Genomic DNA, 57,671 nt, shown 5'->3' on the forward strand with positions numbered 1-57,671 from the left:
TGGGCAGGTCGAGGTCGATGCGTTGACTGCCGTACTCGCGACCAGGTTGCCGGAGTACATGGTGCCGGCGATGTTCGTGTCTCTCGAGGCTCTGCCGCTCAACGCCTCGGGCAAACTCGACCGCAAGACACTGCCCGCTCCGCAGCTCTCCGACCGTTCGGCGGGCTATCGGGCACCGAGCACGCACACCGAGTCGGTGCTGGCCGGTGTGGTGGCAGAACTGCTGGGCATGGAACAGGTGGGTGTCGACGACTCGTTCTTCGCCCTCGGTGGCGACTCGATCATGTCGATCCAGCTGGTCGCCCGGGCCAAGGCGGCCGGGATCGTCGTCACGCCACGAATGGTCTTCGAGCACAAGACGATTGCCGCTCTGGCAGGCGCCGCCGGAACGGTAGACGACGTGGCCGTCCTCGAGGAGCTGCCGGGCGGCGGGGTCGGCGAGGCGCCCCTCACGCCGATCATGCATTGGATGATCGAGCACGGTCGCAACTACGGACGGTTCTCGCAGGCGACGGTGCTGGAACTCCCGCGCGACGTCGAGGTCGAACACCTCACCGGCGCAGTCCAGGCGGTCCTCGACCACCACGATGCTCTCCGTGCCCGACTCGTCACCGATCACGAAGTGCCTGCCGCGCCGGGAAGTCCGCGACTCGAGATCGTCGAGCCCGGGACCGTGGAGGCCGCCGGACTTCTGCGCGTGGTCGACGTCGACGGTGATTTCCTGACCGTTGCAGGAGCCGAACTCGACGCCGCTGCAGACCGCCTCGATCCGGCCAACGCGATTCTCCTCCAGGCGGTGTGGTTCGTACCCTACGATTCGGACGACTCCGGACGGCTGCTGGTACTGGTGCATCACCTCGCCGTGGACGGCGTGTCGTGGCCGGTACTGAGCGGTGATCTCATCACGGCGTGGGGCCAGCTGGCCGGTCGTCAGCGGGTGACACTCGCGCCCGTGGCGACATCGTTCCGACGCTGGGTCCACGGTCTGGTCGACGACGCGCGTTCGGGGGCCCGAGCCGCCGAGATCGACCTCTGGCGCCGAGTTCTCGACGGCCCCGATCCCGATCTCGGTTCTCGTCCGCTCGATCCGGCGCGGGATCTGGTCGACACCGTTGCGGACCTGCACGTCGAGGTGCCCGCCGAGATCACCGAGACAGTCCTCACTGTGCTCCCCGAGAAGTTCCACGGAACGGCCAACGACGGACTGCTCACCGCGCTCGCGCTCGCCACCGTTGTGTGGCGGGCAGAGCGCGGCATCGACGAACCGACAGCCCTGATCACCCTCGAAGGCCACGGCCGCGAGGAGCAGGTGCTGCCGGGTGCCGACCTGTCACGGACGGTCGGCTGGTTCACCAGCCAGTTGCCGGTGCGACTCGACCTGACGGGACTCGACGCCACGTCGGCCTTCGACGGTCACGGCGATCTCGCCGCGGCGGTCAAGGCCGTCAAGGAACAGTTGCTGGCCCTGCCCGACCGTGGTGTCGGATACGGGTTGCTGCGGTACCTCAACCCGGAGACGGCGCCGATTCTGGCGGAGTACCGGGCACCGCAGATCGGGTTCAACTACCTGGGTCGTCGCAATGCTCCCGATCAGCGCGAGCTGCAGAACGCCGCGTCCACCGACGAGCCCGGTCCCGCCGGGAGCGGGGTGAACCTCGCGGGAGCTCGGAACGGCGACATGGTCGTGCCGGCCGTCCTCGACATCAACGCGTCCGCGGTCGGCACCGTCGGTAGGTCCAAGCTCGTCGCCACGTTCTCGTACGCGACCGGACTGCTCGGCGAGGAGGACGTCCAGCGTTTCGCCGATCTGTGGGTGGCTGCGCTGACCGCGCTGGCCGACCACGCCCGCCTGCCCGACGCCGGGGGACACACCCCGTCGGACTTCGAGCTCGTCGAGGTCGACCAACGACAACTCGAGGCGTGGGAGACGCAGTATCCGACGCTGCAGGACGTCTGGTCGCTCTCGCCACTGCAGGAGGGTCTGCTCTACCAGGCGCGGCTCGCCGGGGACGCGGCGTCACCTGATGCGGGCGTCACGGACTACTACCAGGTTCAACTGATGCTCACGCTGACCGGCGTGGTCGATGCCGAGCGCATGCGTGCGGCGGGCCAGGCGCTCCTCGACAGGTACGCCAACCTACGCGTGGCGTTCAGCAACTCGGGTGGAGTGGGAGCGCAGATCGTCCAGGGTGATGTCCAACTGCCTTGGCGCACCGTCGATCTGTCCGGATCGCCGACGGGCGCCCGGGAGTCGGAACTCGACGCGCTGCTCGTCGCCGACCGCGCCGAAGGTTTCGACCTGGCCGCGGCGCCGCTGATGCGCTTCACGTTGGTGCGGCTCGCCGAGAACGAGTTCCGCCTCATCGTCCTCAACCACCATGTACTGCTCGACGGCTGGTCGATGCCCCTGATGCTGCGAGAGTTGTTCACTCTCTACGCGACCCGCGGGGACACCACCCATCTGCCCCGCCCGCGCCAGTACCGGGACTTCCTCGTGTGGCTTTCGCGCCAAGACCACGCCGAAGCGCTGGCAGCCTGGCGAGACGCCTTCGACGGCAGCACCGAGCCGACGATCGTTCTCGGTGAGACGGGTGGCGAACTCGGTGAGTCGCAGGAACTCGCGGCGCATCTCGACCAGTCGGTGACAGAGTCGCTGGTCGCGCTGGGTCGTGAGTACGGGTTCACCATGAACACCGTCGTCCAGGCTGCATGGGCCCTCACCGTCGCTGCCCTCAGCGGCCGAACCGACGTCACCTTCGGCGCGACGGTGTCCGGTCGTCCGCCCCAGATCGACGGCGTCGAGGAGATGCTGGGACTGTTCATCAACACACTGCCGGTGCGCGTCCGCCTCGACCCGTCCGAAACGATCGCCGGGCTGTTGACCCGAATCCAGGACGAGCAGGCCAAGATGCTCGATCACCACTATGTGGGCCTGCCCGAGATCCGGGCGGCGGCCGGGGAGGGCACGGTCTTCGACACCCTCGCTGTCTTCGAGTCCTACCCGACCTCGGGTGCCGAGGGTGGTGCCGACATCGACGGCATGACGGTCAAGGCCATGTCGGGTGACGACGCCGTCCACTACCCGCTGGCGTTGGTCGCCGAACAGGGGTCGACGCTGTCACTACGCCTGAAGTTCCTCGACGGCGTGGTCGGCGTCGACCGCGCCCACGAGGTGCTCGGGATCGTGACCCGTCTGATCGAGGAATTCGTGCGGGCACCCCAGGCCTCGGTGGCGTCGGTGGATCTACTCGATGCCGAGACCCGTCGTGAACTCGTGCCCGTGCGCGGACCCGAGGACCGTGGAACCGCAACTCTGGACCAGCTGCTGGCGAACGCCGTTGCCGTTGATCCGGAGGGCATGGCGCTCGTCTCCGGGGGCATGGACGTCTCGTATCGCGAGCTCGACGCGCGATCCGGTGGTCTCGCGAGGCGGCTGCTCGCCCGCGGGGCGGGCACCGGACAGGTGATCGCCATCGCGATACCTCGGTCCATCGAGTCGATCACCGCCATCTGGGCAGTCATCAAGACCGGTGCGACGTTCCTGCCCATCGATCCGAGCTACCCTCCGGAGCGGATCGAGCACATGCTCACCGATTCGGGTGCCGTGCTGGGACTCACCGTCGGAGCTCACCGAGACTCGCTCGAGCACGGAGTGCCCTGGCTGGTCGTCGACGACTCGGGCGGCATCAGCGAGGAGTCGTCGGTCGCGCCGATCTCCGACGAGGACCGACCGCATCCGATCCGTCCCGCTTCGGCTGCGTACATGATCTACACGTCGGGGTCGACGGGGCTGCCCAAGGGCGTGGTGGTCACCCACCGTGACATGCTGAACACCGCGACCGCGGCGGGCGAGCGCTTCGCGATTGCGCCGGGAGACCGTGTCGCACACGTGATCTCACCGAGTTTCGACGCGTCCGTCTTGGAGTTCCTGATGGCCTTCGGGTCGGCGGCCACGATGGTCGTCGTGCCCGCGTCGATCTTCGGCGGCGTCGACCTCGCGGACCTGTTGCGCCAACAGCAGGTCACCCATCTCTTCATGACCCCCGGTGCGCTCGCGTCCGTCCCGCCGGCCGGACTCGACGACCTCCGCGTCGTCGGGGTCGGCGGTGAAGCGTGCACGCCCGATCTGGTCGCACGATGGGCTCCGGGACGGACCTTCATCAACGCGTATGGCCCCACCGAGGCTTCGATCTGGGTCACCGCCACCGGCGATCTGCGTCCCGGCGACCATGTCGACATCGGCGGTGCGCTGCCCGGGGTCGAGGCGTTGGTACTCGACGCACAGCTACGGCCTGTGCCGGCCGGGCTGGCGGGCGAGCTCTACCTCGCGGGTCCGTCATTGGCGCAGGGATACCACCGTCAGCCCGGTCTCACGTCCGAACGCTTCGTCGCGAATCCCTTCGGTGAACCGGGCGATCGGATGTATCGCACGGGTGACGTCACCGCGTGGAAGCGCGGTGCTGACGGGTGGGTCCTGGACTACCTGGGCCGGTCGGACTTCCAGGTCAAGGTGCGTGGTCACCGGATCGAGCTCGGCGAGATCGAGTCCGCATTGCTCGCGCACCCCGATGTCCGGTTCGCCTACGTGATCGGCACGGAGGGTCCGGGCGGAGCCACCGCGCTGGCTGCCTACGTGATGCCGGCGGAGGGAGCCGAACTCCGCACCGACGAACTGTCTCGGTTCGTGGGCGAGACCCTGCCCTCGTACATGGTTCCGGCAGCGGTTGTCCCGATCCAGGAGATCCCCCTGACGGGGGCGGGGAAGATCGACCGCGCCGCGCTGCCGGTGCCGGAGTTCGGTGGTCGTGCGGAGTACGTGGCCGCATCCACCGACACCGAACGCGTCGTGGTCGAGGCGTTCGAGGAACTGCTGGACATCGACCACGTGGGCGTCGACGACGACTTCTTCGAGCTCGGTGGACAATCGCTGATCGCTGCACGCTTGGCGTCCTTGTTGGCCGAGCGGACCGGTCGTCGTCTACCGCTGACCACGCTCTTCGACGGCGCGACGCCCCGGGCGATCGCGGCCGGTCTGGACGGTGTGGCAGGGGACGACCAGGACGACGGCTTCGGCATCGTGCTGCCCCTGCGGACCGGTGGCGACCTCGCACCACTGTTCTGCGTCCACCCATTCACCGGTCTGGCGTGGTCGTATCGCGAGCTCGCGACGTATTTGCCCGAGCAGCGGCCGTTGATCGGCATCCAGTCGCCGGCACTGTCGGGCGGCGAGATGCCGGAAACCATCGCCGCGGCGGCTTCCCTGTATGTCGAGCACATCCGGCGTGTGCAGCCGGAGGGTCCGTATCACCTGCTCGGCTGGTCTCTGGGCGGAGTGATCGCTCAGGAGATGGCGGTCCAACTACAGGAGTCCGGTGCAGAGGTTGCTTCGCTGACGCTGTTGGACAGCCACCTGCAGCTCATCGAGGTGGATGAGCGCGAAGCGGCGGTACACATGGGCGAGATCCTCGCCGGAATAGGCATTGAGTTCGACATCCCCGTCGACGAGACCGCCGACGGGGATGGAGTGCTCGAGCTCCTCCGCACTCTCCCGGGTCTCCCGGAAGGTCTTGCCGGAGACGGACTCGATCGGGTCGTCGAAGGTGCAGCTCGGGCCGGCTCGATGATCCGGGCGCACGAACCGCGGTTTTTCGACGGTCGTCTTCTCTTCTTCGCGGCTCGTCTGGGACGCTATCTCCGTGGAGCAGCGGAGGAGGACTGGCAAGCATTCGCACGACAGGTCGACGTCGTGGACACCTGGTCGTCTCACGACAACATGACGTCACCGCGTGCGTGGGCACAAATCGGACCTCGGGTCGCAGATCGACTCGCCGACGAGAGCTGACTCCCATACAGCTGCTGGGCGTGGCCCGATCAGCGCTCATCGTGTCCGCAGATCCGATAATCGCGTCACGCGGTTATCGGACTGCAACATCAGTAACATTGGTAACAGTCAAGTGGATTGGTACCGTTGGCATTGAGCGGTTGTAAGCGCCGCTCAACATATACGATTGCTACGTAGGTTGCCCTACGGCGCCTGTGAACATGTCCCGGTCAAGCGTGAAACACGGGAACGTGTTCGATGTGATGAGCGACACACCTTGTTTACACACAAGTTCCCCATCGACACTTCCCGGGAGGCCACTGATAGGGGAGTATCTACCCAACGTCATCTGAATGGATGACGATGCTTGAGGGGGAGAGAGACGGGCATGGACATGAACGAACTACTTGCCGACATCGACTATCGCGGTTACATGACCCCGACACTGGTTGCCGTTCGGCTTGCGGGTCACCCGGTCACGTACGGTGTGCTGGCGGAACGTCTGGCGGAGATCGGTGACCAGACAGATTCCTCTGCGTCCCTCTACATGGCCCTGATGTCGCTTCTTCCGTACGACTTACGGACTGCGTCGCCCGCAGAGGATCTCCGCATTGTCGGGTACGCGATCGGCTGGCTGGGCCGCCACGTGGCTGCCGAGGTCGAAGCCGTCGACCACCAGCGCCCGGCTCTTCGCGCGGTGAGCTGACGCGGGCAGGCGGTCGAGCCGTCGCGCCGGGGAGGCTGATGGGTCTGTAGCTCGACCGAACGGCTTGGGCTCAATTGGTTGGCGCGTCGGGGATCTGCCACGGTAGTGTTGTAAGACGCTTTCGGAAAGTCGCACCATTGATCTGAGCCGATGGAGAGAACAGTCGAAAATGACCAATCCTTTCGATGACGAGAACGGCGAGTTCTACGTGCTGGTCAACGACGAGAATCAACACTCGTTGTGGCCCACATTCGCCGACATCCCAGCCGGGTGGAAGCAGGTCTACGGGCCTGGCAGCCGGCAGGGAGCGGTGGACTACGTCAACGAGAACTGGACCGATCTGCGCCCCGCCAGCCTGATTAAGGCGATGGAAGAGGATCAAGCCGCCGGCTGATCGTGGTAGCGCCAAAGATCATGTCCACTATGTCCGTGGCCGCACCTGCGGCCACGGACATAGTGCTGCGGAGCCGAAAAATGCGACTTACCCGAGCGGCGACTGCTGAGGGCGATCGACAGTCGGAACTTCGCTATCCGAGTTTCATTCCAGGTCACCAGCAATCATGGGCCATGTCTGGCGCAGATCGTCCTGCCAGTAGCCCCAGGAATGGGTCCCGGTAGGTCGCAGGATCGTGGTGTGCGGAACGCCTAGTTCGTCAAGGCGTGTGGCCATCTCGCGGGTGCAGTTGTCAATCGCCGCCTCGACGACTCCACCGACCACGGCCTGATCGCCGAGTGCGAGCGGATTGCCGTCAATCAGTTCGTCATCAAGGCGTTCATGGGAACCGGGGCGGCCGTTACCGGTTGTCATGTACACCTTTGTTCCCTTGAGCTTGTGCGCTTGAACATATGGATCATTCGCGCGCCAGCCCGGGCCGTTCAGGGGGCCCCACATGTTCTCCACCCTGCCTCCGCCACGTCCCTCGACGACCAAACGAACGTAGCGCTGGCCGAGTGGATCACCAGTTCGCGCGCATCCGCTATAGGCGCCGATCGCCCTGTACAGTCCCGGCTCGGCGATCGCCAGATTGAACACACTGGTCCCCGACATCGAGATTCCGGCGACCGCGTTGGCGCCTGTGGTGTCGAACTCCTTGTCGATGAGCGGCGGCAATTCCCGGGTGAGGAATGTCTGCCATTTGTTGACTCCGAGCGACGGGTCCTTGCGAACCCAATCGGTGTAGTACGAGTGAGCACCCTCGAGCGGTGTCACCACATGGACCTTGCGATCGGCGAAGTATGAATTGTAGGCGGCGCGAGCGCGCGTCGTCGGAGAGTCCTCGCCGGCGGCGCCGTTCAGCAGGTACAGGGTGGGGCTTGCGCTGGAAGTATCTCGGGGTACGCGGACCGAGACCTTGATGTCCCGTCTCATCGACGCCGAGTGAACGGTCAACGTCACCTGCTGTGGGTCGCCGGCATCATGATGGCGGGACACAATCGACGAGCCGGGCGTGGGCGCGGCGTCGGCAACCGAAGGACTGATCGCGGTCGGCACCGCGATCAGCAGAACGAGCAGGGTCAGGGGCCATCTCACAAAGCTCGTCAACGCTCCGCATTCCTCTCGGGGTACCGGTCATCGAGGAGTGTACGGTTCGTTACCGAAGTGTGCTTGCGCTGCGGGCATTCAGTGACCCACTTGGCGTGACTTTACGGTCAGAGAGTGGATCGGTCGTACCCGCCGCTGATGCTCGGGCGCTCCTACAGGCCGGCGAGAAAGAGGACGAGCAGCAGGATCGGGCCGCCGACGACCATACTGCCGGCGCCGGTCATGATGCCGGTGATCGCGCGACCGGTGCCCTTGCGCTCGGCGGGGGCGCGGCGAACCTGTTTGACGCCGATGACACCGGAGACCACGGCGACCAGGCCGAGGATGGCGCCCAGGCCGAGAACGAGGGTCAGCGGAATCGAGATCAAACCGGTGGTCAACGCCAGCGATGCGGCCGGAGCGACAGGGCGACCACCGACGGGCCGGGTGAGATAGGGCGCCGGTGAAGGAGTGACCACCCGGACCGGTGTGGACATCGCGACCAGGGGTGACCGGTCCGCGTCCTGCAGGTCCCAGAAGTCGCCCACCGGCGGGAGTGCAGCGTGCTCGCGTGCGGGCAGTCTGGTCTCCACCCGGGTTGCCGACCGCGGCACCGGTCTCGCCGCGGTGTCGCTTCTGGTCGGCGTGGGCGAGTCGGATACCGGGGCACTCGCGTCGATCCGGGTGTCGGCCGGCGTGATCGCGGCGGCGGGTAGCTCGGTGTCGTCGAGATCGTTCACGAGCGGCCACCGCGCGTGGCGCTGGGTCACCGGCGGAGCGAACGGATGGGTGGGTTGATCGGTACGCACGTACACCTCCTCGCCGCTCGGCCCCGGGTCGGAACCGCACCCGTCCGAGTGTAGGCGAGGAGGCGACCTACGCCGTAGGTCTAGTTGCCCTCTTGCTGGCCGGGGTTCATGCTGATGAGCTGCTGGATGGCGTCACCGCTGAGCTTCCAGTCGCCGTCGACCTTGACGAAGCCGAGCTGGATGTCGACCGGTGCCGGCGAATGCGGGCTCTTCACGGCAACGGTTGCGGTGGCCTTGTCGCCGTCCTCGGTGACCTCTCTGACCGAGAAGGCATCCGGGGTGTAACCCGCGGCGGATGCGCCCTTGGCGAATGCCATCGCGGCCGGTTTGGTCGCCGGGTTCGTGACGTCGATGACCTTGTCGAGATCCTCGGATGAGGTGGCCGGGTCGATGGCCTGGCGGAGGGTTTCCGTCGCGTCGTCGTTGCTGAGCCCGGTGACCTCGTCGACCGCGTCACTCGCAGCGGTCTCGACCTGGCTGGCGGCGGACTCGACGGCGGTCGACACCGCGCTCGTCGCCTCGTCGACGGTGTCGGTGGACTCCGAACAGCCGGTGGCGACGAACAGTGCGGCCCCGGCGAGGGCGACGGCAGCGACGGACTTCCGGATCTTCATGCGACTCTCCTCGGTTGGGTTGCGTTCTCCGCAGTGAGCCAACACTAACTCACCACCCTCCGGAATTAATCGGACCGCGGTCCGGTTATGGTCGATGTAACCACGACAAGGAGGCGCGACATGCAGTTCGGACTCTTCAGCGTCAGCGACATCACCGTCGACCCCACCACGGGCACGACTCCGACCGAGCACGAGCGGATTAAGGCGATCGTCGAGATCGCGAAGAAGGCCGAGGACATCGGACTCGATGTGTTCGCGTTGGGCGAGCACCACAACGAGCCCTTCTTCTCGTCGTCGCCGACCACGACCCTGGCCTACATCGCGGCGCAGACGCAGCGGCTGCAACTGAGCACCGCGACCACGCTGATCACCACGAACGACCCGGTGAAGATCGCCGAGGACTTCGCCATGCTGCAGCACCTCGCCGACGGGCGCGTCGACCTGATGCTCGGGCGAGGCAACACCGGTCCGGTGTACCCCTGGTTCGGTCAGGACATCAGGCAGGGCATTCCGCTGGCGATCGAGAACTACCATCTGCTGCACCGGCTGTGGACCGAGCATGTCGTCGACTGGGAGGGACAGTTCCGCACCCCGCTGACGTCGTTCACCTCGACCCCGCGGCCGCTCGACGACGTCGAGCCGTTCGTGTGGCACGGCTCGATCCGCAGCCCCGAGATCGCCGAGCAGGCCGCCTATTACGGCGACGGCTTCTTCGCGAACAACATCTTCTGGCCCAATGAGCACTTCCAGCGCCTGATCGACTTCTATCGCGAACGGTATGAGCATTACGGACACGGCAAGGCCCATCAGGCCATCGTCGGGCTCGGCGGGCAGTTCTTCATCCGGCCGAAGTCGCAGGACGCGGTGCGCGAGTTCCGTCCGTACTTCGACAACGCGCCGGTGTACGGACACGGGCCGTCGCTGGAGGACTTCACCTCGCAGACGCCGCTGACGGTGGGTAGCCCGGCCGAGTTCGTCGACAAGACGCTCACCTTCCGGGAGACTTTCGGCGACTACCAGCGCCAGCTGTTCCTCGTCGATCACGCCGGGCTGCCGCTCAAGACCGTTCTCGAGCAACTCGACCTGCTGGGTGAGGTGCTGCCGGACCTGCGTGCCGGATTCGCCGAAGGGCGGCCCGCGGACGTGCCCGAGGCGCCGACGCACTCCTCGCTGGTCGCTGCCCGCCAGGAAGCCGATCAGGATGTGGAGGTGTCCTCGTGACCGCCCTGCGGATCGTCGCGGTGAACGCCGGTCTCTCCGAACCGTCGTCGACGCGACTGCTCGTCGACCGGATGGTCGCCGCCGTCACCGAAGGACTCGGGGCGGGCCGCGCGGACGTCGAGATCGTCGACCTGCGTGACCTCGCCGCCGACCTGGGGCAGGCGATGACGGTCGGCTTCGCCTCGGGCCGGGCACGCGCGGCACTCGACGCGGTCGAGGGGGCCGATGCCCTGATCGTGGCGACCCCGGTCTTCAACGCGTCGTACAGCGGCCTGTTCAAGATGTTCTTCGATCTCGTCGACATCGACGCCATGTCGGGCAAACCGGTGCTGATCGGCGCGACCGGCGGCAGTCCGCGCCACTCGATGGTGCTCGACCACGCGCTGCGACCGTTGTTCGCCTACCTACGTGCCGTCGTCCTGCCGACCGGCGTCTACGCCGCGTCGGCGGACTGGGCGGGCGCCGGTGGGGACACCGCGTCGTTGAACGACCGGATCGGCCGTGCCGCAGCCGAACTCGTCTCGCTCCTCGGACCGAGGGGTGGCACAGGGCCGGGGAATGCCGCCGACGGGGAACCGCCGCGCGCGGCCGTGGCCGACGGCAGGCAGCAGGCGGTCGAGGCCGCGGGGATCGCGAACTTCGCGAGGTTGCTCGGAACGGCGTGATGCGCCCTCACTACGGGGCGGCGCGCCCCGGGGTGTTGGCCCGGGCGCGCAGCCGTGAGTGCGGCAGCGGCGGCGCGGGCAGGTGCTGCGTCGAACCGACGTAACCCTGCACCTGCCCGAAGCGTTCGCTGCGCGCCTCCCACTGGTCCCGGTAGCCGACGATGTCGTCGTGTGTGCGCCCGATGAAGTTCCACCACATGACGATGTCCTCCGCCAGCGGTGCGCCGCCGAGGAAGATCACCCGGGCGTCGGTCTCGGCGACGTTGGTGAGTGTGATCCGACGCGCGCCCAATCCGATGTAACCCAGCTCGGTGCGGGCCAGCGGTGCGGCATCGGCGCCGGCGACCTCTACGGTTCCGGTGTCGACAAGAATGCCGTGCTCGTGTTCGGGATCGACGTCGATGTCGACGGCGGCGCCGGGTGCGAAGTCGAGCTGGGCGCCGGTCAGCGGCGTGAACGTGTGCACCGGCGAGCGGGTGCCGAACAGTTCGCCGAGAAAGACCTTGGCGGTGACCCCGTCCAGGTCGAGAGCATCGGGCCGGTGGTGTGCGAAATCGCGTGCGGTGTCGGCATTCTCGGCCGGCAACGCGACCCACAGCTGTACCCCGTGCAGGGTGGTGGTGTCAGGTGTCGAGACCTCGGTGTGCGCGATGCCGTGCCCGGCGGTCATGAGGTTGATCTCGCCGGGGCGGACCATCGCGTGGTTGCCCATCGTGTCCCGGTGCTCGACCTCGCCGGTGAACAGCCAGCTGACCGTCTGGAGTCCGGTGTGCGGGTGTGGAGGCACGTCCATCCCGCCGCTGCTCGCGACGTCATAGGGGCCGTAGTGGTCGATGAAACACCAGGCTCCGATCAGCGAACGTGACCGCTGCGGGAGGGTCCGGTGCACCGTCATCGCGCGCGGGCCGCCGAGCGGTACGTCGCGCGCGGTCAGGACGTCCATGTGGAGGAGGCCCGAGCCCGCGGCGACGCCGGCGTAGGCATGGCACTCGACCTCGACCGGGTCCGTCTCGAGATTGCTCATGGAACCATTGTCCGCGACCGCGGCCCTGACGTCCGCGAGCCCGAGAGATCCCCGGTCAGACCAGCGTGGGGTCCTCGAAACGCATCGTGATCCGATCGACCGAGCTCGACATCAGGGCGTGCCGCCCCAGCTGCAGGGATCGGAGTTCGTCGGCGATGGGGTGATCGCCGAGGGTCAGGCGCGCGCCGCCGATGCGGGTGCGGGTCCCGGTGGTCGAGGTGAGCCGCCACGGTGTCATCCGCGTGATCCCGTCGAGCTGCGAATAGGCGTGCAGCACGGTGTCGGCGGTCGAGTCCGGGACCTTGAGTCCCGGCTTCACACTCAGGTCGGCGACGAGTGCGCCGTCGGACACGAGGCGACCGCGTCTGGTGGCGGAGGAGTGGTCGACCTCGAACTCGGCGAGTGTCTTCGGGAACCCCCAGATGCCGCGCCCGGCGGCCAGGGTGAAGTCGCCGTCGACGGGGAGTCGGTGCACCAGCGCACGCGCGTCCCCTCTCAGCAGGGAGCGCATTGCCCGGATCGGTGAGGCGGGTGGGGTGGTCGGGTCCTCGACGAGGAAGCACACGCCGAACTCGTTGTACGGTCCGAGGTCGCCGTCGACGTAGTCGACGAACACGAGCATGCACATGGTGCGACCCGGTCGGATGCGCAACGGGCGAAGCGTCCCGGGCTGTGCCGATTCGGCGTCGATGGCCCGTGTCACGGCCCGGGTGTCGGCGGTGAAACCGGCGACGAAGCACCGTGCGTGCCGGATCTCGACCGGCATGGTCACCGGGGTGCCGAGTACATCGTGCGTCGAAGGTGCGCTCACCTGTTCTGCTCCTGCGTGTCGGGTCGGGTCTGGTCCGGGGGGGGGGGGGCTGGTCGGTTTGTCGCCGGCTGGCGCCGGCACGATCACCCTTTTTAGAACATGTTCTAGTCTTGCATGCCTTCGCTCCCGGCGGGACCCATCCGGGTGGTGTCCCCAAGAATGTGGACACGCCAGCGGTCAGATCGGGACCAGTTGATGCAGTTTCGCGCTCCGACGGGTGATATGTCCGACTCGGCACGTAGCTTTGGTCGAGGTTTCAGTAACGTGAAGCTGAGTAAAGGCTGAGAGTCTCGCATGTGCCTCGTGGGGGTGTTGGTGAACGACGAGCAGACGACCTTGATCGACGAGGATTCGTCGGAGGGTCATGCAGCGATCCGGGTTGGAATGGTCGACGACCATCGGTCCCCGATCTGGGGAATCGAACGAGTGTTGGACCCGGTTTCGGACATCTCGTTGGTCTGCTCGGCGACGACGGTTGCCGGCGTGCTCAGTGTCATGCAGCTCGACGTGGTCCTGCTGGACCTCCGTCTCGACGACGGAACCACGCCTCGCGAGAACGTCAACGCATTGTCGGCGGCCGGAGTGGCCACCGTCGTGTACACCTCTGGAGAGCATCCGGCGCTGTTGAGATCGGCGGCGCGCGCCGGAGCGCTCGGCGTGGTGCTCAAGTCGGCGGACGAGTCGGTCATCATCGACGCCATCCGGGCGGCCGCCGACGGCCGGGCGGTCCTCACCACAGAATGGGCTGCCGCCATAGACGGCGACCCCGAACTGGCGACTGTCGACCTGTCGCCTCAGTTGCAGAAAGTGTTGGCGCTGTACGCGTCCGGCGAGACGTCGGCCCGAGTCGGGGCTGCTCTCGGGGTCTCCGCGGAGACGGTCAACGAGTACCTCAAGCGAATTCGCCAGAAATATGCGGACGCCGGGCGGCCGACGCGCACCAAGGTGGATCTCTTCAAGCGTGCCGTCGAAGACGGATGGCTCCCGGTGCCGCAGCGGTACCGGCACGAGGGACGGTCAACACCTGACGGGGCCTGGGGGCGAACGAAACATGGCTGACGGCATGGCAGCGGGAGTCGAGTCCCCATTTCTGGGTCTACCGACAGTTACTACGCCGTCTTAACGTTGGAACAGATTGATTTGGGGCGTCGGGGACACACGAGATAGCGCCGGTCTGAACAGGGGATGGGAACAATGACGGTCACTTCAGATATCTTCCGAGCCAGGACGGCGGCCGCACCGCGGCACGGAGTCGTGCCACGGCAACGTTCCAAGCCGGTTGATTACCTGGTTCCCGTCGAGCGCTCAGCGGCAGTGACACGTCCGAGTCTGTCGGACCGGGAGGTCGAGGTTCTGCTCGCCTGGCTAGCCGCCGAGTCCAAAGAAGATGCCGCCGCACGACTCTTCATCTCGGCGTCCACGGTGAGCACGCACCTTGCGCGCATCCGGGCGAAGTACACCGCGGTCGGGCGAAGTGCGCCGACGAAAACCCACCTTTTCGCGCGAGCACTCCAGGACGGTTACACCGGTCTCGACCAGTGGTGAGGCCCGGCCCTCGAATAGTGAGCGCTCAGCGCAGGTCGCGTTCGATACGCGGCCAGGTCTGGTACAGGTCGTCCTGCCAATAACCCCATGAGTGGGTACCGGTCGGGCGGAAGTTCACCTGAACCGGGACGTCGAGCGCACGCATACGCTCGACCATCTGCCGGGTGCAGATGTCGATGGCGACCTCGATCCCGCCGCCCACGATCGCCTGGTTCGCCAGCGTGAAACCGTCGCCCGCGATACTCGGGTCGGTCAGCTGCTCGTGGACACCCGGTGCTCCCGTCCCGGTCGTCATGTAGACCTTGCTGCCGCGCAGCTTCGCCGCGTTCAGGTAGGGATCGTTGGCTCGCCAGCCGGGACCGTCGAGCGGGCCCCACATGTTGGTCATGTCCGCTTGACCGCGGTCCTCGACGACCAATCGGATGTACTGCTGGCCGGCCGGGTCGCTGGTCCGAGCGCACCCGCTGAAGGCGGCGACGGATCGGTACAACCCGGGGGCGGCGATGGCGAGATTGAGCACCGAGGTCCCCGCCATCGAGATCCCCGCGATCGCGTTGACGCCGGTGGTGTCGAACTCGTCGTCGATCAGGGGCGGCAGTTCCTTTGTGAGGAAGGTCTGCCATTTGTTGCGGCCGAGAGCGGGATCGTCGCGCTGCCAGTCGGTGTAGTACGAGTAGGCGCCACCGATCGGGGTGACGACATAAGCGTGCCGGTCGGCGAAGTACCGCTTGTAGGTGGTCCGTGCGTCCCAGGTCGCGGAGTCCTCCCCGCCACCGGCGCCGTTGAGCAGGTACAGGGTGGGCGCCGGCCGGGTCCGATCCCGCGGCGTGAGCACCGTGATCGGGACCGTGCGGTTCATCGAGGCGGAGTGGACGAGCAGCGTCACCTGCTGCGGGTCATCGGTGTAGGAGTCGACGATGCGGGAACCGTCGGGGGACGACGGCGCGGCGATCGCCGGGGCCCCGGGAGCGGTCGCGAGGCCCGCGATGACCGCAGCCACCGACAGCAACCCGGCGAGGACTCTCCACCCGCCGGGATGTCGCTGCCGCTGTTCCCGACGACCGATTCCGTTCACATCGCACCCACTCGTTCTCGAGATCCCGTCGGATCGGACGCGCCGACATGCCGACCCCACAGTCTATGGATCGCCCGCACCCAGAAGAACGATACGAGCGGAGATCGCCAGGGCTGTCACCCGAAGGATCGAATTCTCGCCGGCCTAGAGGGCGACCTGGGCGAGGATCGGCGTCGTCGGCTGCGGCGAACCGCCGGCCGGTTCGATGGTGACCGCGAGCACGCTCGACCCGCGCACGTCGTCCACCACCACCGGGGCGGTGTCGTCTCCGGGGATCAGTCCGGCCGGCACCGGCTGCGGTGCGCCGCCCACCAGCCACAACTGATAGGTGCTGTCGGCCGGGATGGGCGTGCGCAGGTCCCGCAGGAGCGCGACCGCCTGGTCGGCCGATTCGGACGTCACCACCGCGATGGTGCCCCGGTCGTCGGCCAATGGCTCGACGCTCACGGACGCGTCCGCGGCGGTGAGTACCCCGAGCACCTCACGCTGGGAGTCGCTGAGCGCCGTCGACGAGGTGGACGACTCGGGGGCGGTGGTGCGACCGATGAGCACGCCTGCCCCGAGCGCCACGGCCACGGTCACCGCCGCGGCCGCCAGGATCGCCGTTGCGCGTGCCGGGCGCCGCGCGGTCCCACCCGATCGATGCTGTCCGTGGCGCGAGTCGCGGGGCCGCAATTCGACCGGCGGCGGTGGCGGCGCGAGGTCGCTCTCGCCGGATCGGCCCGTTCCCGCGGGTGCGACCGGCGGGACGGGATCGACCGCGGCGGCCGGGTTCTGCGGACCCGGCTCGATGCCTGAGGGTACGTAGGCCTCCGGGGTCAGCGCCGCACCCTCGAAGACGTGCTGCAGCACCCGGTCCCGGAGTTCGGGCGGTGCGTCGAGCGCATAGGTCGTCGCGAAACCCGCCATGGCCGCCTGGATGTCGGCGATCTGGGCGTCGTGTTCCGCCCGCTCGTGCGGTGGAAGTGCGGCGAGTTCTGACTCGACGCGTCTGGTCTCGTCGGGGGTCAGCGCGCCGACGGCGAACAATTCGACGTGGTCGTCGAGCCAGGTGGCCCCGCGGTCCCCGGTCGTATCGGATGTGGTCATTGTGGGATCAGGCGTCCTCGTGCGTCCTCAGGCAGGTTCTCAACCGACGCAGGCCATCTCGAATCCGAGATTTGATGGTGGGCAAAGGGGTATCGGTGTGCCGGGCGACCTCGGGATAGGTCAGGCCCCCGAAATACGACATCTCGATGCAGCTCCGTTGCAGTTCCGTGAGCGTGCCGAGACATGTTCGTAGCGTACGCGCCTCGTCGGTCTGCACAACGACCTCGAGCGGTATGTTCCGCGGTGTCTCCACCGAGACCGCGCCATACTGCGACATGCGCTGTTGCTGCAGCTCCTCGGATCGGACGCGGTCGACGGCCCGCCGGTGGGCGATGGTCATCATCCATGTGATGACCGAACCGCGCCCGGGCTGGTACTCGCCGGCCTTCTGCCAGTACTGCAGGTACGCCTCCTGGACGATCTCCTCCGCGTACTGACGGTCCCGCACGACGCGGAACGCGAGTCCGTAGATCCGTGAACTCGTGCGGTCGTACAGCGCGGAGAACGCGGTCCGGTCGCCTGTCGCGGCTGCGGCCAGCAACTCCCGCAGCATCTGTGCTTCGCCCCCGCGTCCGTGGTGCGCGTCGGTGGCCGCGCTGCCATCGTCCGGTGTCACGGTTCCACGGTAACGAAGACGTAGGGATTTCTCGGGTGATCGTCGATCCCGGGGCTACCGATCGCGAATTCATGGATCACTGACCTGCAGATCACCGGTTGGCGGCGCGGCGGTACAGGATGAGCGAGGCGGGTATGCACACCGCCAGTATGACCAGTGCCGATCCCACCGAGTATCCGACCGCGTGGTCGGCGACCCATCCGGTGGCCTCGGGGAAGGTCGGCGGTGCCTCGTTGCCGAAGAGCTGCCGGGACGCGGTCGCCACTGCCGTCACCGGATTCCACTCGGCGATCGCACGCAGCGGACCCGGCAGGCTCTGGGCGGAGATGAACGCGCTCGACAGGAACGTGACCGGGAACATCCACAAGAACCCGATGCTCTGCGCGGCTTCGACATTCGGCGCTGCGAGACCGGTCACCGCACCCACCCACGCCATGGCGAGCGCGAACAGTCCGATGATGCCGAAGGCGAGGGCGGCGTCTCCGGCACTGCCCTGGACCCGCCAGCCGATGGCGAGCCCGCACGCGACCATCACCGCGAGGCCGACGACGCCCAGGAGCATGTCCGAGGTGACACGGCCGCTGATGACGCCCAACCGGGACATCGGTAGCGACCGCAGCCGGTCGACGATGCCGTCGGAGGTGTCGTTGGCCAGACCGACTGTGGTGAAGGCCGCGTTGAAGACGACGGTCTGCGTGAAGATGCCGGCCATCAGGAATTCCCGGTAGGAACCCCCGCCGAAGGTCGCGCCGAAGACGTACGCGAACAGGAAGACGAACATCAGCGGCTGGATGGTGGCACTGATGAGCAGGGTGGGAATTCGCTTGACGGTGAGCAGGTTCCGCTCGACCAGCACTGCGGTGTCAGTGAGCATGGAGTCGATCCGTTCGGGTCGTCGGGGCGTGGGAGAGATCGGGATCGGCGTCGGCCACCGTCGGGATGACGGTGGTCTCGGCATCGGCCGTGGCCGATGTCTCGCCGCCGTGGTCACTGCCGCCATCGTTGTCCGGCGTGTCCCGCTCCGTGAGGGCCAGGAACACATCGTCGAGGGTCGGCGTCGCGACGGTGGCGTCGACGACGACGATTCCGACGGCGTCGAGCGCCCGGACGGCGGCGACCGCGCTGCGGCTCCCGTCGCTGACCGGCAGGGACCACCGTGAGTTGTCGGTGTGTGCCGGGTCGGGGCGATCCGACTCGTCGAGTCGTTCGGGCATGCCGAGTCCGACCTCGGCGAGGGTCGTGGCGACCAGCTCGTCGTGAGCGGTCCCGTCCGAACGCACCTCGATGGTGAGGATCGACGCACCGGTGGAGGCCTTGAGGTCGGCGGCACTGCCCTGGGCCCGGATCGTCCCGTGGTCGATGACGGTGATCTCGTCGGCCAGGGCGTCGGCCTCTTCCAGGTACTGCGTCGTGAGCAGGACCGTCGCGCCGTTCGCGACCTGTTCGGTGATGACCTCCCACATCTGGCGTCGCCCACGGGGATCCAGCCCGGTCGTCGGTTCGTCGAGGATGACCAGGGACGGTCGGTTGATCAGGGCGCCGGCGAGATCGAGCCGCCGGCGCATGCCGCCGGAGTAGGTACGCATCGGGCGGTCGGCGGCGTCCTGCAGGGCGAGGTCGGCGATCAGTTCGCGCGCCCGTGCCGAGGCCACGCCCCGGGAGAGTCCGTACAGCTGACCGACCATCCGCAGGTTCTCGAAGCCGGTCAGGTTCCCGTCGACGGCGGCGTACTGCCCGGACACGCCGATGATCTTGCGGGCTGCGCCGGGATCGGCGAGCGCGTCGACACCGTCGACCACGACGCTGCCCTCGTCGGGCTTCATCAGCGTCGCCACCGCGCGGACGGTGGTGGTCTTGCCGGCTCCGTTGGGGCCGAGCAGCGCGTGCACGGTGCCGGCGGGCACGGTCAGGTCCAGGCCGTTGAGGGCATGGACGCGGCGACCCCGGCCGAACAGCCCGGTGCGGAACGTCTTTCGCAGGCCGCGCAGCTCGAGGGCGTTGCGGGCGGGGGAGACGCCATCGGTGGACGTCTCGCCGGGAGTCGTGACCGGACCGGACGGCGACGCCGTGGTCCCCGGAGTGGTTTCGGCCGACGTGGTGTCAGCCATACTGTGCCGCCCCATGTGTGACCTCCCTTTCACTGTTCTGCGAACGTTCCATCGCGCGGACCAGGCTGGCGGGCCGCATGTCTCGCCAGTTCTCCTCGACGTACTCGAGGCACTCGTCGTGACCCGACGGACCGAACACGACGGTCCAACCGTCGGGGACGGGGGCGAAGTCCGGCCACAAGGAATGCTGGTTCTCGTGATTGACGAGGACGCGGAAGGTCCCCGCGGTGTCGTCGAACGGGTTCGTCATGATTCCTCCTCCTGTGCTGCGATTCCCGGTGTGCCCGGGTCTGATTCGATCGGGCCTGATTCGATTGCGGTCAGCCACTCGGAGACGTTCTCCGGCAGCAACATGCGTGCGTGGGTGCTGGTCGCCTGGACCTCGACGACGCGACCGGTGACCTTGCTGCGCCAGTCGGCGACCGCCGGCGGGCCGTCGTGCGCGTCCACGGTCGCGGTGACGAAGGTGAGGTCGCCGTCGAAGACCCGGGGTCGCCAGTTCCGGGCGAGTGGGGACGCGTGGCGGAACACCTCGTGCACGGTCGTGAGCGTCTCCTCGGACAAGCCGCCGAGCGCGCCGCCCGCCGCGGAGATGACGCGGAACGCGTCCGCGACCGAGGGCTCGGTGCCCTCCTCGCCACCGTCGGGGACGTCGAGTCCGAACTCGCGCATGAGTTCTGCGATCGACGCCTCGGTGTCGAGGTCGGGCCGTTCGGCGACGACGTAACTGTCGAGCACGACGAGTTGCTCGACGGTCTCGCCGGCCTCCTGGAGTTGCACGGCCATCTCGTGGGCGATCAACCCGCCCAGCGACCACCCGAGCAGGTGGTACGGCCCCTCCGGTGACACCGTGCGCAGCTTTGCCACGTACACCTGGGCGAGGTCGGCGATCGTCTGCGGGCACGGATCACCGGCGAACGCCGGGTGCTGTAGGCCGTAGACCGCGCGGTCGGCAGGCAGGTGGGGCAGCAGGGAGGTGAAGCTCCAGGACAGTCCGATCGCCGGGTGGACCACGAAGAGCGGTGCGGGAGCATCGCTTCCGGCGTCGCTGCTGGTGCGGCGCAACGGCAGGAGGGTGTCGAGACCGGAGGCCGACGGTCCGGTGTCCCCGTCGGAGTGCGCCCCTCCGTCGAGCAGCTCGGCGAGTTCGGCGGGACTCGGGGCCCCGAACAGCGACTGCGCCGCCAGGTGCTGTCCGGTGAGCTCGCTCAGCTTGCCGGTCACGGCGGTGGCCATCAGGGAGTTGCCACCCAGGTCGAAGAATCCGTCGTCGGCACCGATGGCATCGAGGTCGACCTCGAGCACCTCCGCGAAGACGCGGGCGATGGTCGTCTCGGTCCCGGGGGCCGGCGCTCGGCCCGAGGCGGAGACGGCCGGGGTCGGCAGCGCCGCGCGGTCGAGTTTGCCGGTGGGGGTCAGCGGAATGTTCTCGAGCACGGAGACGGACACCGGCACCATGTGCCGCGGCAGCCGTCGTCCCACCCGGCGCCGCAGGTCGGCGGGATCGGGTTCGTGCCCGCGCGTCGCTGTCACGTAGCTGCGCAGGATCGCCTGGGCCCCGGTGCCGTCCACGAGTGTCACGGCGAAGTCGACGTCGGGTTCGGCGGCGAGCGCGTCGTCGATCTCACCCAGTTCGATGCGGAATCCGCGGACCTGCACCTGGGAATCGCTGCGGCCGACGTAGAGGAGCTGCCCGTCGCCGGTCCAGCGGACCAGGTCGCCGGTGCGGTACATCCGTTGGCCGGCGAACCTGGGCCCGGTGACCATCGGAGCCGGGACGAACCGGACCGCGGTGAGGCCGGGCCGACGGTGATAGCCGCGCGTGAGCTGCACGCCGGTCAGGTACAGGTCGCCGGTGACGCCGGGCGGCACCGGATGCAGCCGATCGTCGAGGACGAGCGCGCCGACGCCGTTGTTCGGCGTGCCGATCGTCAGCGGCGTGTTCGGGGTCAGCGACCGGCTGCCGGTCGTGATGATCGTCGTCTCGGTGGGTCCGTAGACGTTGATCATCGTGCGACCGGGCGACCAGCGCCGTACGAGGTCGGTTCCGTAGGCCTCGCCACCGACCGCGAGTGCGCGCAGTGACGGCACGGCGGCGGGGTCCATGCTGGCGACCGCGGCGGGGGTGATGAACGCATGCGTCGCCTGGCGCGCCCTGATCACGTCGCTGAGCGCAGTGCCGCCGTAGACGTGGGGTTCGACGATGGTCAGTGCCGACGAACCGGCCAGCGCGAGCAGCATCTCCAGCACGGAGGCGTCGAAACTCGGTGAGGCGAAGTGCAACACGCGGGACGTGGGTCCGGGGGTCATCCGTTCCGCGAGTTCGTCGTGCACCGCGCGCAACCCGCTGTGCGGGACCAGGACGCCCTTGGGCTTACCGGTCGATCCCGACGTATAGATGATGTAGGCCAACTGATCCGGGCGGATCGTCGACGCCCGCTCGGCGTCGGTGATCGGCGCCGGCGAGGAGTGCTTCATGCGGGTCCGGGTCGACGCGGCGTCCAGGACGAGGGTCGGTACCTCGCTCCCGGCCGAGCTCTCCGCGATGCGTTCCCACGACGACGAGGTCGTCACGACCAGCTGCGCGCCGCTGTCGTCGAGCATGTGCGCGATGCGGTCGGCGGGATACTCGGGGTCGATGGGAACGTATGCGGCGCCTGCCTTCACGATCGCCCAGATCGCCACCAGGGAGTCGATGGAACGGCTGATCGCCATCGCGACCACCGGTTCGCGGGACGACCGGACGTCGGGACCCTCGGTCCCCGGCTCGTCGTCCGAGCGCGAGTAGGCCCCCACCCCGCGGCCCAGGAGGACCCGGGCCAGCCGGTTCGAGCGGGCGTCGAGTTCGGCGTAGGTGAGCGTCTCGGGGCCCTCGCCGTCCGCGGTGGGCTGCCCGATCGCGGCGAGCCCGTCGGGGTGCCGCCGCACCGCATCGGCGATCAGCACGTCCAGCGTCGTCGGTGCGTTGCCGCGCGGTCCGAGAGCGGGGGTGCGCTCGGCCACCTCGAGGGGGTCGGTGATGCGGATGTCGCCGATCGCGCGTCCGGGGTCGCCGAGCATGCCGCGCAACACGCGCATGAGCCGCGTTCCCAGCATCTGGGCGTCGTCGTGGCCGTATCGCGCCGCGTCGTAGGTGATCTGGACGGCGGCGTCGGTGTCGGAGTCGGTCGCGCCCAGGCCGGTGACGGTGAATTGCAGGTCGAACTTGGCGGCGAGGGACTCGAATTCGGCCACCTCGGCCATCAGGTCGTCGTCCATCGGAACGGCGGTCCCGGCGAGGGAATCAGCACCGCCCACCGGGGTCGGCGCGCCACCGGCGAAGTCGTGCACCGACAACGCCACCTGGAAGAGCGGGTGTCGACCGTGCGCGCGTTCGGGATTGAGCGCGGTCACGATGTCGTCGAAGGGCACCCCGCGGTGATCGAGGGCGTCGATGTCGGTGTCGCGGGTCCGGCGGACCAGTGCGGCGACGGTCTCCGCGCTGCGCAGGTGGCTGCGCAGCGGCACCATGTTGACGAACATGCCGACCACGCCGCTGTAGTCACGGTCGACGCCGGTCATCCCGGTGCGGTTGTCGACCGGACTGCCGATGACCAGGTCATCGCCGACGCCCAGACGGTGCAGCAGGATCGCCAGTGCGGTGTGCAGGACGGAGAACGGCGTCGTCGACTGTTCACGGGCGAAGGCGGTGAGGCCCGCCCGGGTGTGTGCCGGGAGCGGCAGACTCACCGACCGGGCACCCGAACCACGTCTGCCGCCGCCGACCGGTTCCACCGTGCTCTCGGCGGGAGCACCTGCCAGGTGATCGGTCCAGAATCCCAGCTCGTCGGTCGCCGCGGGCGCCGTCGCACTCTCGACGGCGTGGTCGCGATAGTCGAGAGCGGCCGCATCCCAGGTCTCGGCGCGGCCGGCGCGTCGTTCTCGGTAGGCCTGCGCCAGGTCGCCGACGAGGGTCGGCAACGACGCGCCGTCGGCGGCGATGTGATGCACGACGAGCAAGAGGATGTGCGTCGCGGTCTCGCCACGCGCACCGGGGTCGGCGACGACCGTGGCACGCAAGGGCGCCTCGGTGGTCGGGTCGATGGGCGTCGACGCGAGGCGCGCGATCTCGCTCATCAGCGCGTCGGGGTCCGCGGGGACGACGGGGGTCAGCGAGCCGACGACGGCCGCGGGATCGTCGAGCACCCGGCCCGTCGGTGTCCCGTCGACCGCCTCGAAGACCGTCCGCAGGCTGGTGTGCCGGGCGACGACATCGGTGAGTGCACCGCGGAGGGCCGCGAGATCGATGTCCCCGGTCAGTCGCAGGACGAAGGGCATCAGGTACTCGGTCGACCCGGGGTCGGCCGCCGCCAGCGACCACAGGCGGCGCTGGACCGGCGCGAGCGGGAATGTCTCCCGTCGGACCGGGCGACCCGACGACTCGTCGGACTCCGCGGTCGGTACCCAGTCGGCCGGCAGGCTGATCAGGTCCGCGAGGGCTTCGGCGGTCGGGTGGTCGAAGACGTCCCGGACGCGGAGGCGACCGTCGGCCGACACCCGGTTGATCCGACTGACCAGGGTGGTCGCCTGCAGCGAGGTGCCACCCAGCAGGAAGAAGTCGTCGGTGGCTCCGATCTCCTCGCGGGCGAGGCCGAGCACGTCGGCGACGATGCCGACCAGTGCGGTCTCGGCATCACCGCGCGGTGCGCGACCGACGGACGACATGCTGCTCGCCGACGGCTCCGGCAGTGCCCGATGGTCGAGCTTGCCGTTGCCGGTCAGCGGGATCTCGTCCAGCACGACGATCGCGGACGGGACCATGTGGCGCGGCAGGCGGCCGCGGACCGACTCCAACACCTTTGCGCTGTCCAATGTTTCCGGGGCGTCTGCAGTGCCGGCCGCCCCGCCCGACCGCGTCACGTAACCGACCAGGGTGGCCGATGCGCTCTCGCCGCGGACGACGGTGGTGGCGAAGTCGATTCCGTCCACGGCCGCCAGTGCCGCACTCACCTCGTCGAGTTCGATGCGGAAACCGCGGACCTTCACCTGGTTGTCACTGCGACCGTGGTAGGTCAGCGCGCCGTCGGCGTCGCGGTGCACGATGTCACCGGTGCGGTACATGACGGCGCCGTTTCCGTCGGGGGAGGCCACGAACCGGCCGGCGGTCAGACTGCGGCGCCCCAGGTAGCCCCGTGCCACTCCCGGCCCGCTGAGGTAGAGCTCGCCGGGGACGTGGTCGGGCAGCGGGCGCAACCGGTGGTCGAGGACGAGTGCGGTGCACTCGTGGACCGGCGTGCCGATGGTGATCGGCTCACCCGGGCGCAGCGGCGCCGACATCGTCGCGACGATGGTCGTCTCGGTCGGCCCGTAAGAGTTGATGTAGCGACGGCCGGTTCCCCAGCGCGCCACCAGTTCCGGGGTGCTGGCCTCGCCGCCCACACCGAGGGTCCGCAGGTGCGGGAGCGGATGGGGTGCCGCGGCGGCGAGCGCCGACGGCGTGATGAACGCGTGGGTCACCTTGCGCTCGTCGAGGAACTCGACGAGTTCGTCGCCACCGTAGATCGTCGTCGGTGCCACCACCATCGTCGCGCCGGACTCGACCGCGAGGAGGAACTCCAGCATCGATGCGTCGAACGAGGGGGAGGCGAACAGCAGGGTGCGATCGCCGGGGCCGACCTCGTACCGCTCCCGCTGGGTCTGGGCGAACGCGGCCAGGCCGCGATGGGAAACGCTGACGCCCTTCGGTTTTCCGGTGGAGCCGGAGGTGTAGACGATGTAGGCGATCGAATCCGGGTGCCGGGCCGGGGGCCGGAAGCCCGCGCGCTCTCCGGTGCGCAGATCCTCCGGGGTCAGCCACCAGATGTCGTGCGGCACATCGCGACGGTGGTCGGCGCTGCTGATGCCGAGGATGGCGCCCGAATCGGCGATCATGTGGGCGATCCGCTCGGCCGGGTAACGCATGTCGACCGGCAATGCGGCCGCGCCCGCCTTCGTCACGGCCCATGTGGCGACCACCGATTCCAGGCTGCGATCGACGGCGATCGCGACCACGTCCTCGGTGCCGACCCCGAGATCGCGCAGGGTGAGTGCCCAGCGCGCGGAGATCCGATCGATCTCGGCGTAGGTCAGCGTGCGGTCTCCGTCCTCGACCGCCACGCGATCGGAATGGTCGATGACGGTGTCGGCGAGAATGTCGGCGAGATGCCGCGGCTCGATCGAGCGGTGGTCGCGCACAGCTGGATCGGCGGAGTCCGCGAGATCGGCGGTCCCGGCGGTGTCCACGAGATCGGCCGTCCCGGCCAGGTCGTCGAGAGGTGTCGACGGATCCGCGGCGACCGCGCGTGCGAGATCGACGAACATCCGGGCCAGTTCGCTGACGCGCTCGCGCGTGTGGACATCGGTCGCATAAGTGAACCGCGCGCGCCCATTGCGGATTCGCAGTTCGAGGTCGAACCGGGCGGCCGCGGTCTCGATCTCCTCGGCGACGACCTGCAGGCCGGGCAGATCAACCCTGGTGTGGTCCGGTTCGAGGGTGTCAGAGACCCCGGCGTCGAACGCCAGCGCGATCTGGAATATCGGATGCCGGTCCGTGCGAGGCGGATTGAGCATCGAGACGATCTGCTCGAACGGCATGTCGGCGCCCGCCAGCGCGTCCAGGTCGCGGCTGCGGACGGAGTCGAGCAGGGCCGCGAACCCCTGGCTCCCGTCGACCGGGGTCCGGAGGACGACCGAGTTCACGAACATGCCGACGATGTCGGCGAGCCGGGGATCGGCGCGTCCGGCGACGGGGGTGCCGATCACGATGTCCGACGCCGAACCGGCGACATGAACCTCCGGGTCGGCGTTCAGCCGATGCAGCAGCGCGGCGAACACCGCATGCACGCACATGAATTCGGTCGCCCGGCCGCCGCCCAGTGCGGACAGGCGGCTGCGCAGTTCGGCGTCGAAGTCGACCTCGACCACGCCCGCGGTGCGGGCGGACCCGCTCGGCGCGTCGGGCACGAGGACCGGACCGACATCGATCCCGTCCAGGTCCTGTCGCCACCGGTCGGCCAGATCGGTCCGGGTCTCGAGGTGATCGGCCTGCCAGCGCAGGTAGTCGCGATAGTCCAGGGCCGGCGGAGCGGCGGTGACCGCGGCTTCGGTACCGTTCTCGGCCGCCGTCCGCAGTTCGGCGTAGGCGGTGGTGATGTCGCGGTGCAGCGGCACCATCGACCAACCGTCGGCCGCGATGTGGTGGATGACGAGGGTCAGCTTGTGATGCGCGGTGTCACTGTCGATCCGGTGCAGCGCGACGCGCAGCGGTACGTCGACGGTCAGGTCGAACGGACGACGCGCCAGCGCCTGCGCCTGGGCCGGCCACTCCGCCGAAGTCGTCTCGACGACGGTGAGTTCGGTCTGCACCTCGTCGGTGGGACGTACGTCCAGGTCGGGGCGCCCGTCGTGCTCGGGATAGACGGTGCGCAGCATCTCGTGGCGGTCGACGGCGTATCGGAGCGCGCCGGACAGGGCGTCCACGTCGAGATCGCCACGCAGATCCAGCGCGAAGGCGATGGCGTAATCGGCTGTCGACGAACCGTTGTCGGAGTCGGCTCGACCCGGATCGGCCTCGGCACCGCCCGCGAGCTGGTTGAGGAACCAGAGCTGCTGCTGCGCGGGTCCCGGTCGCGCCGGGCTGTCCGGATCGTGCCGGAGGTCGGCGAGCGTCCGCGCCTCGACGAGGGCGGTGTCACCCTCGTCGGCGCCGCCGAGCCGGGCGATGCCGGCGACGGTCGAGTGGTCGAAGACCTCGCGGACGGGGATTCGTCGCCCGGTGAGACTCTCGAGTGCGCCGACGATCTGGGTCGCCAGCAACGAGTTGCCGCCGAGATCGAAGAAGTCATGATCGCGGCCGATGGTGCCCGGCTCCAGCTCAAGACGCTCGGCGATCAGATCGGCGACTGCCTGCTCCAGGGGGTTGCGCGGCGCGACGAACGCCACGTCGCCGTCCACCGATCCCGGCTCCGGCGCGGGCAGTGCCCGGAGGTCGACCTTGCCGATCGGGGTCGTGGGGATCTCGTCGAGCTCGATGATCGTCGACGGGATCATGTGCCGGGGCAGGCGCTGCGCCAATCGGTCTCGCACCGCGGCGGCCTGCCCGTGGGCGCCCGCGGTCACGGTCACGTAGGACACGAGATGGGCGCGGTCGCCCTCGCCGTGCGTGGTGGTGACCGCCGCCCGCACCGACTCGTCGGCGACCAGGGCGGCGTCGATCTCACCGAGTTCGATGCGATGCCCGCGGATCTTGGTCTGATGGTCGGCCCGCCCGCGGAACTCGAGTTCGTGATCGGAGGTCCATCGGACGAGGTCGCCGGTTCGGTACATGCGCTCGCCGGGATCGCCGTAGGGGTTGGCGATGAAGCGTTTGGATGTCAGCGGTCGGACGCCGTGGTACCCGCGGGCGAGATGCTCACCGGCGATGTACAACTCGCCGATCGCGCCGGGGGCGACCGGGCGCAGGCGCTCGTCCAGGACCAGCGCGGAGATGCCGCGGATGGGCCGGCCGATGGTCAGCGTCGTGTAGTCGGGGCTGATCGGCGCCGACACCGCGGCCACCACGGTGGTCTCGGTGGGACCGTAGGCGTTGAACAGCTTCGGGCCGGTCGACCAGGTGCGGACCACCTCGGAGTTCGGGTGCTCGCCGCCGATGACGAGAACCTCGAGATCGGGGACGTCGTCCGGCGTCATGGTGGTCAGTACCGACGGGGTGAGGAAGGCATGCGTGATCCGCGCATCGCGCATCAGCTCGGCGAGCTCGGTGCCGCCGACGATGCCCGGCGGCACGATGTGCATGGTCGACCCGGCGGAGATCGCCATCAGGATCTCGAGTACCGACGCATCGAAACTCGGCGACGCCATGTGCATCGTCCGACTGGTGGGCGTGATCCCGTACTGCGTGACCTGTTGCGCGCCGAAGTCGGCGAGTCCGCGGTGGCTGACGACGACGCCCTTGGGCGTGCCGGTGGTCCCCGATGTGTAGATCAGGTAGGCGGGCTGGTCGACGTCGAGGACGCCTCGGCGCTCCGAGTCCGCGATGGGCTCCGTTGATTCGGCTTCGATCCATTCGCGGATCGCGGGGTCGTCGAGGACGACTGTGCTCAGAGCGGGCCCGGCGCCGGGATCGGACGACCGATCGGTGACGAGCAGTCGTGCGCCCGAGTCGGTCAGCATGTGTTCGATGCGGCCGGACGGATACGCGGGATCGACCGGGAGCCAGGCGGCTCCGGTGCGGGCGATCGCCCACATCGCGACAATCCACTCGACACTGCGCGGAAGTGCCACGGCCACATGGTTTTCAGGCCCGCCGCCACCGTCGATGAGCGCCCGCGCCAGCTGGTTCGACGCCGCGTCGAGTTCGCGGTAGGTCAGCGACCGGGTGCCGTCGGTGACCGCGACGCGGTGTGGCGAGGACTCCGCGGCCGCCGACAGCAGCCGGGTGAGGTGTTCGACCGGACGGCGGCCTTCGCCGACTGCCGGGACGAGATCGAGACGCTCGTGCAGGTCGAGCACCGGCAGGTCGCCGATCGGGGCGCTCGGGTCCGCGGTCGCCGCCTCCAGCATGCGGACCAGGCGCGAACCCAGTCCGGCCACCGTGTCCCGGTCGAAGAGAGCGGTGGCGTAACCGATCTCGAGGGTGAGGCCGGCGGGCTCGCCGGTCGCCCCGCGCACCTCGGTGAACGTGAACTGCAGATCGAAGGTGGTGCGACCGGTGTCCACGCGGGATGCGGTCGCCGAGAGCCCGGCGAAGTCGAGCCGGATGGCGGAACGGTCCTCCAGGGCCATCGACACCTGGAAGTACGGGTGGACATTGCCCGAACGGGCCGGGTTCAGTTCGGTCACCAGTCGGTCGAACGGCATGTCGGCGTTGTCGAACGCGTTCAGATCGGTGTCCCGGACATGTGCCACCAGGTCGGCGAACGGCAGGTCCTTGTCGACGACGGTGCGCAACGCCAGCGTGTTGACGAACATGCCCACGAGGTCGTCGAGGTCGGCGTCGCCGCGTCCGGACACCGGTGTGCCGATGATGACGTCCGAGGACTGCGCGAGGGAACGGAGCAGGAGCGCCACCGAGGCGTGGAGCACCATGAAGACCGTGGCGTCGGCCTCGGTCGCGATGGTCCGGATCGCGCCGTAGGTGTCGGGGTCGATGGTCGAGGTCACCGACGATCCGGACCGACCGGTCACCTCCGAATCCCGGCCTCGGGGACGGTCCAGGGGCAGCTCGGTCTCGCCCGGCGCCCCGTCGAGGGTGTCCCGCCAGAACTCGAGTTCGGCCGCGGCATGCGGACTCTCGTCGAGCCATGCGTGACGTGCGGCGCTGGTCTGCGAGTAGGAGACCGGCAGCTGCGACCATTCGGGCTCGATGCCGTCGCGGCGGGCGCGGTAGGCCGTGGCCAGGTCGCCGGCGAGGGGGGCCAGCGACCAGCCGTCGGCCGCGATGTGATGGACGACCATCGTGAGTCGATGATCGTCGTCGGCGGTACGGACGAGGCGCGCACGGACGGGGATCTCGGCGGCCAGATCGAAGGGGAGCGAGGCGAAGTCGCGGTCCGGGCACTGGGCGACGTCACCGGTCGCGAGGACCGGCAGGTCGACGTCGACCGCGTCCGGGTCGATCGCGGAGATGCATGCCACACCGTCGATCTCGGCGACGACGCTGCGCAGCGGCTCGTGTCGGCGGACGACGTCGACCAGGGCCGTCCGGAGTGCGTCGGTGTCGAGTGCGCCGACGAAGCGGACGGTGAACGGCATGTTGTAGGTCGCCGAGGACGCGGAGTCCAACCGTGTCGCGAGCCACAGCCGATGCTGGGCCGGGGACAGCGGCACGGCTCCGGAGACGGTCCGCCCGGCGGTGTCGTCGGAGGGGACCGAGGCGGAGCCGACGGCCGGCTCATCGGTGTCGACGCCCAGGTCGGAGAGGGCCGCTACTAGGCCGGCGAGGTCGTCGGCGTCGAACACCGTACGGATCCCGATCCGATGGCCGGTGGCGCGGGACAGCCGCGAGGCCATCCGTGTCGCCGACAGTGACGTCCCGCCGATCTCGAAGAAGTTGTCGCTCAGCGACACCGACGCCGGAGCCGTGGCGGGAGCCTCGTTCGCCACCTCGTCGGACATGCCGTCGCGCAGGTCGAGCACATCGGCGACGGTCGCCACGACGAAGCGCTCGAGCGCGGTACGCGCGGGGACGAACTCGCGGTGGGTCCGCAGGTCGGGCCGCGGCAGCGCACGGCGGTCGAGCTTGCCGTTGGCGGTGGTGGGCAGTGCGTCGAGGACCATGATCGCGGTGGGGATCATGTGATCCGGTAGCGCGGTTCGGAGTTCGGCCCGCAGGTCCTTGTCGGTGAGTCCGGTGCCGGTGACGTAACCGACGATCGTGGGCTCACCGGCGACCAGATCGTCCCGGATGACCACGCCGGCGGCGGTCACGCCGTCCAGCCGGCTGAGGGTCGACTCGATCTCGCCGAGTTCGACCCGCTGGCCGCGGATCTTGACCTGTGAGTCGGTGCGACCGAGGTATTCCAGCTCGCCGGCGGCGTTCTGACGGACGAGATCGCCGGTGCGGTAGAGCCGTTCGCCCGGCGCCGCGGGCGAGGCGACGAATCGCGATGCCGTCAGGTCCGCGCGCGACCGGTAGCCGCGGGCCAGCTGGACGCCGCCGAGATAGAGTTCGCCGATCGCGCCGGGCGGTTGCGGCCGCAGGCGGTGGTCGAGCACGTGGACACCGGTGTTCCACACCGGGGAGCCGATCGGGATCACCGGGACGTCGGCGCGGCAGTGGTCGTGGTGGGTGACGTCGATCGCGGCCTCGGTGGGGCCGTAGAGGTTGTGGATCGGAGCGGACGTCAGCATCGCGGCGGCACCGACCGTCGCGGGAGTCAGAGCCTCACCGCTGGTGAAGATGCGGCGCAGGCTCGTCAGCTCCGATGCATCGTCGGCGTCGAGTGCCGCGGTGAAGGCGGCGAGCATCGAGGGCACGAAATGCAGTGTCGTGACGCGGTGTTCGGCGATCACGTCACGCAGATACCAGGGGTCGCGATGACCGTCGGCAGTCGGTACGACCATTGCCGCGCCGGTGGTGAACGGCCAGAAGAACTCCCAGACTGACACGTCGAAGGTGGACGGGGTCTTCTGCAGCACCCGGTCGTCCGGTGCGAGCTCGTAGCGGGCCTGCATCCACGCGAGGCGGTTGACGATGGCGCGGTGGGTGATGACCACGCCCTTCGGCTTGCCGGTGGAACCGGAGGTGAACAGCACGTACGCGGCCGTGTCGGGGCCCGGGGGCGTTGTCGCCGCGGCGACCCCTTTGTCGGCACGCAGTTCGGCCAGCACCGTGTCGGTGATGACGAGGTCGGGGGCGGCCACCTCGAGGATGTGCCCGAGCCGGTCGGCCGGCTCGGCCGGGTCGATCGGCAGGAATGCGCCGCCGGCACGGATCACCGCGTGCAGCGCCAGGATCTGGTCCGTGCTGCGGGGCAGCTGAACGCCGACGACGCTCTCCGGACCGATCCCGCGCCGGGTGAGTGCCGCCGCGAGCTGCGTTGCCGCGTCGGTGAATTCGCGATGGGTGAGCGAACGCCCGTCCCGCGCGTCGGTGAGCGCGGTCTCGTCGGGGTGGGCCCGGGCCGCGTCGTCGAGCAGGTCGACGAGGGTGGTGGCGCCGTGGTCGACCCGTTCCCCGGTCATGCGCTCGGGCAGCGCTTCGCGTTCGGCGTCGGTCAGGAGGTGCAGGTCCGACATCCTCGTGTCGCCGGGCGCACCGACGAAGGCGGTCACGAAGTCGACGAGACGACGGTGGTGGGTGGTGATGTCGTCGTCCGGGTAGATGTTCGGATTCGCCTCGAGGTCCAGGGTCATCCCGCCGTCGAGGCTGTCGTACACGTTGACCGACAGGTCCTCGATCGGTCCGGTGGACAGGACGTGCAATTCGCCCTTGAGCGGGCCGAAGTCGATGTGCTGGAAGAACAGCATGACGTTGACGAGCGGGCCGAAGAAGCCACGCCGCGCCCCCGCTGCCCCGAGGATCTGGGAGGTGATGTCCTCGTGCCGGAACTTCTGGTGCCGGACGGCGGCCTTGATCTCCGCGTTGACCGATTTCAGCAGATCGGTCACGGTGGCGGAATCGTCGTGGAGCGCGATACGCAACGGGACGACGTTGGAGGTCAGACCCGCCGAGGTGCGCAGCACGTCGCGGTCGCGGGCCGCGACCGGCAGGCTCAGCATGGCCTCGTCGCGGTCGGTGTAGCGCGCGACGTAGGCGGCCACCGCAGCGGTGATGACCGACGCCGGCCGGACCCGGTGGCTGTGTCCGAGCTCGCGGATCCGGGCGACGAGGGTGTCGTCGAGGACCGCCGATCGGACGACCGACAACGGCGCGGCCGGAGCGGAAAGGCTGGTGAGAGTGGTCATCTCGGGCATATCGGCCAGATGGGACGCCCAGTGCTCGCGGTCCTCGGCGAACTTGGCGGAGGCACGGTACTCGCGGTCGAACTCGGCGATGTCGACCATCGACGCGGTGTCCGCGATCGGCGGCGGCGTTCCGTTCACGATCGCCGTGTAATGCGAGGCGACACGAAGCATCATGTACATCGCGGCATAGCCGTCGAAGCCGATGTGGTGACCGTGGCAATACCAGATCGAGTGTCCGGGACCCACTTTGAGCAGGTGTGTCTCGAGGATGTTGTCGGCGAAGACGTCTGAGCTGGCACTTCGCCGGCGGTCGATCCAGGCCAGTGCGGCCGCGCGCGGGTCCTCGGCGTCTGAGAAGTCCTGTCGACCCAGCACCACGTGCTGCGACCGGTCGAGAACCATCATCGGTTCGCCGTCGTCGGTCGGGATCAGCCGCAGCAGCGGGGCCTCGGTCTCACTCTCGGTGAGGGTGACAGCACGCTGCATGATGTCCGGATCGACGTCGACGAGTGGGTCGTCACCGCTCTCGCCCTGCGGACCCGATGTGTCGCCGCGGAATTCGACGAACGCGTCGATGGTCATCGGCACGTCCGGCTCGAGCTGCTGGGCGTAGAAGATGCCGCGCTGAGCGGCGGTCATCGGGATCGTCAGGTCGGTGTCGATGTCGGTAGCAACGGTGTTCCGGACCGCGTCGTCTGTGGTCACGCGTGCCTCCCCTGTGAGTGCGTGCCCGCACGGCAGCGTCGAACCCGGCTCGGACTGGGGGATTCGAACTCCGGTCATCGCTCACGGGGCTGGTGGCCCCGAGTCGAGGACTTGCCGTCAGGCCGCAGTTGTCGGACTGAACTGCGGAGCCCGGGGAGCATGGTGACCGTTCGGCTCACGATCGGCAGCCGAGAATTACCCCCGGCGCTGACACGCCCCCCGTGTTTCGCTCCCTTCCGGCTCGCACTGATTGCTCGCCGGACGGGCTTGTGTCTGGTCGATCTCGTCTCATGGGTGCTTCGCGTGGCGGTGCACCCCAGATGGGTCAGTGCGCGGAAAACTTTGCCGGCCCGGCGTCATCCGAAACCCCCGCTCGGTCGCCGGGACCATCGATTTGGCCGGGACCTGGGCATTCCCCTACACTTGTGGGGTTGCCTGCGGCGCCGCTGTGTCGCGAATCGGCTCACGAACCCACTGGGGCGGACGGCCCGGGTGTCACAACCTGGTCAAAACCCCAGGCAGGCGTGTGTTCGATGGCAACAGACCGTGTGCGTCGGGTCGGAAATCCGCCGTACATAAGAAGCCAGGTCAAGGAGACTAACGAGTGATTCAGCAGGAATCCCGCCTGCGAGTCGCCGACAACACCGGTGCCAAGGAGATCTTGTGCATCCGCGTGCTCGGCGGTTCCTCGCGGCGCTACGCCGGCATTGGCGACGTCATCGTCGCCACTGTCAAGGACGCCATCCCGGGCGGCAACGTCAAGAAGGGTGAGGTCGTCAAGGCCGTCATCGTGCGCACCACCAAGGAGCGCCGTCGTGCGGACGGAAGCTACATCCGCTTCGACGAGAACGCCGCCGTCATCCTCAAGGGTGAGAGCGACCCCCGCGGAACCCGCATCTTCGGCCCGGTCGGCCGTGAGCTGCGTGAGAAGAAGTTCATGAAGATCGTATCGCTGGCACCGGAGGTGATCTGACATGAAGGTCCACAAGGGTGACACCGTGATCGTCATCTCGGGCAAGGACAAGGGCGCCAAGGGCAAGGTCATCCAGGCCTTCCCGAAGACCCAGCGTGTCCTCGTCGAGGGCGTCAACCGAATCAAGAAGCACACCGCCGCGTCGGCCAACGAGCGCGGTGCCTCCTCCGGAGGCATCGTGACCCAGGAAGCCTCGATCCACGTCTCGAACGTGATGGTCGTGGACTCCGACGGCAACCCGACTCGCGTCGGCTACCGCGTCGACGAGGAAACGGGCAAGAAGGTCCGGATCTCGCGCAAGAGCGGGAAGGACATCTGACATGACCTCTACTGAACCCAAGATCCAGCCGCGCCTGAAGACTCGCTACCGCGAGGAGATCAAGGACACGCTGAACAAAGAGTTCGAATACCCCAACGTGATGCTGATCCCGGGCGTCGTGAAGGTCGTCGTGAACATGGGCGTCGGCGACGCCGCCCGTGACGCGAAGCTGATCAACGGCGCCGTCGAGGATCTGGCCAAGATCACCGGCCAGAAGCCGGAGATCCGTCGCGCTCGCAAGTCCATCGCACAGTTCAAGCTGCGCGAGGGCATGCCGATCGGTGCGCGCGTCACCCTCCGTGGCGACCGCATGTGGGAGTTCCTGGACCGTCTCGTGTCCATCGCCCTCCCGCGTATCCGCGACTTCCGCGGCCTGTCGGACCGTCAGTTCGACGGCAACGGCAACTACACGTTCGGCCTGAACGAGCAGTCGATGTTCCACGAGATCAACATCGACAACATCGACCGGCCCCGCGGTATGGACATCACCGTCGTGACGTCGGCCACCACGGACGACGAAGGCCGGGCGCTGCTGCGTGCCCTGGGCTTCCCGTTCAAGGACAACAACGTTAAGGACAACTGACATGGCAAAGAAGGCTCTGGTCAACAAGGCCAACAAGAAGCCCAAGTTCGCCGTGCGGGCCTACACCCGGTGCAACAAGTGCGGCCGCCCGCACTCGGTGTTCCGCAAGTTCGGCCTGTGCCGTATCTGCCTGCGCGACATGGCGCACGCCGGCGAGCTGCCGGGCGTGCAGAAGTCCAGCTGGTGATTTTCACCCGACGGATTTCGTAGCAGGAATGCGCTCATGGAGCGCATTCGTGCTACCGATTCCCCAGCGGCCCCATCTCGCTTCGGCGAGGTGGGGCCGTTGTCGTGTCACTGCTGAGTCGTGTCACTGCTGAGCGAGCCACTCCTCGATGAGGTCGGGGACGCTCTCGATCGACGCGGTGAGCGACCGCTGGTAGATGCGGTTGACGATGGGGTCGGCCATCTTGCCGAACACCCCGCCGAACCCGGTCGAGGACGTGATCCGACAGGTCACCTGGACGCCGTCGGAGGTCTCCTCCAGCGAGATGTGCGTGGTGAACGGGAACGGCGCCTCGACGGACTGGAACTCCGTCTCCTTGCATGTGTCGACGCGGGTGAACTCCCCGCGCCATTCCATGGTCCGCCCGAGGACTGCCGTCTTACCCTTCCATTGCGAGCCGACGGCGAGCGGCCCATCGGACAGCGGGATGATCTCGACGGATCCCGGAAGGTGTGCTCGGGAGCGGACATGTACTCCCAGACGGTTTCGAGTGGTTGCTTGACGGTGACGGATGCGCTGGATTCGGGCATGACGAAATCCCTTGTGTGCGGACGATTGTAGGACGGCAGGGCCGGGCCCACGCCGCACGCCATCTCGGGGCGGGTGGGGATCACGGTCCGGACGAGATGCATCCGCCGGTCAGAGTACTCCCCGTCGACCGCGAAGGCTACGTCCGAATTGTCCCCGATTCGTATGTCTAACAAGGACTTTCGTGACCGCCGTCCTCATGGATTTCTCCGTCGGAGATCGTTGCTCGTGGACTGATGCCGACATCGCACTCCTCGTATCGCGTCGTCGTCAGCGGGTGGCGGTCCATTCGTCGACGAGGCGCGGCAGCTTCTTCGCGTTCGCGGCGAGCGACCGCTGATACGCGCGGATCGCCAGCGCGTCGGTAAGCTTCCCGACCGCCCCGCCGACGCCGGCGTTGCGGATGCGGTAGGTGAGTTCGACGCCGCGACCAACCTCCGCGAACGTGGCCGAGATGGCGAACTCGAGCGGTGACTCTGTGGAGGAGAACTCGGTGGCGGTGTGCGCATCCACCCGCGTGAACTCGCCGGTCCAGTCGACGGCGCGGCCGAGCCCCTTCATCTGGCCGCGCCAGACGGTCCCGACCGAGACCGGCCCGTCGGTGACGGTCTCGACGCCGATCACGCCGGGCGTCAGCGCCGCGACGTGCTCCGGGATGAGGCAGTACTCCCACACCGTGGTGAGGGGTTGTCGGACGAGGACGGTCGCACTTGCTTCGGGCATGACGTCGACGTTACCCGCCCGCCGGACTGCATGGCGAAAAGCGAACTATGGCAGCGTTTCTCGCTACGAGATCCCGTTGGGGCTCAGCGCCCACGGATGCCACCCAATTGCGACGTCGACTTGCCGGTGTGCCAGAAGTCGAGCTGGTGACTTCGCACTGGCCTGACAGTCGCGCTGTAAGGCCCCACCCCCCACCAGGGAGGTGGGGCCTTACGCAGTTCACCCGCACCACAGGTCGGGCGTGAACACTATGAAGTTCTCAAAGGGCATGCGCGCTCCGACGGATCGGTGCGAAAAGGTGCTACGCGGGGCGTCGTCTCTCGACGGATTCGCCTTCAGAAGTATCAGGCGCTCGGGCTCTCCGGCCGTTCGCCGATACGAGTCGGTCATCGACCACCGAGGTGGATCAGGCTGCGGCCCGGTCATCGAGAGTCATGGTGCGGCGGTTGTATGCCGGCAATGGCGTTCGGATCGGATCGATCGATGCGGGTGGGACCAGCCACGGGTGGCGGTCGCGCCCCATGATGATCTCCCACTGGCCGGCATGGATGTGGGCGTGGCAGGACGGGCAGAGCAAGCACCCGTTGTCGATGTCGGTGGAACCGCCGTTGCTCCAGAACTGGATGTGGTGGACGTGGGTGCGGCCCGCAGGCGCACCGCATTTGATGCAGCACCGGTCGCGGATGATGATCGCTCTACGCAGATGCGTCGGGAACAGTCGTCTGGAAGTGCCCATCTCCAGGGGGACGGTGTCGCCGTCGATGACCACGTCGGTGACAGAGGAGTCGCACGCAAGCAAGGACGCGGTGGTGGGGCTGATCGAACCCAGCCACAACAGGCTGGCCTTGTCGGGAGCAGCCGCCGGCAGGAGCACGCTGACGTGGGTCTTTGGTGGGGTTGCAAGGGTGGTGTCGGCCACCGCCGCGGCATCGAGGATGAGTTCCAGAGCATCCGCGTTGCGGGCCCCGGTGGTCCGTGAGTCGTCGGTGCCGTCGGGCTCAGGCCTCGGAGTGTTTGGAGATTCGATTGCCGCGGTCAGCTTTTCGCCGATGACTGTGTCGAGATCGCCGCGTACGCGGACCCGGCCTTCCCCGGTCGGGGAGACGGTGAACTCGTTGATGGTGCGGTCCTCGCCAGCATGCAGGCCGCCGGACTCGACCGCATACTCGTTGCCCAGTTCGCGCGCCTTCTGGGCGATTTCGGCAGGGGTGGCGCCGGACATCGCCTGCGCGATAAGGGTCTGCTCGACCTCTGCTCGTTCCTCGGCGCAGACACCCTCGGGTGCTCGACGCGCGACATGAACTATGCCGTTCACGACGGCATCGGCGTGTTCCCCGGGGATCGCGCCGTCGGCAGTGTAACCGGGCAACCGAGAGAGCCATGCGTGTGCGTTGCCGATCCGCAACCAGCGGTGCGCGATTGCGGGTGCTGCGCCCATTGTGATCAGCAGGGCGGACGTCTTGCCGGTCGACTGTCGGGCCACACCGAGACGGTCGAGGGTGGCAGCTCCGACGGCGGCGTGATGGTCCAGGATGGAGCGCAGTTCGATCAGCAGAGACATCGCGGTGCTCGCTTGACGGCCGGTCGGCTCCGCGCCGCCAGGGGGCAGATCCCACAGCGCCTCGCGAATCGCAGTCAACACGGCGAGATAACCCTCACCGCCGGAGTGTTCGACACTTTCGGTCTCTGGGCGCAGCATGGTGGCGAGTGTTGTTGGCATGACGGACCTTCCACATCACAGGACGGAACTGGAGGCAGGGCTTCTCGTCATCGTTGGTTCGACACCGGCGTAACCGTCTGCCGATATGCGTCTTTCATCTGTGGCCTGTAGAAATCACTGTATCCGGGGGCACCGACAAGAACCGAACGGTTGAGGCCCCCGCAACTCAGGCTGATCACCTGGCCGCTCGCCTGCTCAGCGTCGGCGTCGGCGTCGGGCCGCCTTGCGCCGCTGGGCCCGGTTCATTCCGGGGTGCGGGTAGATGACGCGCGGACTGTCGCCACCGGTCGCTCGCGGGTCGTGCACGCCCATCACGAATTGGTGTTCCGGTGCAAGGGTGTAACCCTCTTCCCACGGATAGCTGCCCAGATCGTCAGGCCACACCGCCTGCAAGACCGGAGCGTCGGGGTAGAGGACGTTGGTGACGATGAGATCGGATTTGTCCACCAGTTCGATGACGGTGACCGGAACCTCAAGCGAATCCAGTTGTATGGGAACCGAATTCGACACGATCGAGTGCCAGTCATAGGTGTGAAACACGCTGCCCAGCTCGTTGAGAACCGATGCACTCGTTCGTGCATCCAGTCCGTACACCGCCAACTCGGGGAGGTCGTGTAAGCGCAGGCCGGTGGTGTACGCGAAAGAGCAGTCAGGTGCTTCGCATTCGGGAGAGTGACACGTGCACTCGTCACTGACGGCCGTCACCGCCCAACCGTAGCGCCGGATGCGGTCGAGCGTCTCGCGTACCAGCGGGTCGGGGTGCCAGCGAGGCAGACCCCGCAGATCGGAGAAGTGGTTGGTCATGCTCGCTCCTGTTGTTCGAAGGTGGAGCGTAGTAGAGCAGTCGGCACCGACAGATTCGGGCGACGTCCGAGTTCCGCCTCGTCAGCGACCGAGGATGCCACCCAACACGCCGCCGGCCCCTGACCCGGCCGACCCGCCGCCACCGGTCCCGCCGACGAACCCGCCGGGCGGGAGTTCGGACGGCTGCACGACGACGAACCCGCGCCCGGAGAACTCGAGGGTGAACCGCTCGCCGGTGCTGCGTCCCATCAGGGTGCCGAGGTTGAACGAGTCATTGGACTTCACCGAGGTGCGCAGGCTCGACGACCACGCGACCGCGGCCTGCGGGTCGGCATAGGTCGCGGCGTCGACGTTGAGGACGACCGGGGTGCCGTCGGTGGTGATGGCGATCCGGCCGCGCCCGGTGAAGACGCAGTTGAACAGTCCGGCGTTGCTCATAGCGCCGGCACCCTGCACACGGGCGATGTCGTAGGACAGCGAGGAGTCGAAGGCAAGGACGTTGGCGCCGTTGATGGTGAGGCCGTCGGAACCGTCGAGGTCGATGAGGTGCACGTCCGACGCCGCATCGGCCAGGAACAGGTCGCCCTGTCCGGTGACCTTCATCAGCGGGACGCCCTCGCCGGTCATCGCCTGACGCATCATCCGTCCGAGACCTCCGGAGCCGAGCGCCTCGAACTTCAGGTTGCCCTGGTAGGCCACCATCGAGCCGGTGCGGGCCATGACCTCACCGGCGAGCCCGACCCGGCACATCTTGCTGCCCTGCTTCTGGATGCCCTGCCCGGTGACCTCGGCGTGGGACGGCGCGAACAGATCGCTGTGCATGGGAACTCCCTGTGGTTGGGCGGTGACCGGGGGCCGGGGCGGAGGCGGCGGTGCGGACGGTGTATTCCATTGCGGGGCCGGTGGTTCGGGTGTCGACGGCGGCGCGGTTGGCGTCGACGCGGCCGGCGGCCAGGGCTGCGGATCGGTGACTCGCGGAGGCCGACCAGGAGGCGGCGTCGCGGGCTCGTCGTCGACCTCGATGCCGAAGGCGGTGGCGAGGCCCGCGAGACCGGCGTCGTATCCCTGGCCGACGGCACGGACCTTCCAGACGTCGTTGCGCCGGTAGATCTCGAGGCACACGACGGCCGCCTCGCTGGTGAGACCGGAGGGGCTGAAGACGAGTTCCGTACCGCCGCCGGTCAGCGTCGCGGTGAGGGCGCCGGCGGTCGCGAAACTCGCGGGTCCGGTCCCGTCGAGGCTCGCCGCGACGACGACCGTCGCGATCTCCCGAGGGAGGGCGGCGGTGTCGACCGAGATGATGTCGGCCGAGCCGGCAGAACGGTATCCGACGCCGGGGCCGCTGGGCTGGTTGTAGAAGATGAGGTCCGCGTCGGAGCGGACGCGACCGGCATCGGTGAGCAGGATCGCCGAGGTGTTGACCGGAGATGCCGAGCGCACCGAGACGGTCACGGCCGTCGACGGCAGCGGACGGTTCTCTCCGGCGGTCAGCGTGAGCACGGAGTCCATTGTGCCAATCGTCGCGGCCGACCGTCGGCGAAGTCGGGCCCGGCCGTCACCGTGGGCGCGGTGTCGTGGAGCGCGCCAGCTCGACGACCTCGTCCTCGGTCGGCGGACTCGACGGGTGGTAGGTGAGGCAGAGCGGCGTCTCGGCCTTGGCGAACCGCCCGCCCTCGCTCGCGATGTAGAACGTCCCCGCCGGGAGCTTGCCGATGTCGGGAATCCTGCTGCCCTTGTTGGCGGCGAGTTCCTTGGCGCGTTCGATCTGCGTCGGATGATTGAGCAGGCCGAAGATCTGGGTCGAGGAGTTGGCCGAGATCTTGTTGTCGATGCCGGTGGGCGACTGGGTCGCGAAGATGAGCCCGAGGCCGTACTTGCGAGCCTGCGACGCCAATGCGCTCGTGCTCTTCGACGCCGCGGTCATCCGGACGGACGGGGCGAAGTTCTGCGCCTCGTCCATGACGAGCAGTCCGCCGAGTGGCCGGTCGGCGGCCGGATTCTTCTTGATCCAGGCGAACAGGGCCATCTGGAGCTGATTGACGAAACCGGCCCGCCGGTCGTCGGTGCCGAGGCCGGCGAGGTTCACGACCGACACCCGGGCCCGGAAACCCGGTGAGGGAGTGAGCAGGTACCCGGGGTCGGCCGGGGCGGCGTCACCCCCGAAGACGGGATCGATCGCCATCGAGGCCTTGAGGTTCTCCGCGAGTTCGGCGGCGAGCTTCGGGGCGTCGGCGAGGGTGCTCGCGTCGTCGGGCAGTTCGGTCAGCAGTCCGACGTAAGCCTGCAGGGCGCCGCCGCCGCGTCGTCCGAAGGCCTCCATGGACTGTTGCAGGACTGCTTGCTGCCGATAGGCTTTCGCGCTGGTCCCGATGGCCCGGGCATGCGGGATCAGGGCGCCGACGGCGGAGTCGACCGCGGCACGGAACTCGTCGGGGTTGCCGACCACCGTGCTGAAGTCGGGTAGCGGCTGGAAACTCAATGGCCGCCCCGATGCCCGACCCGGGGTGAAGACCGCGACCTCGGTGTCGTGCAGGTAGCGCTTGGCGCGCTCGCGGTCGTCGGACGTCCACGGACGCGGGTCGGCGTCCGGCCACGGTGTCCCCAGGCGTGCGAGGTCGTTGTTCACGTCGAGGATGATCGACGAAACTCCCTGCAAAGCAGCCTCTTCGACGATGCGCCGAATCAACACCGTCTTCCCCGAACCGGATCCGGCGAACAGCGCCACGTGCTTGCGCAGGGCGAGCAGCGAGACGGTCACCGCCTCGCCGGTGGCGACACTTCGCCCGAGGGTGATCGACTGTTCGTCGGCGGGTGTGGTTCGCGACGACGATTCGGCGGTGTCGGACCCCGCCGTTCCCGACCGAGGGTCGGTGGACCGGAACTCTTCCGTCGTCGTCTCCCGGGGTGGCGGCGTGGTCGAGCGTTCGTCCGCGGTGCCGGGCTCGTGGCGTCTGACAGGCGTCACCAAGGGTGTTGCGGGTGAGTCCGGTGACTGCGAGCCTGGCGCAGGCGCTTCGAGCGCGGAGCCCAGGATGTCGGTGAGAAAGGCGATCTCGGCAGCCGGGTTGCGGTCGGAGATCCACTCCCGGAGATGCGAGGGCCGTTCGGCCCGCAGTTGTGCCAGCGCGCTCAGCCGTTTGATGTCCTGTTCGGTCCAGGCGACGACCCGCCCGCCCCGATCGTGCAGTTCCTCGACCATCTGCCGGGTCTTGGGCCCCGTGGGCCAGGGATCCCGCCGCAGGATCACCAGGGTGCGTTCGATGTCGCCGAGGGTGAAACCGGAGGTCGTCGTCGCGCTCGACAGGCGCGTCTGGACGGCACGCGCGTTAGATGCCGCGATGGCACGGAAGCTCCAGGACTGCTCGATGTCCCGGTTCGGGTCGACGAGTTGTCGGATCCGCCCGTGCAGCGGACTCTTCGGTCCCGGCCGGGCATCGAGCTGCCAGCGGTCGGCGTCGCGGGACAGTGCCTGGATCCACGTCGCCAATCCCGCATGGAGGAGCGAGGGGACGATCCGGTCCTCGGTGTCGGGTACCAATGCGGGTAGCGGGTCCGCACGCCGGATCAACTCCGCGTACCGCTGGTCGAGCTTCGCGAACGCGGGATCGTCCGAGGTGGTCGTCGACGACGAGTCGGTTGACGACGACCCCGCAGACGACGACCCTGCAGACGACGATTCAGCAGACGACGAGCGCCCCCGAGCGGACGCCCCCGTGTCAGGAACGTCTGTCGTGGTGCGGGACTGGTTGATCAGGGGGAGTGTGCCCTGGCCGGCGGAGGTCTTGGACGTGGCGCCGGAGAGGTCGGTGATCTCGGCGAACGTGTCGCTGCGGAGCATCGCGGCGATCTGGCGGTCCACGGTCACCATCAGCTCGCGCGGGGTGTAATCGGTGGCCGCCGTCAGTGCGGTGTCGGTGACCGGCCAGGTGGGATGGGGCGGCGTGAATCCGACGCCGGCGAAACCCGGCGCGAAACGCCGGGCGAGCAGGAGCCGGCCGAAGTCCGCACTCGCGGGCCGTTGCAGGGTGGGTGGCAACCGGAACCGATCAACCGCTGATCGCATGACGTGTCCGGCGAGGTACTCCCACGCGGCGGTGATCGAGGAGACCACACATGTGGTCCGACTCATGGTGTCGCGCACCGACATCAGGCCGTGCGCCAGTTTCTCCACCTGTGATTCCTCGCCCGGCTCGGCGGTCTTGCCGGCCTCGATCAGGGTGTCGATCTGGTCGATCGCGAGAACCGCCGCATCGTCGAACGCGATGATCCGCGAGATGTTCTCGACGATCTCCTGATAACCGAGGCGGGCATTGCGGATGCCCCAGGCGGCGAGTTCCTCCGCGTCGTCGATGTCCAGGTGCAGAAACGCCTCGCCGAGGTCTTTGGCCGCGAAGTCGTCGGACTCCAGCAGTACGAGCGCACGCAGGATGTGCTGCGACCGGCGTCGGTGCCGCGAATGGCGGGTGTAGACGCCGTGGACGAAGTCATCGAGAGCGGCGGGTGTCAGCGACGCGCCGCCGGTCACGGCGTCACGTGTCCCGTCCGAGACCCCGGCGTCGATCGCGAGGCGGTGGAGGAGCTGATTCAGCTGCGAGCGGTGGCGGGGCGTCGGTCGGCCGAGGTCCTCGATGATCGCCACGAGCACCGAACGCCAGAAGTCGGTGGCGTCGAGCAGCTTGACGAGAAAGAAGTACCCGCCCTCCTCTTGGACACGATGCCGGACCCGGCCCAGGAGATGGGTCTTGCCGGATCCGGCCGGACCGCGCACCGTGACCCCGATCGGACTCCCCGACGGCGAACGACGGGCGTCGTCGAACGAACGGATGATGTCGACGATGGTGTCCTCGTGCAGGCCCCCGACGTGGAAGGGGTCGGCGGTGCCCCACACGTCGTCGGGGGTGTCGGCCCAGTTGAGGCGGATCGATTCCAGTGCGTGACGGGCGTCGGCGTCCATCGGATCAGCTCTCCTCGATCGCGAACAGATGGCACGGTTGCGTGCCCACCGTCACCGCGGCCGCCCGGTCGGCCGGAGTCAGCAACGCCTGGTCTTCCTGCGGGATGAGGCTGACCCCCGGCGCGCGCTGGAACTCCACCATCGTGGCGTCGAAGACCTCGTCGCTCATCCCGGGCAGGTCGGCGCGCAGATCGGTGACGAGGACGAAGTCGCCCGCCGTGACGGCCCGGGCGCGGTAGGCGGCCGCGATCTGGTCCCGGGGATCGACGGTGGACGACGCCGGGTCGGACGCAGCCGTTGCGATCGGGGTCCCGGGCTCCTCGTGGGTAGGGCGTCGGGGACGGCCGAACACCTCGTGGAGACGGAGGTCCTCGTCGTCGAGGTACCGGGCGAGGCCGGCGAGGACCGCGTACATGGCCTTCGTCGGTGCAGTCGACCTCTTCGGTGGCTCGGATGTCAGTTCGGCCGCGCACCAGGCCCACCCGCGGTCGGTCAGGGTGTGGAAGTACGCGCGGCGTGCGCCGAGTCGCGAGTCGACGAGGCCGAGGGCGTTGAGATGGTTGCGGGCCGGCTTGTCCAGCGCGGCACCGAACTCCTTCAACTCTGGGTTGGAGAGCTCTCGGGACTCGGCCAGCAGGACGAACAGCGCCGCACTCTGGATCGGCGTCAGCTGGGCGTGGTCCACGGATGCTCCTCGCGGGTCGAAGGGGGTCGGGCGGGCGTCGGTCGGGACGATGCCGGTGGTCGGGAGCGCTCGGCGATCACGGCGGCCAGCTCTGCGACGACAAGGGACGTGTCGTCGAGAACGTGGTCGTTCGTGTAACGCAGAACGAGGTACCCGGCACGCTGAAGCATGTTGTCGCGACGTCGATCTCGCGCGTACTTTACCGGGCCGCGATGATCCGCGCCGTCGACCTCCACGACCACGCGTTCACTCGGCCACAGCAGGTCGACGATCACCGCGGGGTGGAGCGGATCGAGGTCGCGCGGACTCCGGTTCCACTGTCGGTCGCGAGCCCACGGTGCACGCGCGAGGGCGCGTTCGAGGGTTTGCTCGGCATCGCTGTGCGGTGCCGGTCTCCCCGACGGACGGGAGGCGACGAGGACGGGCCTCGCCGAGGCCGACGACGGATCGTGCAGCGCCTCCACCGGACCGGGCGGCGGGAATCGCCGCCCCGCGGGTACTCCGATCCGGATGGCCGGCACCCTCGTGACCGCGGGCAGGGCGTCGGCGGTGAGCCACACGGTGAGGTCGGCGTGGTCGGCCAGCCATTCGTACGCGGCGGCGGCCGCGTGCTGGGCCCGCTCGCCCAATGCGGTGTCGGCGCGCACGGCCAGGACCACGGAACCACGTCCGTATCCCCGTCGTAAGAGAAACGTCAGCGCGGCCGCCCGGGCGTCGTCGGCGGGGCCGGGGCCGGGACGTCGCGCGCCGGCGGCCGCACGGGCCAGATGGATGACGGCGGGCGAGGGGAAGCCGGCGTCCCGGCACAGCAGGCGCGCCGTGGCCTCGGCGTCGTCGGCGTCGACCGGCAGGCCCGGCTCGTGGCCCGGGAGCCAGACCGGGAAGAGGGCGACGACGATGTCCTCGAGCGCGTCGAGGACCTCCCGGACGACCTCCCGGGCGGTGCGATCGCCGGGTCCGCGATGGTCCAGGAACACCGGTAGGTCAGCCGAGACCGAGTCGACGAGGTCGGCCAGGGCGAGGCCGTCGACGTCATCGACACGTAGCACATGCCCGGGACGCACGGCCGCGTCGAGAGCTGACGGGCGGATGTTCATCGACGCCGACGATATCGCCCGAACCCGACAGCCGCCCGGTGGTCACGGGTGATCTGCGGACCGCCACCCCCGCTCGACGGCAGTCCACCGACCGCGGATTGGACCTTGTGGTGCCCGCGGGCACTGCGTTTGACTGGACGTCGACGGCCGCAGGGCGTCGTTGGACCCTGGCGACCGGTGAGGAGGATTCTGTGGGTGCACCGCGAGCCATCGGCCGGCCGGTGGCTCGCTCGAACCTCGGGGTGAAGCAACTCGTCACGCTGCTCGGTGAGTGGGAGAGCGGCGACGCGGCCTACGCGGCCCTCGCCGCCCGCATCCGACTCCTCATCGACGACGGCCGGATCGCGACATACACGCGGTTGCCCGCCGAGCGAATCCTCGCCGATGCGCTCGGGCGGAGTCGGACCACGGTGGTGTCGGCGTACGGAGCGCTGCGCGAGGCCGGCTATCTGGTCAGCGTCCGGGGATCCGGCTCCGTCGCGATGCTCCCGCGGAGGGGTCCGGGCGCGGTTGCCGAGATCGACTTCGCGCACGCCGTTCCCGAACCGGTGCCCGGTCTCGAGGCGATCATCGAGCGGGTCACGGGCAATGTGCCCGACCTGCTGCGCCGGCCCGGACTCGACCTGGTGGGCGATCCGCTGCTACGCCGACGAATCGCCGATCGATACACCGACCGCGGACTGCCCACGACCCCGGCGCAGATCGTGGTGACCCTCGGTGGGCAACACGCCATCGCACTCGTCGCGCGGACCCTGCTCCGACGAGCCGACCGGGTGGTCGTCGAGACCCCGACCTATCCGCACGCCTACGAGGCGATCGCCGAGGCCGGCGGACGGCTCGTGTCGACGCCGGTCACCGCGGCCGGCTGGGACATGGACCACTTCGTCGAGGTCCTCAGCCGGTTGCGACCCGAGATGGCCTATTGCATACCGGATTTCCAGAACCCGACGGGTGCCTCGATGCCGTCCGCCCACCGAGAGCGGCTCGCCGACGCGGCGCGCCGGGCCGGGACCGCGCTGCTCGTCGACGAGACGACTGCCGAGCTCGACATCGATCGTCGGACGGACCATTTCCCGTTCGCCGCGCATGCGCCGGTGAGGTCCTCGGTGCCGGTGGTGACGATCGGATCGCTGGGCAAGACGGTGTGGAGTGGATTGCGGGTGGGATGGATTCGTGCCGACGAGGACATCGTCGACCGGATCGTCCGACGGCGACCCGCCGGTGACCTCGGTTCTCCGATCATCGACCAGCAGATCGCCGCCGAGGTCTTGGCCGGTTACGACGACCTGCTCGCCGTTCGTTCCGCGCAGCTTCGTATCGGCCGGGACACGCTCACCGGACTTCTGCGAAAACATCTGCCGGAGTGGGAGATCCCCGATGTGAACGGTGGGTTGGCGATGTGGGTCGGGCTCGGGGCGCCGCTGAGTTCCGCGCTCGCCGCCGCCGCCCTGAACCGAGGTGTGCGAATCAGCGCCGGACCGAAGTTCGGCGTCGACGGGGCGCACGAACGCTACATCCGCGTTCCGTTCACCGAGGATGCCGACGACCTCGCCGCCGGCGTCGACGTGTTGCGGGACGTATGGGCATCACTTGATCGCCCGGGGGCGCCGGACGCGTTGACGCGCCCGGCGTGAGAGATATAGACCGTCGCGGACTGCGTGTCGTTGCCGCACCGCACTTCTCGGCGGTGTGCCGGATGATGCTGTCCGTCGGCGATGCCGTCGCCAGACCCCCGCACCGGCCCGCCGGAGAAAATCAGTGGCGCCGCCCGGCGGAGTCGCGTCACCATGGGCGGGCAGTTGAGTCCACCGATGCGCGGTTGGCATCTACCACCAGGTCGTGATCGGCGATTGAATGCCGGCACACCATGTTCCGGCGTCAGGAGGTCGTCATGACCGCACTGCTCCTCGCGATCGTCAGCGGCATCATCCTGCTCGTCGTCATCGCCCGCACGTTGATCGTCACCATCCGCGACGAGCGGGGACGGGTGCCGTATCGCCCCGCGTACGACACCCGACGTCCGACGATGTGACGAGGCGGGTGGGTGGCCGCGGCTACTCCGCCCGTTTGAGCACCGCGAGCACGGTCAGGAGCAGGATCTTGACGTCGAGCCAGAGTGACCAGTTCTCGATGTAGTAGTTGTCCCACTCGGCGCGGTCGGCGATGGAGGTCTGACCGCGCAGGCCGTGCACCTGCGCCCAGCCGGTGACCCCGGCCTTCACCCGGTGGCGTTCGCCGTATCGCCGGATCTGCACCTCGAACAGCGAGACGTACTCGGGACGCTCCGGGCGTGGACCCACGAGACTCATGTCCCCGCGGATCACGTTGAGCAACTGGGGTAGTTCGTCCATCGACGTCGAGCGCATGATCTTGCCGATCCTGGTGCGGCGGTCGACGCCCTCGACGCCGCCGGGTGCGCTGCCCGCGGTCGGCCGGAATTTCTCCGCGGCGGGGTCCTCGGGCCGCATCGAGCGGAACTTCAGGCAGTTGAACACCCGCGCGTCGCGACCCACCCGCGGTTGGGCGAAGAAGATCGGGCCCGGCGAGCTCAGCCGGACCAGCAGCATGAGCGTGAGGAACAGCGGTGAGATCGCGGCGAGGATCAGGGCTCCGACCACCCGGTCCCCGATGTGCTTGGTACGGAACTGCCAACCGCGCGGGTTGGTGTGCGGGACGGACATCAGGGGCAGCCCGCCGATGTGGTCGACCCGGCTGCGGCGTCCGACGACGTCGAACATGCGCGGCACGATCCACACCTTGACCCCGTGCCGGTGGGCGATACGGACGGCGGCGGTGAGCCTTTCGACATTGGTGACCGCGAAGGCCACGACCAGGACCTCGGCCTTCGTCGCCCGGATCGCGTCGTCGAGTTCGTCCACCCCGCCGAGCTGCGCGATCTCGTTGGTGGGTCCCTCGTCCCGATCGGCGCGGGGTGGCGCGCCGGCGGCCAGGATGCCGACCGGCCGGAGACCGTGCTCCGGCGCGGCCACCATGCGGCCGACCACCTGTGCGGTGATCGGCCCGTCGCCGATGATCAGCGTGGGGGACAGCAGATGACCGTTCTTGCGCAGACTCCGCTGGATGATGTCGCGGATGAGACGACCGAACGGAACCCAGAACAGCGCCGACACCCACACCTTGGTGACCGCGGCGCCGGGTCTGTCGTCGGAGTAGGAGAGGAGCAGAGAACACAGCAGGATCATCGCGGTGATCGTGCATCCGGTCATGACCCGGCCGACCTCGTCGAGGAACCGGCGATTGAGCCCCCGACGGTAGACCCCGCGCAAGGAGAAGACGATCACGAGGGTCGGCACGAAGGTGGCGAGTGTCCACAACGGCGGGTTCGCGCCGCTGCCACTCCTCACCCACCAGATCCCGGCGGCCACCGCGATCGTCGCGGACAACACGTCGATCGACACGGTCACGATCGTGCTCAGGGGATCGTCGCGGATCAGCTCGTGAAAGGTGCGCCGACCGTTGGGCGACGAGTACACCGGGGTGCGCCTCGTGGTCTGCGGGAACTCGGCCTGCGATACACGGGTCGACAAGTCCACTCCATCCGAAAGAACAGCCCCCCGTCCGGTCGCCGCGGCGTAGAGCGCCGGCAGGTCCCCGACATCGACGTAACCGAGCCCGACCGCCGACGACGGGGCACCCGGGCCGGTCGAACCCGCGCCGCCGAGCACGCACGGAATGTCGAGGCGCCGGGCGACCGCCGCGACGAGTTCGACGTTCTTGCGGGGTTCGACGGTGCCGATCTGCATCACGAAGCGTTCCGGCAGATCGTATTTCGCCCGAACCCGTTCGACATCGGCCGGCGCGGGTGGGCGGGCCCAGTCGGCGGGCGCGAGTTCGGTGACGTGGGCATCCCGTCCGCAGGTCTCGCGGATTCGTTCGGCGGTGAACTCGGAGACGGCGATCAGCACGTCGGCCCGACGGAGGGTCGTGCGGACGAGTACGGATTCGCCCGCGGCGCGAAACCGGCTCGACGCGGACGACATGTCGAGCACCGACAGGTCGTGCACGGTCGCGACCGTGGTGGCGGGGCCGGCGACTGGTAGGTCGACGTCGAGACCGTGGAACACGCCGCCCGAGCGGGTGGGGAGTACGCCGAACACCGCCCGTCGGACACCGTCGGCGACGGGACGCTCCACCGGGGTGATCGCCGGGGGCAGTTCGCCGACCGCGTCGGTCTGCACGACTGCGGACAGGGCGGTGCCGTCGACGTGGCCGGGCAGTGCCCTCAGGAGTTCGCGGATGTAGGTCTGGACGCCGCTGCCTCCGGGACGAAGTGCAAGCGCACCGTACGTGATTCGTGTTGTGCCGTCGCGCATCCAGCAGCTCCCAACAGTAACCAGAAGTAGAAGTCGAGCGGGAAGATCTCGAAGTAGGTGGCGACCAGGCAGGCCACCATCGCCGCGACCATGGACGCACTGACACCCAGGACGAGGGCTCCATCCGGGTCGGGCATCCGGCGCGAGTACTGCACGCACCAGATGATCGCGGTCACGATCAGGGCCAGGAACAACCACAACCCGATCGGCCCGAGTTCGATGAGCAGCTTCACGTAGTAGTTGTCCGGCTGGTAGTTCTTCGACAACTGCTGCACGGTACCGCCGGCGCCGGCGGTGATCGTCCGCGTCGTGTCGCCCTGGGCCGCCGACATCGCGTCGGCCGCCGATCCGCTCGACGCCAGGCCGGTCCCGAGCGGGTGCACCCAGATGCTCGCGAAGATCTCACCCCACCCGGAGCCGCGCTGACTCAGGCTGCTCGACGAGAAGAACACCTTGGTGATGTTCGACGGCAGGAACGGCAGCGAGATGACGGCGACGACCCCGACTGCGAGCAGCGGGGCGATGAGGCGGCGGAAGCGAAGGGCCGCAAGCCAGATCACACCGACGATGAGGCCGAGGATCGCCGCCCGCACCACCGACGTGGCCATCGTGATCGCCATGACCGGCCAGCAGACGAGGAACAACCGGTTGCGCCGGCGGGCGGTGTCCGACAGCGCCACTGCTCCGCCGACGAGCAGGGCCAGCATGACGAAGAGTCCGAAACCGAAGGGCTGATTGAACGTGCTGAACGTCCGGAACAGCGGACCGCTCGTCCGCACCTGCTCGCCGAAGGTGTAGCCGAGTTCGACCAGCCGCGCCGGACCCAGGAGCTGCTGGCCGATGCCCACGAGGGTGGTGAGCACCCCGAGCGCCATGATGATCGAGACCAGTCGGTCGCGGTCGAGCGCGTCGAACGGCGTCAGCCATAGCGCGAGGACCACGAAGAGGTAGAAGAAGGTGACCTTGACGCCGTACAGCCCGATGGGGCCGTAGACGTAGAGCGCCGACACGACCCCGAACGCGACCAGCACGGCCGCGGCCGGCCACCACGGCAGCTGCAACGGCGGGTCCGTCCGGTCGGCGGGCCGGACCCGGCGATTGGCCGCGCAGATCAGCGTCAGCGCGAGGACGCCCTCCTTCCACGCCGAGGCGACGCCGGGCAACGGGGCGATGTCGAGGAGACCGTCGAGGGGGGTGAGCGCGGCCAAGACCAGGAGACCGCGTTGCGGACGCCGGTAGATGACGGCGACGAAGGCGACCGCGAGGACGAGGGCGACGAGTGCAGCGACCACGACCGGGAGGTGCGCCACGCCGACCTGCCTTTCCACGTGCCCCCGTGGTCTGTTCGAGCCCCCAGACCAACCATGGTGGCATCTCCGGGCTCCGTTTGTCCGGGGCAACACGGACACATGTCGCCCCGGACACGCCGGGAGGCCGCCGGCCGCAGGTCAGTGACCCGAGATGCGACGTGCCCGTCGCGGGCGGGTTCGGTCGGGCCCGGATTCGGTTGTGAGAAGGCGTGGTTGCGGGCGCGGGGGATCCAGGAGTTGCGGCATCCCCTTCACCGGCTGGTGCATCGGGAGCAGGGTGTAGCCGTCTTCCCATGGGAGGTGGCCGTGGTCGTCGGGCCAGACCACCTGCAGTTTCGGGTGGTCGGGGAACAACAGGTTCGCCAGGAGCAGCTCGTCGTGGTCGAGTTGCTCGATGAGTCGGACGGTCACGGCGACCGTCTGCAACGGGATGTCGGACTGCGCGGCGACGAGATCACGCCAGTCCTCCTGGTGGAGCAGGGCGCCCAGTTCGTTCAGCACGTGCGTCGCGGTCAGGGGATCGACGCCGTAGATCGAGAGCTCCGGGATCGAGTGCAGCGAGAGTCCGGAGGTGTAGGAGAACCCGCACTCGGTTCGAGCACCTGCAGGCGGTGCGTCGAACTCGGCGTCCGCCTCGCCGACCGAGGTCACCTGCCAGCCGCAGCGCCGGATGGTCTCGATGGTGGAACGGATGAGCGGATTGGGATGCCACCGGGGCAGACCTCGGATCGCGGCAGCGTGGTCTGACATGGATCGCTCCTTTGTTCGACGGGTGCGAACATCAGAACACGAGGCCCCGACAATTCTCCCGACGCCGCAGCCGGGGAGGCGGGCGTCAGGTGTTCGCCGTGCGTCGGATGCCGAACACGGTGAACAGGGCCGCGCACGTGGCGAAGACGACCAGCAGTGCGAGCCCGATCGTGTAGCTGTGGGTGGTCGCGTCGTAGGTGGCCCCCATGACCATGGGCGGGAAGAAGCCGCCGAGCCCGCCGAGGGCACCCACGATCCCGGTGACCGAACCGACCCGCTCGGCGGGCGCGGCCTGCGCGACCCAGCTGAAGACCGACCCCGAACCGAGTCCCATGCAGACCGCCATCAGGACGAAGTCGAGACCGGCGGGTATCTCGAGGGGCGGCTTGGTGATCATCCACACGGCGAGCACGGCGGCACCGCCACAGGAGATCACGGTGATGATGCGCGGTCCGAAGCGATCGGACAGGACACCGCCGACGGGCCGGGCGATGACGGCCGCGATCGCGAAACCGGCGGTGCGCGTGCCGGCCGCCTGGAGGTCGAAGTCGTAGACGTCCTTGAGGTAGGTCGGCAGGTAGGTGCTGAAGGCGACGAAGCCGCCGAACGCCGCAGCGTAGAGAAAACCGAGCTGCCAGGTGATCGGCAGTTTGGCCGCACCGATCAGTTTGGGGACCACCGAGTCGTGGGACGCGGCCCACCTGGGTGAGTCGCGCATGAACAACCAACAGACCACGGCGACCACCGCGAGCGCGACGGCGATGATGATGTGCGTCGCGATGTATCCGAACCACGACACGAACCGGGGGGTGAAGAAGGCCGACAACGCCGTCCCGCCCATCCCGGCTCCGAAGACGCCGGTCGCGAACCCGCGCCGGGACTTGTCGTACCAGGCGTTCACGAAGGGGATGCCCACGGCGAACGTCGTCCCGCCGACGCCGAGGAAGAAGCCGGCGACGAGCAGCAACGCGTAGCTGTCGAAATGTCCGGCGGCGGCGACCAGCAGGACGAACGGAATGGTGGCGACCAGCAGAACGGTGAACATGAGGCGGCCGCCGAAGCGGTCGGTCAGTGCGCCGGTCAGGATTCGCCCGAGCGAGCCGACCAGGATCGGGATGGCGACGAGGATCGACTTCTGGGTGGCGCTCAGGTCGAGTTGGTCGGTGTAGACGACCCCGAGCGGACCGATGAGGTTCCAGGCCCAGAAGCTGATCGTGAACGCGAGTGTCGCGAGAGCGAGGTTCGTGGTCTGCGCACGCGAGCTGATGGCGGGCGTCGTGGTGTCGGTGCTCATCGATCACGATCCTTCACTCCGACGGGCGCCCACCCCGGCCGATGGGGCTGGTTACCCGGCGCGACACGTCGGTCGCGGCTTCGGTACACGATGTAGGGACGGAAGAGGTAGTGCACCGGCGCGGTGAAGATGTGCACCAGCCGGGTGAAGGGGACCATCGCGAAGAGGAGCATCCCGATCAGGATGTGCACGTGGAAACGCAAGGGCGCCGCCGCCATCGCCGTGACGTCCGGTTGCAGCACGAACAGTGAACGGAACCAGGGCGAGACGGTCTCGCGGTAGTTCACGCCGGGCGCGTGCGGGTCGAGCGTGCCGATCAGCGTGATGTAGGTGCCTGCCACCAGCGCCGTGACCAGCACCAGGTACATCGCCTTGTCGTTACGCGTGGTGGCCATGAACACCGGGCCGACGGTCCGTCTGCGGTACACCAGCATCGCGACCCCGACGAGGGTGGCGACGGCCGCCAGGATCCCGAAACCCCCGGCACCCCAGTGGTACAGCGTCTCCGAGACGCCGATGGCCTCCGTCCACGACTCCGGGATCAACAATCCGATCGCGTGGCCGATGATCACCACGAGCACGCCGTAGTGGAAGAGCGGCGACGCTATCCGCAGGAGGCGGGACTCGTAGAGCTCCGATGACCGCGTCGTCCACCCGAACTTGTCGTAGCGATAGCGCCAGATGGTTCCACCGATGAGCAGTCCTAGCGTCGCGTAGGGCACCACGCCCCACAGGAAGATGTCCACGGGTCACCTCACGCTCGGGTCGGGTTGATCGGCAGCAGGCGGGGATCGAAGGGTTCCAGGCCCACGGTCTCCGTCGGTGCGGGTGCGCACATCGCGAGCGCCGTGGCCCGGTCGGGTGGGGAGGGACTGGGCAGGGTGGCGCACACCGCCGCCACCGCCCCGGCGTACGGCGACTCCGCGCCGAGCAGGGCGAACCGGATCAATTCCAGTGCTGCACGGTGCTTCTCGAGCAGCTCGACGCCGCGGCCCGGATCGGCCCGCGCGCTGAACTCGAGCACGATCGGCAGATGGTCGGGCAGTTCACCGCGCAGGTCCACGAGAAATCCACTGTCGCGGTAGGCCTGCTTGAACTCGCCCAGCGACGCGCCCCGACGCCGGGTGTCCCCATCGGACCAGTACGACAGGTAGAGCGTGTGCCGTTTCGAGAGATCGAAGAGCTCGATGTACTCGCGGCGCAGCGCTGCCGGATCGCCACCGCCGAGGTGATCGACGGTCTGTCGCAGCAATTCTGTCGCCAGGGAGTCGTCCTGTTCGGCGAGGGCGGCCCGTATCAGATCGACGCGGCCGAGGACCTCGTCGTCGGGATAGCTCAGACACCAGGACGCGATCAACCGTATGACGGTGCCCTCGTCGGTCGCCCGCGAGCGACGTGCGAACAACCGTGGTCCCCTCATCGTGCTTCCTCGTCGGGAGTCGACGGCCCGGGTACGCGTTCGGGGAACAGGCCCGGCGGGGCCCCGTTGCCGTCCCAGTTGAGCAGGTTGGTCCGGCCCGCCATCGTGTGCTCGCCGGCCGCCGTGTCAGTGGTCTGACGCTGACGCAGCGCATGGAACGTCTCCACCGACACCGGCGCGGGACGACCGCTGGCCTCGCCGAACGGCGACGAGTCGAACATGCCGGGCCCGTCGTCGTAGTCGAGCGAACACCCCATCTCGTCCAGTTTCTCGGCCTGTTCGAGATGAGCCGTGGGGATCACGTATCGCTCTTCATATTTCGCGATCGCCATCAGGCGGTACATCTCGTACACCTCTTCCTCGGTCATCCCCACCGCGGCCGGTATTCCGGCGTCGGGTTCACGGCCCAGGGTCACGTCGCGCATGTACGAGCGCATGGCGGCCAAGCGGCGCAACACCGTGTCGATGACGACCGTGTCACCGGCGGTGAACAATTCGGCCAGGTACTCCACCGGAATCCGAAGGGCCTCGATCGCGCCGAACAGCGTTCCCGCGCCCTCGGCGTCGTGACCCTGCTCGGCGAGCAGGTCGACGATCGGCGACAGCGGTGGGACGTACCAGACCATCGGCATCGTGCGGTATTCCGGGTGCAGCGGGAGCGCGACACGGTACTTCTTCGCCAGCGCGTAGACCGGCGATCGGCGCGCGGCCTCGAGCCAGTCGTCCGGGATGCCGTCGCGTCGAGCGGCGGCGATCACCGCCGGATCCTCGGGGTCGAGCATCAGATCGAGTTGCGCCTCATACAGATCGCGATCATCGGGGACCGAGGCGGCCGCAGTCACGGCGTCGGCGTCGTAGAGGAAGATGCCCAGGTAGCGAAGCCGGCCGACGCACGTCTCGGAACACACCGTCGGCTGCCCGACCTCGATGCGCGGGTAACACAGCGTGCATTTCTCGGCCTTGCCGGATTTGTGGTTGAAGTAGATCTTCTTGTACGGGCAGCCCGTGATGCACTGCCGCCAGCCGCGGCAGCGGTCCTGGTCGACGAGCACGATGCCGTCCTCGCTGCGTTTGTAGATCGCACCGGAGGGGCACGACGCCATGCATGACGGATTGAGGCAGTGTTCGCAGATCCGCGGCAGATAGAACATGAAGGTCTGCTCGAAGCCGAACTTCACCGCGTCTTCGGAATCGCGCCGGAGCTTCTCGACGATGGGGTCGCGCTCGGCGAGTTCCGGTGCACCGCCGAGGTTGTCGTCCCAGTTCGCCGACCAGGTGACCTTGGTGTCCTTGCCGGTGAGCAGGGACTTGGGACGGGCGACCGGGAAATCGTCGCCGAGCGGGGCGTCGATGAGGGTCTGGTAGTCGTAGGTCCAGGGTTCGTAATAGTCCTCGATGGTCGGCTGGACCGGACTCGCGAACAGGGTCAACAGCTTCCGCACGCGGCCGCCGGCGCGCAGGCGCAGCCTGCCGTTGCGGTTGAGGACCCATCCGCCCTGCCAGGTGTCCTGGTCGTCGTAACGACGCGGATATCCCTGTCCGGGGCGGGTTTCCACATTGTTGAACCACACGTACTCGGTGCCGGACCGGTTGGTCCAGGCCTGCTTACAGGTCACTGAGCAGGTGTGGCACCCGATGCACTTGTCGAGATTCATCACCATCCCGACCTGGGCCATGACCCGCATCAGTACGTCACCTCCTGGCTGCGTTTGCGGATGGTCGACACCATGTCGCGTTGGTTGCCGGTCGGTCCGAGATAGTTGAAGGCGTAGGACAACTGGGCATATCCACCGATCAGATGAGTCGGTTTCACCAGCAGCCGCGTCGGCGAGTTGTGGATGCCGCCCCGGCGGCCCGTCGCCTCCGACTTCGGGACGTCGATCGTGCGTTCCTGGGCGTGGTGGACGTAGCAGACCCCGGCCGGCATGCGATGGCTGACGATTGCACGGCACACGAAAACGCCGTTGGCGTTGGTGCATTCGATCCAGTCGTTGTCGGCGACGTCGATCGAGGCGGCGTCCTGGGGACTCAGCCAGGCGATCGGCCCGCCGCGGGAGAGTGACAACATGAACAGGTTGTCCTGGTACTCGGAGTGGATCGACCACTTCGAGTGCGGCGTCAGGTACCGCACCGTGATCTCCCGGGCGCCGTCGGGTCCGAGCTTGGGTTCGCCGAACAGGCGGTGCATGTCCAGC

Annotated in this window: 41 protein-coding genes and 1 pseudogene (1 of these 42 running past the window's edge); 13 read left to right on the forward strand and 29 right to left on the reverse strand. The window is 68.3% G+C overall.

Annotated features, from left to right (window positions below; all coding sequences use genetic code 11):
* Positions 1-22: 22 nt before the first annotated feature.
* The 3 genes from JW364_RS12925 to JW364_RS12935 all read left to right on the forward strand — a co-directional run bounded on the left by JW364_RS12925 (position 23) and on the right by JW364_RS12935 (position 6,921).
* Positions 23-5,842: a non-ribosomal peptide synthetase gene (locus JW364_RS12925; protein ID WP_205333242.1), complete on the forward strand. Its 5,820-nt coding sequence runs from the start codon at positions 23-25 to the stop codon at positions 5,840-5,842.
* 367 nt (positions 5,843-6,209) lie between these two features.
* Positions 6,210-6,527 carry a hypothetical protein gene (locus JW364_RS12930; protein ID WP_205333241.1) on the forward strand — a complete coding sequence of 106 codons (318 nt, stop codon included), beginning with the start codon at positions 6,210-6,212 and terminating at the stop codon, positions 6,525-6,527.
* 169 nt (positions 6,528-6,696) lie between these two features.
* Positions 6,697-6,921 carry an MbtH family protein gene (locus JW364_RS12935; protein WP_205333240.1) on the forward strand — a complete coding sequence of 75 codons (225 nt, stop codon included), beginning with the start codon at positions 6,697-6,699 and terminating at the stop codon, positions 6,919-6,921.
* Positions 6,922-7,065: 144 nt separating this feature from the next.
* On the opposite strand, the gene JW364_RS12940 is transcribed toward JW364_RS12935, so the two are convergent.
* The 3 genes from JW364_RS12940 to JW364_RS12950 form a co-directional block, all read right to left on the reverse strand.
* Complete coding sequence (locus JW364_RS12940) at positions 7,066-8,070, reverse strand: alpha/beta hydrolase (protein WP_374100825.1); 1,005 nt, start codon at positions 8,068-8,070, stop codon at positions 7,066-7,068.
* 152 nt (positions 8,071-8,222) lie between these two features.
* Positions 8,223-8,858 carry a DUF4190 domain-containing protein gene (locus JW364_RS12945; protein WP_205333239.1) on the reverse strand — a complete coding sequence of 212 codons (636 nt, stop codon included), beginning with the start codon at positions 8,856-8,858 and terminating at the stop codon, positions 8,223-8,225.
* A gap of 80 nt (positions 8,859-8,938) precedes the next feature.
* Positions 8,939-9,472 carry a DUF4878 domain-containing protein gene (locus JW364_RS12950; protein ID WP_205333238.1) on the reverse strand — a complete coding sequence of 178 codons (534 nt, stop codon included), beginning with the start codon at positions 9,470-9,472 and terminating at the stop codon, positions 8,939-8,941.
* Between the two features lie 120 nt (positions 9,473-9,592).
* Between JW364_RS12950 and JW364_RS12955 the strand changes: the two genes are divergently transcribed.
* Positions 9,593-10,693, forward strand: a complete 1,101-nt coding sequence (locus tag JW364_RS12955) for an LLM class flavin-dependent oxidoreductase (protein WP_205333237.1) — start codon at positions 9,593-9,595, stop codon at positions 10,691-10,693.
* Positions 10,690-11,358 (forward strand): CE1759 family FMN reductase, encoded by a 669-nt coding sequence (locus tag JW364_RS12960; protein ID WP_205333236.1) that lies wholly within the window; start codon positions 10,690-10,692, stop codon positions 11,356-11,358. The genes JW364_RS12955 and JW364_RS12960 overlap by 4 nt, the downstream gene beginning before the upstream one ends.
* 10 nt (positions 11,359-11,368) lie before the next feature.
* Here JW364_RS12960 and JW364_RS12965 read toward each other — a convergent pair whose 3' ends face one another.
* Positions 11,369-12,382, reverse strand: coding sequence for a pirin family protein (locus JW364_RS12965; RefSeq protein ID WP_205333235.1), 1,014 nt, complete (start codon positions 12,380-12,382; stop codon positions 11,369-11,371).
* Between the two features lie 55 nt (positions 12,383-12,437).
* Positions 12,438-13,193 (reverse strand): acetoacetate decarboxylase family protein, encoded by a 756-nt coding sequence (locus JW364_RS12970; protein ID WP_205333234.1) that lies wholly within the window; start codon positions 13,191-13,193, stop codon positions 12,438-12,440.
* A gap of 384 nt (positions 13,194-13,577) precedes the next feature.
* Here JW364_RS12970 and JW364_RS12975 point away from each other — a divergent pair, with 384 nt between their 5' ends.
* Both JW364_RS12975 and JW364_RS12980 read left to right on the forward strand, forming a co-directional pair.
* The gene (locus JW364_RS12975) at positions 13,578-14,252 is read left to right on the forward strand and encodes a LuxR C-terminal-related transcriptional regulator (protein WP_065631886.1); all 675 of its coding nucleotides are present in this window, start codon (positions 13,578-13,580) and stop codon (positions 14,250-14,252) included.
* Positions 14,253-14,387: 135 nt separating this feature from the next.
* Complete coding sequence (locus tag JW364_RS12980; protein ID WP_374100826.1) at positions 14,388-14,738, forward strand: response regulator transcription factor; 351 nt, start codon at positions 14,388-14,390, stop codon at positions 14,736-14,738.
* 25 nt (positions 14,739-14,763) lie between these two features.
* On the opposite strand, the gene JW364_RS12985 is transcribed toward JW364_RS12980, so the two are convergent.
* The 7 genes from JW364_RS12985 to JW364_RS13015 form a co-directional block, all read right to left on the reverse strand.
* Positions 14,764-15,813 (reverse strand): alpha/beta hydrolase, encoded by a 1,050-nt coding sequence (locus JW364_RS12985; RefSeq protein WP_374100827.1) that lies wholly within the window; start codon positions 15,811-15,813, stop codon positions 14,764-14,766.
* Positions 15,814-15,957: 144 nt separating this feature from the next.
* A complete protein-coding gene (locus tag JW364_RS12990; RefSeq protein WP_159371340.1) occupies positions 15,958-16,902 on the reverse strand; it encodes an anti-sigma factor in 945 nt (314 codons plus the stop codon).
* 7 nt (positions 16,903-16,909) lie between these two features.
* On the reverse strand, positions 16,910-17,518 hold the full coding sequence (sigK, locus tag JW364_RS12995; protein WP_205333233.1) for an ECF RNA polymerase sigma factor SigK: 609 nt from the start codon (positions 17,516-17,518) through the stop codon (positions 16,910-16,912).
* 91 nt (positions 17,519-17,609) lie between these two features.
* A complete protein-coding gene (locus JW364_RS13000; RefSeq protein ID WP_058252001.1) occupies positions 17,610-18,392 on the reverse strand; it encodes an ABC transporter permease in 783 nt (260 codons plus the stop codon).
* Entirely contained in the window at positions 18,382-19,641 is a 1,260-nt protein-coding gene (locus JW364_RS13005) for an ATP-binding cassette domain-containing protein (RefSeq protein WP_205333232.1), read from the reverse strand. The genes JW364_RS13000 and JW364_RS13005 overlap by 11 nt, the downstream gene beginning before the upstream one ends.
* Positions 19,619-19,876, reverse strand: coding sequence for an MbtH family protein (locus tag JW364_RS13010; protein ID WP_240199055.1), 258 nt, complete (start codon positions 19,874-19,876; stop codon positions 19,619-19,621). Before JW364_RS13010 ends, JW364_RS13005 begins: the two co-directional genes overlap by 23 nt.
* Positions 19,873-33,756, reverse strand: a complete 13,884-nt coding sequence (locus tag JW364_RS13015; RefSeq protein WP_205333231.1) for a non-ribosomal peptide synthetase — start codon at positions 33,754-33,756, stop codon at positions 19,873-19,875. Before JW364_RS13015 ends, JW364_RS13010 begins: the two co-directional genes overlap by 4 nt.
* Before the next feature lie 604 nt (positions 33,757-34,360).
* Here JW364_RS13015 and rplN point away from each other — a divergent pair.
* From rplN to JW364_RS13035, 4 genes are read left to right on the forward strand one after another with little or no spacing between them, the layout of a single operon-like run.
* Positions 34,361-34,729: a 50S ribosomal protein L14 gene (gene rplN / locus JW364_RS13020; RefSeq protein ID WP_004019493.1), complete on the forward strand. Its 369-nt coding sequence runs from the start codon at positions 34,361-34,363 to the stop codon at positions 34,727-34,729.
* Position 34,730: 1 nt separating this feature from the next.
* Positions 34,731-35,048 (forward strand): 50S ribosomal protein L24, encoded by a 318-nt coding sequence (gene rplX, locus JW364_RS13025; protein ID WP_005197643.1) that lies wholly within the window; start codon positions 34,731-34,733, stop codon positions 35,046-35,048.
* 1 nt (position 35,049) lies between these two features.
* Entirely contained in the window at positions 35,050-35,631 is a 582-nt protein-coding gene (rplE, locus tag JW364_RS13030; protein WP_055475154.1) for a 50S ribosomal protein L5, read from the forward strand.
* Position 35,632: 1 nt separating this feature from the next.
* Positions 35,633-35,818, forward strand: coding sequence for a type Z 30S ribosomal protein S14 (locus JW364_RS13035; RefSeq protein ID WP_004019490.1), 186 nt, complete (start codon positions 35,633-35,635; stop codon positions 35,816-35,818).
* A 123-nt stretch (positions 35,819-35,941) separates the two neighbouring features.
* Here JW364_RS13035 and JW364_RS24170 read toward each other — a convergent pair whose 3' ends face one another.
* The 8 genes from JW364_RS24170 to JW364_RS13075 form a co-directional block, all read right to left on the reverse strand.
* The gene (locus JW364_RS24170; protein WP_240199056.1) at positions 35,942-36,214 is read right to left on the reverse strand and encodes a hypothetical protein; all 273 of its coding nucleotides are present in this window, start codon (positions 36,212-36,214) and stop codon (positions 35,942-35,944) included.
* A 441-nt stretch (positions 36,215-36,655) separates the two neighbouring features.
* Positions 36,656-37,108 (reverse strand): SRPBCC family protein, encoded by a 453-nt coding sequence (locus tag JW364_RS13045; protein WP_205333230.1) that lies wholly within the window; start codon positions 37,106-37,108, stop codon positions 36,656-36,658.
* 406 nt (positions 37,109-37,514) lie between these two features.
* Entirely contained in the window at positions 37,515-38,828 is a 1,314-nt protein-coding gene (locus JW364_RS13050) for an HNH endonuclease signature motif containing protein (protein ID WP_240199057.1), read from the reverse strand.
* A 195-nt stretch (positions 38,829-39,023) separates the two neighbouring features.
* Entirely contained in the window at positions 39,024-39,632 is a 609-nt protein-coding gene (locus tag JW364_RS13055; RefSeq protein ID WP_205333229.1) for a DUF4262 domain-containing protein, read from the reverse strand.
* A gap of 81 nt (positions 39,633-39,713) precedes the next feature.
* On the reverse strand, positions 39,714-41,141 hold the full coding sequence (locus JW364_RS13060; RefSeq protein ID WP_205333228.1) for an AIM24 family protein: 1,428 nt from the start codon (positions 41,139-41,141) through the stop codon (positions 39,714-39,716).
* Positions 41,142-41,187: 46 nt separating this feature from the next.
* A complete protein-coding gene (locus tag JW364_RS13065; protein ID WP_205333227.1) occupies positions 41,188-44,586 on the reverse strand; it encodes a helicase HerA domain-containing protein in 3,399 nt (1,132 codons plus the stop codon).
* A gap of 4 nt (positions 44,587-44,590) precedes the next feature.
* Positions 44,591-45,271, reverse strand: a complete 681-nt coding sequence (locus JW364_RS13070; protein ID WP_068972019.1) for a hypothetical protein — start codon at positions 45,269-45,271, stop codon at positions 44,591-44,593.
* Complete coding sequence (locus tag JW364_RS13075) at positions 45,253-46,368, reverse strand: DUF559 domain-containing protein (protein WP_068972020.1); 1,116 nt, start codon at positions 46,366-46,368, stop codon at positions 45,253-45,255. The genes JW364_RS13070 and JW364_RS13075 overlap by 19 nt, the downstream gene beginning before the upstream one ends.
* Before the next feature lie 191 nt (positions 46,369-46,559).
* Here JW364_RS13075 and JW364_RS13080 point away from each other — a divergent pair, with 191 nt between their 5' ends.
* Together JW364_RS13080 and JW364_RS13085 are read left to right on the forward strand one after the other, a co-directional pair.
* On the forward strand, positions 46,560-48,002 hold the full coding sequence (locus JW364_RS13080; protein WP_280359925.1) for a PLP-dependent aminotransferase family protein: 1,443 nt from the start codon (positions 46,560-46,562) through the stop codon (positions 48,000-48,002).
* A gap of 257 nt (positions 48,003-48,259) precedes the next feature.
* The gene (locus JW364_RS13085) at positions 48,260-48,400 is read left to right on the forward strand and encodes a hypothetical protein (RefSeq protein WP_175404324.1); all 141 of its coding nucleotides are present in this window, start codon (positions 48,260-48,262) and stop codon (positions 48,398-48,400) included.
* Between the two features lie 22 nt (positions 48,401-48,422).
* Here the strand turns inward: JW364_RS13085 and JW364_RS24175 are convergent, their stop codons facing one another.
* From JW364_RS24175 to JW364_RS13130, 9 genes and pseudogenes are all read right to left on the reverse strand, one after another.
* Entirely contained in the window at positions 48,423-49,916 is a 1,494-nt protein-coding gene (locus JW364_RS24175) for a sugar transferase (protein WP_058252031.1), read from the reverse strand.
* Between the two features lie 33 nt (positions 49,917-49,949).
* Positions 49,950-50,579, reverse strand: a pseudogene (locus JW364_RS24525) (glycosyltransferase); the annotation flags it as partial.
* Between the two features lie 32 nt (positions 50,580-50,611).
* The gene (locus JW364_RS13100; protein WP_068972027.1) at positions 50,612-52,012 is read right to left on the reverse strand and encodes an O-antigen ligase; all 1,401 of its coding nucleotides are present in this window, start codon (positions 52,010-52,012) and stop codon (positions 50,612-50,614) included.
* Between the two features lie 138 nt (positions 52,013-52,150).
* The gene (locus tag JW364_RS13105; RefSeq protein ID WP_058251985.1) at positions 52,151-52,762 is read right to left on the reverse strand and encodes a DUF4262 domain-containing protein; all 612 of its coding nucleotides are present in this window, start codon (positions 52,760-52,762) and stop codon (positions 52,151-52,153) included.
* An 85-nt stretch (positions 52,763-52,847) separates the two neighbouring features.
* Positions 52,848-54,056 carry a NarK/NasA family nitrate transporter gene (locus tag JW364_RS13110; RefSeq protein WP_078113085.1) on the reverse strand — a complete coding sequence of 403 codons (1,209 nt, stop codon included), beginning with the start codon at positions 54,054-54,056 and terminating at the stop codon, positions 52,848-52,850.
* Positions 54,053-54,802, reverse strand: a complete 750-nt coding sequence (gene narI / locus JW364_RS13115; protein WP_058251983.1) for a respiratory nitrate reductase subunit gamma — start codon at positions 54,800-54,802, stop codon at positions 54,053-54,055. Before narI ends, JW364_RS13110 begins: the two co-directional genes overlap by 4 nt.
* A gap of 8 nt (positions 54,803-54,810) precedes the next feature.
* Positions 54,811-55,476 (reverse strand): nitrate reductase molybdenum cofactor assembly chaperone, encoded by a 666-nt coding sequence (gene narJ / locus JW364_RS13120; RefSeq protein WP_205333226.1) that lies wholly within the window; start codon positions 55,474-55,476, stop codon positions 54,811-54,813.
* Positions 55,473-57,161 (reverse strand): nitrate reductase subunit beta, encoded by a 1,689-nt coding sequence (gene narH, locus JW364_RS13125; protein WP_205333225.1) that lies wholly within the window; start codon positions 57,159-57,161, stop codon positions 55,473-55,475. The genes narJ and narH overlap by 4 nt, the downstream gene beginning before the upstream one ends.
* Positions 57,161-57,671 carry the 3' portion of a nitrate reductase subunit alpha gene (locus JW364_RS13130; protein WP_205333224.1) on the reverse strand. Its footprint extends 3,233 nt past the window's final position, so only the last 511 of its 3,744 coding nucleotides appear in the window; the start codon falls outside the window, past its right edge; its stop codon occupies positions 57,161-57,163. Before JW364_RS13130 ends, narH begins: the two co-directional genes overlap by 1 nt.

The organism is Gordonia sp. BP-119 (assembly GCF_016924115.1).
Taxonomy (GTDB): Bacteria; Actinomycetota; Actinomycetes; order Mycobacteriales; family Mycobacteriaceae; genus Gordonia; species Gordonia hongkongensis.

What these genes read in the sequence shown, in the direction of transcription:
- JW364_RS12930 (WP_205333241.1), top strand. Translation starts at nt 6,210, where the DNA reads ATGGACATGAACGAACTACTTGCCGACATCGACTATCGCGGTTACATG.
- JW364_RS12935 (WP_205333240.1), top strand. Translation starts at nt 6,697, where the DNA reads ATGACCAATCCTTTCGATGACGAGAACGGCGAGTTCTACGTGCTGGTC.
- JW364_RS12950 (WP_205333238.1), bottom strand. Translation starts at nt 9,472, where the DNA reads ATGAAGATCCGGAAGTCCGTCGCTGCCGTCGCCCTCGCCGGGGCCGCA.
- JW364_RS12955 (WP_205333237.1), top strand. Translation starts at nt 9,593, where the DNA reads ATGCAGTTCGGACTCTTCAGCGTCAGCGACATCACCGTCGACCCCACC.
- JW364_RS12965 (WP_205333235.1), bottom strand. Translation starts at nt 12,382, where the DNA reads ATGAGCAATCTCGAGACGGACCCGGTCGAGGTCGAGTGCCATGCCTAC.
- JW364_RS12975 (WP_065631886.1), top strand. Translation starts at nt 13,578, where the DNA reads ATGGTCGACGACCATCGGTCCCCGATCTGGGGAATCGAACGAGTGTTG.
- JW364_RS12980 (WP_374100826.1), top strand. Translation starts at nt 14,388, where the DNA reads ATGACGGTCACTTCAGATATCTTCCGAGCCAGGACGGCGGCCGCACCG.
- JW364_RS12990 (WP_159371340.1), bottom strand. Translation starts at nt 16,902, where the DNA reads ATGACCACATCCGATACGACCGGGGACCGCGGGGCCACCTGGCTCGAC.
- JW364_RS13000 (WP_058252001.1), bottom strand. Translation starts at nt 18,392, where the DNA reads ATGCTCACTGACACCGCAGTGCTGGTCGAGCGGAACCTGCTCACCGTC.
- JW364_RS13005 (WP_205333232.1), bottom strand. Translation starts at nt 19,641, where the DNA reads ATGGGGCGGCACAGTATGGCTGACACCACGTCGGCCGAAACCACTCCG.
- JW364_RS13010 (WP_240199055.1), bottom strand. Translation starts at nt 19,876, where the DNA reads ATGACGAACCCGTTCGACGACACCGCGGGGACCTTCCGCGTCCTCGTC.
- rplX (WP_005197643.1), top strand. Translation starts at nt 34,731, where the DNA reads ATGAAGGTCCACAAGGGTGACACCGTGATCGTCATCTCGGGCAAGGAC.
- rplE (WP_055475154.1), top strand. Translation starts at nt 35,050, where the DNA reads ATGACCTCTACTGAACCCAAGATCCAGCCGCGCCTGAAGACTCGCTAC.
- JW364_RS13035 (WP_004019490.1), top strand. Translation starts at nt 35,633, where the DNA reads ATGGCAAAGAAGGCTCTGGTCAACAAGGCCAACAAGAAGCCCAAGTTC.
- JW364_RS24170 (WP_240199056.1), bottom strand. Translation starts at nt 36,214, where the DNA reads ATGGAATGGCGCGGGGAGTTCACCCGCGTCGACACATGCAAGGAGACG.
- JW364_RS13045 (WP_205333230.1), bottom strand. Translation starts at nt 37,108, where the DNA reads ATGCCCGAAGCAAGTGCGACCGTCCTCGTCCGACAACCCCTCACCACG.
- JW364_RS13050 (WP_240199057.1), bottom strand. Translation starts at nt 38,828, where the DNA reads ATGCCAACAACACTCGCCACCATGCTGCGCCCAGAGACCGAAAGTGTC.
- JW364_RS13055 (WP_205333229.1), bottom strand. Translation starts at nt 39,632, where the DNA reads ATGACCAACCACTTCTCCGATCTGCGGGGTCTGCCTCGCTGGCACCCC.
- JW364_RS13060 (WP_205333228.1), bottom strand. Translation starts at nt 41,141, where the DNA reads ATGGACTCCGTGCTCACGCTGACCGCCGGAGAGAACCGTCCGCTGCCG.
- JW364_RS13065 (WP_205333227.1), bottom strand. Translation starts at nt 44,586, where the DNA reads ATGGACGCCGACGCCCGTCACGCACTGGAATCGATCCGCCTCAACTGG.
- JW364_RS13075 (WP_068972020.1), bottom strand. Translation starts at nt 46,368, where the DNA reads ATGAACATCCGCCCGTCAGCTCTCGACGCGGCCGTGCGTCCCGGGCAT.
- JW364_RS13085 (WP_175404324.1), top strand. Translation starts at nt 48,260, where the DNA reads ATGACCGCACTGCTCCTCGCGATCGTCAGCGGCATCATCCTGCTCGTC.
- JW364_RS13105 (WP_058251985.1), bottom strand. Translation starts at nt 52,762, where the DNA reads ATGTCAGACCACGCTGCCGCGATCCGAGGTCTGCCCCGGTGGCATCCC.
- JW364_RS13110 (WP_078113085.1), bottom strand. Translation starts at nt 54,056, where the DNA reads ATGAGCACCGACACCACGACGCCCGCCATCAGCTCGCGTGCGCAGACC.
- narJ (WP_205333226.1), bottom strand. Translation starts at nt 55,476, where the DNA reads ATGAGGGGACCACGGTTGTTCGCACGTCGCTCGCGGGCGACCGACGAG.
- narH (WP_205333225.1), bottom strand. Translation starts at nt 57,161, where the DNA reads ATGCGGGTCATGGCCCAGGTCGGGATGGTGATGAATCTCGACAAGTGC.